The organism is Bacillus sp. 0209A (assembly GCF_036765095.1).
GTDB lineage: Bacteria > Bacillota > Bacilli > Bacillales > Bacillaceae > Bacillus > Bacillus subtilis_G.
This window is the reverse complement of record NZ_JBAIZV010000004.1, coordinates 287,504-345,174: the sequence shown is the minus strand read 5'-3', so window position 1 is coordinate 345,174 and position 57,671 is coordinate 287,504. Positions and strand designations below refer to the sequence as shown.

The 57,671-nt window shown below is 43.9% G+C and carries 54 protein-coding genes, 3 pseudogenes and 2 riboswitches (2 of these 59 running past the window's edge); of the genes and pseudogenes, 43 read left to right on the top strand and 14 right to left on the bottom strand.

Going from position 1 to position 57,671, the window contains the following annotated elements:
* The 4 genes in view from moaC to tatC are tightly spaced (at most 21 nt apart) and all read left to right on the top strand, a layout consistent with a single transcriptional unit that may run on beyond the window.
* Positions 1 to 91, top strand: the final stretch of a protein-coding gene (gene moaC, locus V6D44_RS16775) for a cyclic pyranopterin monophosphate synthase MoaC (protein ID WP_087991309.1). The gene continues 422 nt to the left of window position 1, outside the view; the window shows 91 of its 513 coding nt (coding positions 423-513); its start codon lies off the left edge, out of view; its stop codon occupies positions 89 to 91.
* A complete protein-coding gene (locus V6D44_RS16770) occupies positions 88 to 735 on the top strand; it encodes a redox-sensing transcriptional repressor Rex (protein ID WP_087991310.1) in 648 nt (215 codons plus the stop codon). Before moaC ends, V6D44_RS16770 begins: the two co-directional genes overlap by 4 nt.
* A gap of 21 nt (positions 736 to 756) precedes the next feature.
* Positions 757 to 930, top strand: coding sequence for a sec-independent protein translocase protein TatAY (gene tatAY / locus V6D44_RS16765; RefSeq protein WP_003234072.1), 174 nt, complete (start codon positions 757 to 759; stop codon positions 928 to 930).
* Between the two features lie 6 nt (positions 931 to 936).
* On the top strand, positions 937 to 1,701 hold the full coding sequence (tatC, locus tag V6D44_RS16760; RefSeq protein ID WP_087991311.1) for a twin-arginine translocase subunit TatC: 765 nt from the start codon (positions 937 to 939) through the stop codon (positions 1,699 to 1,701).
* Between the two features lie 38 nt (positions 1,702 to 1,739).
* Here tatC and V6D44_RS16755 read toward each other — a convergent pair whose 3' ends face one another.
* Positions 1,740 to 1,931: a YdiK family protein gene (locus V6D44_RS16755; RefSeq protein WP_087991312.1), complete on the bottom strand. Its 192-nt coding sequence runs from the start codon at positions 1,929 to 1,931 to the stop codon at positions 1,740 to 1,742.
* Complete coding sequence (locus V6D44_RS16750) at positions 1,928 to 2,662, bottom strand: CPBP family intramembrane glutamic endopeptidase (protein WP_087991313.1); 735 nt, start codon at positions 2,660 to 2,662, stop codon at positions 1,928 to 1,930. Before V6D44_RS16750 ends, V6D44_RS16755 begins: the two co-directional genes overlap by 4 nt.
* A 237-nt stretch (positions 2,663 to 2,899) precedes the next feature.
* Here V6D44_RS16750 and groES point away from each other — a divergent pair, with 237 nt between their 5' ends.
* From groES to V6D44_RS16730, 4 genes are all read left to right on the top strand, one after another.
* On the top strand, positions 2,900 to 3,184 hold the full coding sequence (gene groES, locus V6D44_RS16745) for a co-chaperone GroES (protein ID WP_003155970.1): 285 nt from the start codon (positions 2,900 to 2,902) through the stop codon (positions 3,182 to 3,184).
* 46 nt (positions 3,185 to 3,230) lie between these two features.
* Positions 3,231 to 4,868: a chaperonin GroEL gene (gene groL / locus V6D44_RS16740; protein ID WP_087991314.1), complete on the top strand. Its 1,638-nt coding sequence runs from the start codon at positions 3,231 to 3,233 to the stop codon at positions 4,866 to 4,868.
* Positions 4,869 to 5,238: 370 nt separating this feature from the next.
* Positions 5,239 to 7,554, top strand: a complete 2,316-nt coding sequence (locus V6D44_RS16735; protein ID WP_333516748.1) for a glycoside hydrolase domain-containing protein — start codon at positions 5,239 to 5,241, stop codon at positions 7,552 to 7,554.
* A 1,454-nt stretch (positions 7,555 to 9,008) separates the two neighbouring features.
* Positions 9,009 to 9,398, top strand: a complete 390-nt coding sequence (locus tag V6D44_RS16730) for a hypothetical protein (protein WP_070081453.1) — start codon at positions 9,009 to 9,011, stop codon at positions 9,396 to 9,398.
* A gap of 198 nt (positions 9,399 to 9,596) precedes the next feature.
* Here the strand turns inward: V6D44_RS16730 and V6D44_RS16725 are convergent.
* Both V6D44_RS16725 and V6D44_RS16720 read right to left on the bottom strand, forming a co-directional pair.
* A pseudogene (locus V6D44_RS16725) lies at positions 9,597 to 10,426 on the bottom strand (transcriptional regulator); the annotation flags it as partial.
* Positions 10,423 to 10,635, bottom strand: coding sequence for a hypothetical protein (locus tag V6D44_RS16720; RefSeq protein WP_087991317.1), 213 nt, complete (start codon positions 10,633 to 10,635; stop codon positions 10,423 to 10,425). The pseudogene V6D44_RS16725 and the gene V6D44_RS16720, both read right to left, overlap by 4 nt.
* 202 nt (positions 10,636 to 10,837) lie before the next feature.
* On the opposite strand from V6D44_RS16720, the gene gutB reads away from it, so the two are divergent.
* The 7 genes and pseudogenes from gutB to V6D44_RS16685 all read left to right on the top strand — a co-directional run bounded on the left by gutB (position 10,838) and on the right by V6D44_RS16685 (position 18,128).
* Positions 10,838 to 11,899, top strand: a complete 1,062-nt coding sequence (gene gutB / locus V6D44_RS16715) for a sorbitol dehydrogenase (protein ID WP_333516747.1) — start codon at positions 10,838 to 10,840, stop codon at positions 11,897 to 11,899.
* 73 nt (positions 11,900 to 11,972) lie between these two features.
* Positions 11,973 to 13,333, top strand: a pseudogene (locus V6D44_RS16710) (MFS transporter).
* Positions 13,334 to 13,427: 94 nt separating this feature from the next.
* A complete protein-coding gene (locus tag V6D44_RS16705; protein ID WP_333516746.1) occupies positions 13,428 to 14,390 on the top strand; it encodes a carbohydrate kinase family protein in 963 nt (320 codons plus the stop codon).
* Between the two features lie 197 nt (positions 14,391 to 14,587).
* Positions 14,588 to 15,271 (top strand): PspA/IM30 family protein, encoded by a 684-nt coding sequence (locus V6D44_RS16700; protein ID WP_087991384.1) that lies wholly within the window; start codon positions 14,588 to 14,590, stop codon positions 15,269 to 15,271.
* Between the two features lie 65 nt (positions 15,272 to 15,336).
* The gene (locus V6D44_RS16695) at positions 15,337 to 16,362 is read left to right on the top strand and encodes a TFIIB-type zinc ribbon-containing protein (protein ID WP_333516745.1); all 1,026 of its coding nucleotides are present in this window, start codon (positions 15,337 to 15,339) and stop codon (positions 16,360 to 16,362) included.
* Positions 16,362 to 17,126 carry a TPM domain-containing protein gene (locus V6D44_RS16690; protein WP_087991320.1) on the top strand — a complete coding sequence of 255 codons (765 nt, stop codon included), beginning with the start codon at positions 16,362 to 16,364 and terminating at the stop codon, positions 17,124 to 17,126. The genes V6D44_RS16695 and V6D44_RS16690 overlap by 1 nt, the downstream gene beginning before the upstream one ends.
* Before the next feature lie 30 nt (positions 17,127 to 17,156).
* Positions 17,157 to 18,128, top strand: a complete 972-nt coding sequence (locus V6D44_RS16685) for an SPFH domain-containing protein (protein WP_087991321.1) — start codon at positions 17,157 to 17,159, stop codon at positions 18,126 to 18,128.
* A 47-nt stretch (positions 18,129 to 18,175) separates the two neighbouring features.
* Here the strand turns inward: V6D44_RS16685 and V6D44_RS16680 are convergent, their stop codons facing one another.
* Positions 18,176 to 19,189 (bottom strand): potassium channel family protein, encoded by a 1,014-nt coding sequence (locus V6D44_RS16680; RefSeq protein ID WP_333516744.1) that lies wholly within the window; start codon positions 19,187 to 19,189, stop codon positions 18,176 to 18,178.
* A gap of 603 nt (positions 19,190 to 19,792) precedes the next feature.
* Here V6D44_RS16680 and V6D44_RS16675 point away from each other — a divergent pair.
* Positions 19,793 to 21,214, top strand: coding sequence for a sugar porter family MFS transporter (locus V6D44_RS16675; protein ID WP_289346585.1), 1,422 nt, complete (start codon positions 19,793 to 19,795; stop codon positions 21,212 to 21,214).
* A gap of 48 nt (positions 21,215 to 21,262) precedes the next feature.
* On the opposite strand, the gene bdhA is transcribed toward V6D44_RS16675, so the two are convergent.
* Complete coding sequence (gene bdhA, locus V6D44_RS16670) at positions 21,263 to 22,303, bottom strand: (R,R)-butanediol dehydrogenase (protein WP_087991323.1); 1,041 nt, start codon at positions 22,301 to 22,303, stop codon at positions 21,263 to 21,265.
* 439 nt (positions 22,304 to 22,742) lie between these two features.
* Between bdhA and walM the strand changes: the two genes are divergently transcribed.
* Both walM and V6D44_RS16660 read left to right on the top strand, forming a co-directional pair.
* Positions 22,743 to 23,114 carry a cell wall metabolism protein WalM gene (gene walM / locus V6D44_RS16665; protein ID WP_087991324.1) on the top strand — a complete coding sequence of 124 codons (372 nt, stop codon included), beginning with the start codon at positions 22,743 to 22,745 and terminating at the stop codon, positions 23,112 to 23,114.
* A 65-nt stretch (positions 23,115 to 23,179) separates the two neighbouring features.
* Positions 23,180 to 24,220 carry a hypothetical protein gene (locus tag V6D44_RS16660; RefSeq protein WP_333516743.1) on the top strand — a complete coding sequence of 347 codons (1,041 nt, stop codon included), beginning with the start codon at positions 23,180 to 23,182 and terminating at the stop codon, positions 24,218 to 24,220.
* 31 nt (positions 24,221 to 24,251) lie between these two features.
* Here the strand turns inward: V6D44_RS16660 and V6D44_RS16655 are convergent, their stop codons facing one another.
* The 7 genes and pseudogenes from V6D44_RS16655 to V6D44_RS16625 form a co-directional block, all read right to left on the bottom strand.
* Entirely contained in the window at positions 24,252 to 24,410 is a 159-nt protein-coding gene (locus V6D44_RS16655; RefSeq protein ID WP_202328354.1) for a hypothetical protein, read from the bottom strand.
* A 194-nt stretch (positions 24,411 to 24,604) separates the two neighbouring features.
* Positions 24,605 to 24,814, bottom strand: a complete 210-nt coding sequence (locus V6D44_RS16650; protein ID WP_087991327.1) for a cold-shock protein — start codon at positions 24,812 to 24,814, stop codon at positions 24,605 to 24,607.
* An 83-nt stretch (positions 24,815 to 24,897) separates the two neighbouring features.
* Positions 24,898 to 25,713 (bottom strand): alpha/beta fold hydrolase, encoded by an 816-nt coding sequence (locus V6D44_RS16645; RefSeq protein ID WP_333516742.1) that lies wholly within the window; start codon positions 25,711 to 25,713, stop codon positions 24,898 to 24,900.
* A gap of 12 nt (positions 25,714 to 25,725) precedes the next feature.
* Positions 25,726 to 26,703, bottom strand: coding sequence for a DUF4003 family protein (locus V6D44_RS16640; protein WP_202328352.1), 978 nt, complete (start codon positions 26,701 to 26,703; stop codon positions 25,726 to 25,728).
* Positions 26,704 to 26,799: 96 nt separating this feature from the next.
* Complete coding sequence (gene cotA / locus V6D44_RS16635) at positions 26,800 to 28,341, bottom strand: outer spore coat copper-dependent laccase CotA (RefSeq protein ID WP_087991330.1); 1,542 nt, start codon at positions 28,339 to 28,341, stop codon at positions 26,800 to 26,802.
* Positions 28,342 to 28,492: 151 nt separating this feature from the next.
* Positions 28,493 to 29,902 carry a GABA permease gene (gene gabP / locus V6D44_RS16630; protein ID WP_087991331.1) on the bottom strand — a complete coding sequence of 470 codons (1,410 nt, stop codon included), beginning with the start codon at positions 29,900 to 29,902 and terminating at the stop codon, positions 28,493 to 28,495.
* Between the two features lie 37 nt (positions 29,903 to 29,939).
* Positions 29,940 to 30,035 (bottom strand): annotated as a pseudogene (locus tag V6D44_RS16625) (hypothetical protein); the annotation flags it as partial.
* 276 nt (positions 30,036 to 30,311) lie between these two features.
* On the opposite strand from V6D44_RS16625, the gene V6D44_RS16620 reads away from it, so the two are divergent.
* The 24 genes from V6D44_RS16620 (at position 30,312) to purD (ending at position 56,643) form a co-directional block, all read left to right on the top strand.
* On the top strand, positions 30,312 to 31,184 hold the full coding sequence (locus tag V6D44_RS16620) for a cation diffusion facilitator family transporter (protein WP_333516741.1): 873 nt from the start codon (positions 30,312 to 30,314) through the stop codon (positions 31,182 to 31,184).
* A gap of 150 nt (positions 31,185 to 31,334) precedes the next feature.
* Positions 31,335 to 32,297 carry an AAA family ATPase gene (locus V6D44_RS16615; RefSeq protein ID WP_087991333.1) on the top strand — a complete coding sequence of 321 codons (963 nt, stop codon included), beginning with the start codon at positions 31,335 to 31,337 and terminating at the stop codon, positions 32,295 to 32,297.
* On the top strand, positions 32,294 to 33,490 hold the full coding sequence (locus V6D44_RS16610) for a DUF58 domain-containing protein (RefSeq protein ID WP_253269149.1): 1,197 nt from the start codon (positions 32,294 to 32,296) through the stop codon (positions 33,488 to 33,490). The genes V6D44_RS16615 and V6D44_RS16610 overlap by 4 nt, the downstream gene beginning before the upstream one ends.
* 20 nt (positions 33,491 to 33,510) lie before the next feature.
* A complete protein-coding gene (locus V6D44_RS16605) occupies positions 33,511 to 35,715 on the top strand; it encodes a DUF4129 domain-containing transglutaminase family protein (protein WP_202328350.1) in 2,205 nt (734 codons plus the stop codon).
* Between the two features lie 161 nt (positions 35,716 to 35,876).
* On the top strand, positions 35,877 to 37,418 hold the full coding sequence (gene guaA / locus V6D44_RS16600; RefSeq protein ID WP_087991386.1) for a glutamine-hydrolyzing GMP synthase: 1,542 nt from the start codon (positions 35,877 to 35,879) through the stop codon (positions 37,416 to 37,418).
* 110 nt (positions 37,419 to 37,528) lie between these two features.
* Positions 37,529 to 38,062 (top strand): sigma-70 family RNA polymerase sigma factor, encoded by a 534-nt coding sequence (locus V6D44_RS16595; protein ID WP_253268874.1) that lies wholly within the window; start codon positions 37,529 to 37,531, stop codon positions 38,060 to 38,062.
* Positions 38,044 to 39,510, top strand: coding sequence for a DUF4179 domain-containing protein (locus V6D44_RS16590; protein ID WP_202328348.1), 1,467 nt, complete (start codon positions 38,044 to 38,046; stop codon positions 39,508 to 39,510). The genes V6D44_RS16595 and V6D44_RS16590 overlap by 19 nt, the downstream gene beginning before the upstream one ends.
* A gap of 146 nt (positions 39,511 to 39,656) precedes the next feature.
* Positions 39,657 to 39,758, top strand: a riboswitch (purine riboswitch).
* Positions 39,759 to 39,893: 135 nt separating this feature from the next.
* Positions 39,894 to 41,216, top strand: a complete 1,323-nt coding sequence (pbuG, locus tag V6D44_RS16585; RefSeq protein WP_087991336.1) for a hypoxanthine/guanine permease PbuG — start codon at positions 39,894 to 39,896, stop codon at positions 41,214 to 41,216.
* Positions 41,217 to 41,419: 203 nt separating this feature from the next.
* A complete protein-coding gene (locus tag V6D44_RS16580) occupies positions 41,420 to 42,226 on the top strand; it encodes a hypothetical protein (protein ID WP_202328347.1) in 807 nt (268 codons plus the stop codon).
* Positions 42,227 to 42,383: 157 nt separating this feature from the next.
* Positions 42,384 to 42,551: a Fur-regulated basic protein FbpA gene (locus V6D44_RS16575; RefSeq protein WP_052245624.1), complete on the top strand. Its 168-nt coding sequence runs from the start codon at positions 42,384 to 42,386 to the stop codon at positions 42,549 to 42,551.
* Positions 42,552 to 42,765: 214 nt separating this feature from the next.
* Positions 42,766 to 43,320 (top strand): DUF2179 domain-containing protein, encoded by a 555-nt coding sequence (locus V6D44_RS16570; protein WP_087991338.1) that lies wholly within the window; start codon positions 42,766 to 42,768, stop codon positions 43,318 to 43,320.
* Positions 43,320 to 43,517: an NETI motif-containing protein gene (locus V6D44_RS16565; protein WP_148963482.1), complete on the top strand. Its 198-nt coding sequence runs from the start codon at positions 43,320 to 43,322 to the stop codon at positions 43,515 to 43,517. Before V6D44_RS16570 ends, V6D44_RS16565 begins: the two co-directional genes overlap by 1 nt.
* Positions 43,518 to 43,596: 79 nt before the next feature.
* A riboswitch (purine riboswitch) is annotated at positions 43,597 to 43,698 on the top strand.
* A 140-nt stretch (positions 43,699 to 43,838) separates the two neighbouring features.
* Positions 43,839 to 44,327: a 5-(carboxyamino)imidazole ribonucleotide mutase gene (gene purE, locus V6D44_RS16560; protein WP_040083964.1), complete on the top strand. Its 489-nt coding sequence runs from the start codon at positions 43,839 to 43,841 to the stop codon at positions 44,325 to 44,327.
* Positions 44,320 to 45,462: a 5-(carboxyamino)imidazole ribonucleotide synthase gene (gene purK / locus V6D44_RS16555; RefSeq protein ID WP_202328346.1), complete on the top strand. Its 1,143-nt coding sequence runs from the start codon at positions 44,320 to 44,322 to the stop codon at positions 45,460 to 45,462. The genes purE and purK overlap by 8 nt, the downstream gene beginning before the upstream one ends.
* Positions 45,459 to 46,754 carry an adenylosuccinate lyase gene (gene purB, locus V6D44_RS16550; protein ID WP_024715850.1) on the top strand — a complete coding sequence of 432 codons (1,296 nt, stop codon included), beginning with the start codon at positions 45,459 to 45,461 and terminating at the stop codon, positions 46,752 to 46,754. Before purK ends, purB begins: the two co-directional genes overlap by 4 nt.
* A 74-nt stretch (positions 46,755 to 46,828) precedes the next feature.
* Positions 46,829 to 47,554, top strand: coding sequence for a phosphoribosylaminoimidazolesuccinocarboxamide synthase (gene purC / locus V6D44_RS16545; protein ID WP_087991341.1), 726 nt, complete (start codon positions 46,829 to 46,831; stop codon positions 47,552 to 47,554).
* Positions 47,547 to 47,801, top strand: coding sequence for a phosphoribosylformylglycinamidine synthase subunit PurS (gene purS, locus V6D44_RS16540; RefSeq protein WP_087991342.1), 255 nt, complete (start codon positions 47,547 to 47,549; stop codon positions 47,799 to 47,801). The genes purC and purS overlap by 8 nt, the downstream gene beginning before the upstream one ends.
* Positions 47,798 to 48,481, top strand: a complete 684-nt coding sequence (purQ, locus tag V6D44_RS16535; protein ID WP_087991343.1) for a phosphoribosylformylglycinamidine synthase subunit PurQ — start codon at positions 47,798 to 47,800, stop codon at positions 48,479 to 48,481. The genes purS and purQ overlap by 4 nt, the downstream gene beginning before the upstream one ends.
* On the top strand, positions 48,465 to 50,693 hold the full coding sequence (gene purL / locus V6D44_RS16530; protein ID WP_087991344.1) for a phosphoribosylformylglycinamidine synthase subunit PurL: 2,229 nt from the start codon (positions 48,465 to 48,467) through the stop codon (positions 50,691 to 50,693). The genes purQ and purL overlap by 17 nt, the downstream gene beginning before the upstream one ends.
* On the top strand, positions 50,669 to 52,099 hold the full coding sequence (gene purF / locus V6D44_RS16525; RefSeq protein WP_087991345.1) for an amidophosphoribosyltransferase: 1,431 nt from the start codon (positions 50,669 to 50,671) through the stop codon (positions 52,097 to 52,099). Before purL ends, purF begins: the two co-directional genes overlap by 25 nt.
* A 100-nt stretch (positions 52,100 to 52,199) precedes the next feature.
* Positions 52,200 to 53,240, top strand: a complete 1,041-nt coding sequence (gene purM / locus V6D44_RS16520; RefSeq protein ID WP_087991346.1) for a phosphoribosylformylglycinamidine cyclo-ligase — start codon at positions 52,200 to 52,202, stop codon at positions 53,238 to 53,240.
* Complete coding sequence (purN, locus tag V6D44_RS16515) at positions 53,237 to 53,824, top strand: phosphoribosylglycinamide formyltransferase (protein WP_202328344.1); 588 nt, start codon at positions 53,237 to 53,239, stop codon at positions 53,822 to 53,824. Before purM ends, purN begins: the two co-directional genes overlap by 4 nt.
* Positions 53,821 to 55,359 (top strand): bifunctional phosphoribosylaminoimidazolecarboxamide formyltransferase/IMP cyclohydrolase, encoded by a 1,539-nt coding sequence (gene purH / locus V6D44_RS16510; protein WP_087991348.1) that lies wholly within the window; start codon positions 53,821 to 53,823, stop codon positions 55,357 to 55,359. The genes purN and purH overlap by 4 nt, the downstream gene beginning before the upstream one ends.
* 15 nt (positions 55,360 to 55,374) lie before the next feature.
* Positions 55,375 to 56,643: a phosphoribosylamine--glycine ligase gene (gene purD, locus V6D44_RS16505; RefSeq protein WP_202328343.1), complete on the top strand. Its 1,269-nt coding sequence runs from the start codon at positions 55,375 to 55,377 to the stop codon at positions 56,641 to 56,643.
* 40 nt (positions 56,644 to 56,683) lie between these two features.
* Here the strand turns inward: purD and V6D44_RS16500 are convergent, their stop codons facing one another.
* On the bottom strand, positions 56,684 to 57,106 hold the full coding sequence (locus tag V6D44_RS16500; protein ID WP_087991350.1) for an Lrp/AsnC family transcriptional regulator: 423 nt from the start codon (positions 57,104 to 57,106) through the stop codon (positions 56,684 to 56,686).
* Positions 57,107 to 57,249: 143 nt separating this feature from the next.
* On the opposite strand from V6D44_RS16500, the gene V6D44_RS16495 reads away from it, so the two are divergent.
* Positions 57,250 to 57,671 carry the 5' end (the start) of an APC family permease gene (locus V6D44_RS16495; RefSeq protein ID WP_202328342.1) on the top strand. 853 nt of this gene lie beyond the right edge of the window, so only the first 422 of its 1,275 coding nucleotides appear in the window; it begins with the start codon at positions 57,250 to 57,252; the stop codon falls past the right edge of the window.

Genomic DNA, 57,671 nt, shown 5'->3' with positions numbered 1-57,671 from the left:
CGGCCCTACTTTCTTGCTGGAAAAGACAGGCGGGAAAAACGGTGACTTTAAAAGAGAACTATCCGAGTATAATTTGGAGGACCAAAAATGAATAAGGATCAATCAAAAATTCCGCAGGCGACGGCAAAAAGGCTGCCGCTTTACTATCGCTTTTTAAAGAATCTGCATGCGTCAGGAAAACAGCGTGTATCTTCCGCTGAACTCAGTGATGCCGTAAAGGTTGATTCTGCCACGATTCGCAGGGATTTTTCCTATTTTGGAGCTCTTGGCAAAAAAGGATATGGATATAACGTGGATTATTTGCTGTCTTTTTTCCGCAAAACGCTTGATCAGGATGAGATGACAGACGTCATCTTGATTGGTGTCGGGAACTTGGGAACGGCATTTCTTCACTATAATTTCACAAAAAATAATAACACAAAAATTTCTATGGCTTTTGATATAAATGAGAGTAAAATAGGAACTGAGGTAGGCGGCGTGCCCGTCTATAACCTTAATGACCTTGAACAGTACGTAAAAAATGAATCAGTTGCCATTCTAACAGTGCCAGCAGTTGCTGCTCAGCCTATTACAGACAGATTAGTCGCGTTAGGAATCAAGGGTATTCTTAACTTTACGCCGGCCCGCTTGAATGTGCCGGAACACATTCGAATTCATCATATAGATTTAGCTGTAGAGCTTCAATCACTGGTTTATTTCTTGAAGCATTATTCAGTTTTGGAGGAAATCGAATAGAGGGAAAGGAGGAGCCCACATATGCCGATCGGTCCTGGAAGCCTTGCTGTTATCGCAATCGTTGCTTTAATTATCTTCGGTCCTAAAAAGCTGCCTGAACTGGGGAAAGCAGCGGGAGACACACTTCGTGAATTCAAAAACGCTACTAAAGGATTAACGAGTGATGAAGAGGAAAAAAAGAAAGAAGATCAGTAGGTTAGGGTGACACGAATGAATGTGAATCAAATGTCGCTGCTGGAGCATATTGCTGAGCTTCGAAAACGATTGCTGGTTGTGGCGCTGGCGTTTGTCGTTTTTTTTATCGCGGGATTTTTCTTAGCGAAGCCGATTATTGTGTATCTGCAAAAAACAGATGAAGCGAAGGAGCTTACGCTTAACGCGTTTAACCTGACAGATCCGCTTTTTGTGTTTATGCAGTTTGCGTTTATCATCGGCATTGTTCTGACCTCCCCGGTTATTCTTTATCAGCTTTGGGCTTTTGTAAGTCCAGGCCTCTATGAGAAAGAGCGAAGAGTAACGCTCGGTTACATTCCGATCTCTGTTTTGTTGTTTTTAGCGGGCTTATCTTTTTCGTATTATATTTTATTTCCTTTTGTTGTTGATTTTATGAAGCGAATCTCTCAGGACTTGAATGTCAATCAGGTGATCGGAATTAATGAGTATTTTCATTTTCTTCTGCAGCTGACAATTCCGTTCGGACTGTTGTTCCAAATGCCGGTCATTCTCATGTTTTTGACAAGGCTTGGAATTGTGACACCCATGTTCTTAGCGAAAATCAGAAAGTATGCGTATTTTGCGCTGCTTGTGATCGCTGCCCTGATTACTCCTCCTGAGCTTTTGTCTCATATGATGGTCACTGTTCCGCTGTTGATTTTATATGAAATCAGTATTTTTATATCGAGGGCCGCCTATCGGAAAGCACAGAAAAGCAGCGCTTCCGATCAGGACGTGTCTTCCGGGCAATAATAAAAAATCCATTTCTCATACGGAGAAATGGATTTTCTTTATTTCTGGTTCTTTTTGATTTTCAATGAAAAGGCGAACATCTTAAATGAAATGCTGATGTTGTAAGCGGCGAACACCATCAGCAGGATGGAGTAAAATGACCACATGCTGCCTGGCGAGCTTGCGGCAAGATAAGTAAAGATGCACCCTACGGCAAAATAGATCATTCCCCAAACTACCGGGTTTCTCATAGAAATAATCCTCCAATAATCAATTGCATTTGTGTGCTCTGCTGTTCAAGGTACTTCTGAACAGGTTCAAGCTGCATGATAACGACAAATGTATTCATCATGACATGGGCGAAAATCGGCACCCATATCCGTTTTGTCCTCGCATACAAGAAGGCAAAGGTAAAGCCCATAGCTGTATAAAGAAGAAGATGCTTCAAATCAGCGTGAACAATACCGAAAATAATCGAGCTGAGCAGTGCTGCAAAAAAGAAATTCGTTTTTTCGTAAAGCGCCCCGAAAATGATTTTTCTGAAGAGGATTTCTTCTAATATAGGCCCGACGATAGAAGAAACGATAATCATGAGCGGGACTGCCTGAATGACTTTAAGAATGGCTTGTGTATTTTCTGATTCTCTTCCGATGCCGAATATATAATATTCAATAGAGCCTGCTATTCCTTGAGAGAAAAGGGCAATGAAAAAACCGGCTATCGCCCAAAGGATAGAAAGCCCGACGGAGTCTTTCCGGCCGTTTCGCAACGTTGTCTTCGGAACCGTTCTCAGAATAAGCAGAACGACAATGAGACAGGCGATAAAGCTGATGACGGACCATAATCCTTGTGCGTGCAGCATGTTTTCCTTGGTAGGATGTCCTCCGGCATAACCGAATCTAAAGAACAAGGGAATCGCAATTATGTAGGAAAACTGCATAATGATATATGTCAAAATAATAAACCAATACTGTTTTCTCAAATGGTATGTACTCCTTTGTTAAATGGGTTTCGTTGTCTACAGCTATTGTAACATAATCAGAACGGGGGTGAAAAAGCTAAGGGATAAGGGTGCTGAAAAGAATCATGTAAGCGTGAAAATTTTTTTATCTTATCACTTGAAATTGGAAGTGAGATTCTTTATTATAAGAATTGTGTTAGCACTCTTTAGTGTTGAGTGCTAAAATTACATATTCATACTATTGAGGAGGTTATTACATTGTTAAAGCCATTAGGTGATCGCGTTGTCATTGAACTCGTAGAATCTGAAGAAAAAACTGCCAGCGGAATTGTGTTGCCGGATTCTGCAAAAGAAAAACCACAAGAAGGCAAAATCGTGGCAGCTGGTTCAGGTCGCGTGTTAGAAAGCGGAGAGCGCGTTGCTTTAGAAGTAAAAGAGGGCGACCGCATTATCTTCTCAAAATACGCAGGTACTGAAGTGAAATACGAAGGTACTGAATACTTAATCTTACGTGAAAGCGACATTTTAGCTGTTATCGGCTAATTCTTAAATAAACAAATACTTAAAAATTCGAGGAGGTTTTGTAAAAATGGCAAAAGATATTAAGTTTAGTGAAGAAGCTCGCCGCGCAATGCTTCGCGGTGTTGATGCACTTGCTGATGCTGTAAAAGTTACTTTAGGACCAAAAGGACGCAACGTGGTTCTAGAGAAAAAATTCGGTTCTCCGTTAATCACGAATGACGGTGTAACAATCGCTAAAGAAATCGAACTCGAAGACGCGTTTGAAAACATGGGTGCTAAGCTTGTTGCTGAAGTAGCCAGCAAAACAAACGATGTTGCCGGTGACGGTACAACAACTGCGACAGTTCTTGCGCAAGCAATGATCCGTGAAGGCCTTAAAAACGTAACAGCAGGCGCTAATCCTGTAGGCGTGCGTAAAGGTATGGAAAAAGCTGTAGCGGTTGCGATCGAAAACTTACAAGAAATTTCTAAGCCAATCGAGGGCAAAGAGTCTATCGCTCAGGTTGCTGCGATCTCTGCTGCTGATGAGGAAGTCGGAAGCCTTATCGCTGAAGCAATGGAGCGCGTAGGAAACGACGGCGTTATCACAATCGAAGAGTCTAAAGGCTTCACAACTGAGCTTGAAGTTGTTGAAGGTATGCAATTCGACCGCGGATATGCGTCTCCTTACATGGTAACTGACTCTGATAAGATGGAAGCGGTTCTCGACAATCCTTACATCTTAATCACAGACAAAAAAATCACAAACATTCAAGAAATCCTTCCTGTGCTTGAGCAGGTTGTTCAGCAAGGCAAACCATTGCTTCTGATCGCTGAGGATGTTGAAGGCGAAGCGCTTGCAACTCTTGTTGTGAACAAACTTCGCGGCACATTCAACGCAGTTGCTGTCAAAGCTCCTGGCTTCGGTGACCGCCGTAAAGCAATGCTTGAAGACATCGCTGTTCTTACTGGCGGAGAAGTCATCACAGAAGATCTCGGCCTTGACCTGAAATCAACTGAAATCACACAATTGGGACGCGCTTCTAAAGTTGTCGTTACAAAAGAAAACACAACAATCGTTGAAGGCGCTGGCGAAACAGACAAAATTTCTGCCCGCGTGACTCAAATCCGCGCTCAAGTGGAAGAAACGACTTCTGAGTTTGACAGAGAAAAATTACAAGAGCGTCTTGCGAAACTTGCTGGCGGCGTAGCTGTCATCAAAGTCGGCGCTGCGACTGAAACTGAGCTGAAAGAGCGTAAACTTCGCATCGAAGACGCCCTCAACTCAACTCGCGCAGCTGTTGAAGAAGGCATCGTATCCGGCGGTGGTACAGCGCTTGTAAACGTATATAACAAAGTGGCTGCAGTTGAAGCTGAAGGCGATGCTCAAACAGGTATCAACATCGTGCTGCGCGCGCTTGAAGAGCCAATCCGTCAAATCGCACACAATGCTGGTCTTGAAGGTTCTGTCATCGTTGAGCGCCTCAAAAACGAAAAAATCGGCGTAGGTTTCAACGCTGCAACTGGCGAATGGGTAAACATGATCGACAAAGGTATCGTTGACCCAACGAAAGTGACTCGCTCTGCACTGCAAAACGCTGCGTCTGTAGCGGCTATGTTGTTAACAACTGAAGCCGTTGTCGCTGACAAGCCAGAAGAGAATGCCGGCGGCGGTGCTGGTATGCCTGATATGGGCGGCATGGGCGGTATGGGCGGAATGATGTAATTAAACGGCGAAAACTCTTGATATATTAGGGGTTTTACCGTTTTTCATCACCCGAGTAGCTGAAAAAATAATAAACAGATAACATTCATTGAGGATGCTTCCAAAAGTCTACTGGACTTTAGAGGAAGCATCCTTTTTTATTATGAGGTGAAAAGTAAGTATATATTTTATTGTTGACTCCACTTACCTTTTTCAATAATTGCATGGTGTTAATTTAAAATGTCCTAATTTTTCATTTATAAGTGTTTTAATGCAAAAAAGCCTTTGATGGAGTTTGTCATATTATGAATGAAACCCTTCTTATTTGAGAAGGGTTTTCTTGTCATACGCTTGCCACCTAGATATGAATACAATAAAAGAGGTGACCATAATGGATGAAATGATTCAGAAAGTTCAACTATGGGTAAATGCTGCTTACTCTGGAAAGCCCGGCTTTGTTCCAGCTCCTGAAAGTGGGAAAACTGGTTGGTCCACGATGTATGCTTTAACTAGAGCTTTGCAAATTGAACTTGGAATCTCTACACCTGCTGATAATTTTGGACCAGGAACTGAAGCAGCGTACAAATCCTGGGGAGAAATGGTAATGGGGCGTGTTCCTACTGATGACAAAGGAAAAAGAATCGTACTAATCCTTCAAGGAGCTATGTATTGTAAAGGTTACAATCCAACTGGATTTACAGGAACTTTTGGGGAAGGGACTAAAGCTGCAGTAATAAAATTACAAACTGATGCGGGACTGCCTATTCGTGACGGGAAAGTTTATTCCTATATATTTAAAGCATTTTTAACTATGGATGCTTATGTGCTCACATCTGGTGGTAATTCTAGAATTAGAGAAATGCAAAGAGATCTTAATTCAAAATATTACAAAACATCTGGAGTCCAACCATGTGATGGTTACTACCAAAGAGGAACTAATAAAGCTTTAATATACGGTATTCAAACAGAAGAGGGAATTGCTTCCTCTCTACAAACGGGATCAATAGGGCCTTCTACGACCAACCTTTTACCAACTCTGAGCATAGGGAGTGCTAATGCAAACTTTGTTAAGCTTCTTCAATATGCATTATATGTGAATAATTTTAATCCAGGAGATTTCAATGGTCAGTACAGTACATTATTAAAAAATGTAGTAAGTGAATTTCAACAATTTGTTAAGTTGCCAGCTGATGGAGTTACAGGAAAACAAACTTGGCTTTCTTTGTTGCAGAGTAAAGGAGATCCTAATCGTAAAGGAACAGCTTGTGATTGTATAACAGAAGTTACGTCAGCTAGAGCTAAAGCTTTAAAAAATGCAGGCTATGAAACAATTGGTCGTTATCTTGTAGACATTCCAGGAGGATTGGAGAAAAAAATAAAACCTGGCGAATTAAAAACTATTTTTAATGCTGGTTTAACTGTTTTTCCTATATATCAAACTTATGGGAATAATTCAAGACATTTCAGTGAGGCTCAAGGGAAAAGAGATGCTCAAGATGCTTTTACAGCTGCCAAAAATTATGGATTTAAAAATGGAACAACAATATATTTTGCCGTGGATTTTGACGCTTTAGGAGACGATATAACTAACAAAATTCTTCCACACTTTAAGGGTATTAATGAACAAATGAAATATCTGGGGAATCGTTATAAAGTTGGAATATATGGTGCCCGGAATGTTTGCAGTCAAGTATCGCAGAAAGGTTGGGCAACAACCAGTTTTGTAAGTGATATGTCCACGGGATTTAGTGCAAATTTAGGCTATCCATTGCCAAAAAATTGGGCATTTGATCAAATTTCAACTATTAGTGTTGGTTCAGGAGACAGTAAAATTGAAATAGACAATAATATTAAGTCGGGACTTGATAATGGGGCTTCAAGTCTTGATTTCTCAACTGATCTTAATCAAGAGCTATACAAGCAATTATATGAAATTCAACTTTTAGGCCTTCAATATACAAACAATGATATCAATCAAGCGAATAAGCTTACAACCAACTATTATCGTCGCAAAAGATATGAATCATTAATATGGACATTAACTTCTGGACAATTTGATAAAGGCTTTGAGGAATATGTTATTAGTGCTGTAGGAGAAAATAGTTTTGTCTATGCAACTGATCCCGTTTCAAAATCTGAAGTTATTGATTTTCCTCATCTTATGGCTACATTATCTGCTCTATTGTATGCGAATCTTCCGTTAGTTGGAACTACACAGCAAGATTTAGCAGGGTGGGGTGGTGATTTATTTACTGTTGCTGCAGATGTATATAAAAATAGAGATAAGTATAGTGGCGACAATGAAACAAGAACATACAAAGCTGCTTATGACTTGATCGGTACAAAAACATCGGCTGGCAACTTTGATAATTCGGATTTCCTTGGAGATATCGATGCTATTAACATCGCACAGATCTTATTAAATAATAACACTAAGCCAATTTTAAACGCAGTTCAAGAGTATTATAATAGTCTTGTTTTCTCAAGATATAAGCTATTTTATAAAAATAAATTTAATAGTAATGAAAATAATTTGAGACTGAATGCGAGTAATATTATGATTGGAGATAATCCTGATATTACAGCGGCAAGGGTAGCCCTAAGGGGTTCAATGCAAATGGAAGTCCCTTATTATACGGAAGAAGAGGGAGAAATTATTGCAAATGCTTTTGCTGATAAAATACTAGACCTTGTAGCAAGTGAATAGAAAATTTAGAGTAGAGTACCATACATTTCAAAAAATATGGTACTCTATATTTTAAGATCTTAAGAATATACAACAAATTATAAGTTCATTTTTCTTTTTGATTTAATGGAAGGAAAGAAAGGGGAAAACATGAGGAAATATTTAGGGATAGTGTCACTTATCATGCTGTTATTCACATTGTGTTTTCTACCCTATATCCATTGGGCGCTTGGAATTCTAGGGATAGTTGTTGGGGGGATTATAGCATTCAAAGCACCTAAAGGGATTGCTAAGTATCTTTCTATTTTTATCCTAGCACTCTGTATTCTTTTACTCTTATTATTGATCGTAGCAGGCCTTTTGATGGCGGGTTTAGTCGGTAAGTAACGATTATGTATAACCATACTACATTTGGTCAAAACTAAAATTTAAGAAGTATGCCAAAGCTATAAATGATTACTAAAAGTAAGACTTAGCTTTCAAAACTCAACAGCCCTTTTATTTCTCAATGGAATATCCATTTTGTGAAAATAGTAGACTTCAAAGGCCGGTTTCTTTTTTAATATTAAACACAAGAAATTCTTTTCGGCATAAGCTGAATTTGATTTGCCTAAGCGAATCGTACAAAGAGGTTCACTGTTTTAAAAAATTGATTAATACATAAATCTTTTTCATCATAAATAAGTTAAACCCTAATATGGTGAAATGAAGGAATCTGCTGATCTCATTAAATGATATTCACGGATATCTTCATGGTATCCGTTTAGATAGACAGTTCTAAAGGTAAATTTATTATAATAAGGTGTAACAGATGGTTTCTTGGATTGAATATCAACGATATAATATTCTGCACCACTCATTATAAACTGGAAGAAATGCACTAGCTTTATGAAAATACAACCAACTTACAAATGCTCCTCACATCTGCCTACTAGAATATAAAGAAGATTACTCACATTCCCTAAACAAGCAGAGCTAGGCATATGGGAGCTGTTTTCTGTTTCTTAAAGCTGAATATAATAATTAAAGGTACCTTTATAAAACAAAAAGGCTTGTGGAGAAATTGTTTCTATACAAGTTGGGTTTACTAAAGATGGGATTTTATTGTTTTAAGTTCCGTTTAATTGAATGACTCTAGATATATCGAAAGTATGGCTGTTGATTTCCTCCGAATGCTAAGAGAACATTTATGCATGATTTTTTGATACTTATATGTTCCAGGAATTCTTCGCAACTATTTTTTAACACCTTGGCTAAGGTTTTATAGATGATACTTCAAATTTTAAGCTTCATTTCAAATAGATTAAAACAAGATTTTTTTCAAAAGAATCTTAAATTTGCATTAATATTAATAAATTTCTATCATACTTATTCATTTTTTAGAAGGAAGATATGGAAAAATCCCTATTTTTTAGAGAAATATGTTATTATAATGGAGGATTTAAAATATTAAAAAGAAAAGAGGAATTCTAAAGATGAAAAAGTTAGTAATGACCCTGTTTACAGCAGCACTTTTGGGAGTTGCCATTTTCGCAGGCGGGTCAGAAGCATTAGCTATGGATTCGAAAGGTACAATCAAATTTAAAACAGATGCTAATACATATACGAAAAGAGCTACTTCCATTGTGGTTACGGGTACTTTGGCTAGGGATTTAGATAATGGCTTTTCAGTAATTATATTAAATAATAAAGGTAAAGTAATTGCCAGAAAAGATATTTTGCATAGTATTGGTTCACGTAATTTTCGTGTGAGTTTTTCAACGAAAAATCTTCCCGCAGGTAAGTATGATGTGCAAGTTGGACAGGATTGGGGAGGAAGATATTGGTCAGGTGAACTAAAACATTATATTACAGTACAGCATTAATACGGCTGTATAAGTATTAACCTCTTGTTGTTAAAAAGTTTAACTTTAGAAATTTGTCATTCTGTGAGATATTAATTTTTCAATAAAGGTATCTTAATCAATTTACTGTACTGATAAAGATACCTTTTTATCTTTAAAAACAACAAGGTGATGAGTGTTTTTCAAAGCTCGTACCGCTAGCCGCAATGTAGTTGTCTTTTAAATGAGAATATCCATTTGCTCCACCTCACCCCGAATCCCAATCCCAGGCTCCCACGAATCAATCAAACGAATGGCCTTTTGATTAGATTCCAACGCTTGCGTTTTCTCTCCTTTACGGCACAACAGCTGTGCCATCCCATAATAAAAATAGATCAACTCAACCTGATTCGCGTTATGTTTGTCATAGAGCATCTGCTCAAAGGCTTCTTTCGCTTTTCAAACCGACCACATTTCACGTAAGCGACACCCAGATTGAAGTAGGCTTCTATCGTTTTTTCGCCGCCGTACGTGGAACTGATTACATTTGCCGCTTCGTATAATTGAATGGCTTCTTCATCATGACCTCTCGCAAAGCTTAGGTCTCCGCGTACCAGCAGAACTCTGTGTTGAATTGTAGGGGAAATCGGTTGATCTTCGATTTTGTTTAAAATGGTTTCTGCTTTTTCCTGTTGGGCTGCTTTTAAAAACAGCCTTGCTTTGAGTGCGTGTCCCCAAACCTTTAGATCATGGGCATCTTGAGCGTCAGATTGTTCCAGAATCTTCAGTCCGGCTTCTATTTGCTGAAGCGCTCCGTCCAAATCGTTGACTTCCATCAATGCCCAGCCTGCTGTGTCGATTCGAAAGAATGCTTCTCGCGTGTGTTGGCCTACTTGATGGGCGGCGTCGACGGCTTTGCGTCCGTATCCGATTCGCAGGGGCAGGTTGATTCTGCTTAGAAAATGGCTGATACGGGTGATGAGTACGATTAAAATTTCTTTTTGATCGGTTTCGCTTGCCCATTTGATAACTTTTAAGATGTTTGGCCATTCTTGTTTCATTTGATCTAACCGGGAATATAGTTTTCACCCATCTGCTCGATCCAGCTTTTGATCGTGTTTGCGGAGACTCCCAGCTGGAGCGCGATTTTATCTATGTAAGACTGTCCTGTTTTTTCGTTCTTTTTCCTTCTGACTTTATAATCAGGATGAAGCTTGAGCGATTTGACGCAAGGTGCCAGCAGTTGTGCAAATTGTTTTCGATTTTCAAGTTCAGCCATAAGCCTGCACCTCCTATTAGTACTATTTTATCAATCCAGCGTTTTTTGTATATGAGAAAATAGTAAAGTACAGTGCGGCTGTCCTTTATACAGCAGGAAAGGCTTTTGCACGTCTTGAAAAGCAGATAAAATGGGGGCAGTATCAGAGAAAACAAAAATGTATGCACTTACATTTTATTTTCTAAAGAAAGGAATTTGCCAAATGACTCACACAGTACCTCAAAGCATGAAAGCGGCTGTTATGCACAGCACAAGAGAGATCAAAATCGAAACATTGCCTGTGCCTGACATCAATCATGATGAAGTGTTGATTAAGGTGATGGCTGTCGGGATTTGCGGATCGGATCTGCATTACTATACAAACGGCAGAATCGGCAACTATGTGGTGGAAAAACCGTTTATCCTTGGCCATGAATGTGCGGGTGAAATTGCCGCCGTCGGATCGTCTGTCGACCAGTTCAAGGTGGGAGACCGCGTTGCTGTTGAACCTGGTGTCACATGCGGACGCTGTGAGGCATGTAAGGAAGGGCGCTATAACCTTTGTCCGGATGTGCAGTTTTTGGCTACACCGCCGGTAGACGGCGCGTTTGTCCAATATATCAAAATGCGGCAGGACTTTGTTTTCTCTATCCCAGACTCACTTTCTTATGAAGATGCTGCTTTGATCGAGCCGTTTTCTGTCGGCATCCATGCGGCGGCGAGAACGAAGCTTCAGCCCGGATCAACAATTGCGATTATGGGGATGGGCCCTGTTGGGTTAATGGCTGTTGCTGCAGCGAAAGCATTTGGGGCAGGCACAATTATCGTCACTGACTTAGAGCCGCTGCGCTTAGAGGCTGCGAAAAAAATGGGCGCGACTCATGTCATCAATATTCGTGAACAGGATGCGCTTGAAGAGATTAAAACGATCACGAATGACAGAGGCGTTGATGTTGCTTGGGAAACAGCGGGGAATCCAGCGGCATTGCAAACCGCACTGGCTTCTGTGCGCCGGGGCGGAAAATTGGCGATTGTCGGTTTGCCTTCGCAAAGCGAGATTCCGCTCAATGTCCCGTTTATTGCGGATAACGAAATTGATATTTACGGGATCTTCCGTTATGCCAATACGTATCCGAAGGGAATCGAATTTCTCGCTTCTGGCATTGTGGACACGAAGCACCTTGTAACGGACCAATATCCGCTGGAGCAGACGCAAGAGGCGATGGAACGGGCGCTTCAATTTAAGAATGAATGTTTAAAAGTGATGGTGTATCCAAATCGCTGATTGAACGGGGAGGATCTTTGCATTCTCCCCCTTGCTTATCAAAAATGAAAACGGATTCTTGGGGTGGGAAATGATGATGGAAACAGAAAAAGCAACGGCATTGAAGACGAAGCATCACGGCCTGTCCTGGTTTGAGCGAATCGGCTATGGGTTCGGTGATATGTCATATAATATTATCTTTCAGTTTGTAAACGCATACCTGCTATTCTATTATACAGATGTCGGAGGCATTCAGCCTGCGGTCATCGCCACTTTGTTTCTTGTTGTGCGGGTGCTGGATGCTATTTTTGACCCGATTATGGGATTGATTTTAGACAAAACGAACACAAGGTGGGGAAAGGCAAGGCCATATTTGCTGTGGGTGGCATTTCCTTTTGCGTTATTTACGTTTTTATGCTTCACGACGCCTCATTTCGGTGAGACGGGGAATATGGTATATGCGTACATCACCTATATTCTGCTTGGGATGTCCTTTAGTATGCAAACGATTCCGGTGAACAGCTTAACGGGACGGATGACAAATTCTGTGGAGGAACGAACGGTTCTGACCACAACCCGGATGATTTTGGTTTATATAGGAATTCTGTTATCGATTTCCTGTGCGGCACCGCTTGCGGACGCCATCGGCGGGAAAGACCAGGCATTTGGTTTCCAGATGACAGCGCTTATTTATGCGGCGGTGAGCATCGCGTTGAATATGTTCAGTTTCTTTACTGTGCGGGAGCGGATTCAGCCTGAAAAAAGAAAAAAACGTTATCTATTTTGTTCAGAAATAAGCCTTTGCTTATTTTGGTTTCTTCATTTTTAGCGTTTGCGATTGGGTTTAACATTAAGCTCAGCACGATGGTGTACTATTTTACGTATAACGTCAGCCATAAGGAATTTGTGTTTTTAGGAACCGTATTATTTTTCGGAGCGGCGCTGATCAGCAATCTGTTTATTCCTTTCTTTTCTGGGAAGTGGGGCAGAAAACAAGTCATGATCATCACGGCGGCTCTATCGCTTCTTTCTTACGCGGGCCTTCAGTTTACATCGTATTCCTCGATTCCCCTTATTTTCTTTTGGCTTTTCGTTTCTGGATTTTTCACGACGCCTTTGAACACGCTTGCTTGGGGAATGGTTGCAGATTGTGTCGATTATGCGGAATGGAAGACAGGAGTTCGTGCCGACGGAGTGGTGATTTCGAGCATGAGCTTTATTAATAAGCTGGGTGTGGCGTTAGCCGGCTCATTTTCGGCCATTTATTTAGGAATCGCCGGATATATGGCGAATGCAGACCAGACAGTTGCGTCATTGAATGCGATTAAAAACATGAATGCTTTGATTCCGGGATTTTTCATTTTGCTTTCTATTATTCTCATTGCCTTCTATCCTTTAACTGAAAAAAGATATAAGCACCTCATCTCTGAGCTTGAGAAAAGGTCTGCAAGATAAATAGATGTAAAATTTTCAATATTCAATATTGTATTTATGGCAGAAAGTAATATACTGAGACTGTAATCTAGAAAAGATAAATGAGTGTGATCATATGCGTAGTCATTCTGTTGTTTGTATTGGAGAACTGTTAATTGATTTCTTTTGTACCGATGTTGACGTTGATTTAATGGAAGGGCGCCAATTCTTGAAAAGTGCCGGCGGTGCACCGGCGAATGTGTCGGCAGCGATTGCCAAACTGGGCGGAGACGCGGCTTTCAGCGGAAAAGTGGGCAAGGATCCGTTTGGGTATTTTCTGAAGCAAACGTTGGACGCTGTACATGTCGATACCTCTATGCTGGTCATGGATGAGAAAGCGGCTACAACGCTTGCTTTTGTTTCATTGAAGCAAAATGGAGAGCGCGATTTTGTTTTTAATCGAGGCGCGGACGCTTTGTTTACGCTGGAGGATATTGACCAGGCAAAATTAAACGAAGCGAAAATCCTTCATTTCGGCTCTGCAACGGCACTGCTGTCAGATCCGTTTTGTTCAGCCTATTTACGGCTGATGTTGATTGCGAAGGATAAGGGACAGTTTATCTCGTTTGACCCTAACTATCGTGAGGATTTATGGAAGGGAAGGGTTTCAGAGTTTGTAAGTGTCGCAAAAAAAGCGATTACTGTAAGTGATTTTGTGAAAGTCAGTGACGAGGAGCTTGAGATTATCAGCGGTGTAAAGGATCATGAAAAGGGTGTTGCGATCCTTCATGAGATTGGAGCCAAAATTGTTGCTGTGACACTTGGGAAAAGCGGGACGCTTCTTTCAAATGGGAAGGAGAAAGAAATCATTCCGAGTATTCCGGTTACATCAATTGACTCAACGGGAGCGGGAGACGCTTTTGTCGGCGCCGCTTTATATCAATTGGCAAACACGGACCACATTCAATCTGTTGATGCTGATTTTGCGAAGCTGCGTGAGATTGTGGCGTTTGCCAATAAGGTGGGCGCTCTTGTGTGCACTAAAATCGGGGCGATCGATGCACTGCCCAGCATGGAAGAGATTGAAGTTTATTTGTGACCATCGAGGATGTTTTCTTGAAAGTCTTTGGACTTTGGGAAACATCCTTTTTTATATTGTGCGTAAATGTTAAATTCGGGTAAAAAGTTATGTATTTTCTATTAGGATTTCATTTTTTATTAAAAAAGTGAAACTTTTAACGATAATAAATAGTATATGTGGTAAGAAGTTTAACGAAATAGCGGAGGAACTACATGATGAGTATAATAACGAGATTCAAAGATATTATGTCGGCGAATATCAATGCTTTGTTGGATAAGGCTGAAAATCCAGAGAAAATGGCAGATCAATATTTAAGAAACATGAACAGCGATTTGTCTAAGGTAAAGGCAGAAACAGCAGCCGTTATGGCTGAGGAGCAAAGGACAAAAAGAGAATTACGTGAATGCCAGGCAGACATGGAGAAAATGGAAAGCTATGCGATGAAGGCGCTGCAAGCGGGGAATGAGGGCGATGCGAGAACATTCCTTGAAAGAAAAACATCTTTAGGATCAAAGCTTTCTGAGCTGCAGACGGCGAATCAAATGGCTGCTGCCAATGCCGCGCAAATGAGAAAGATGCATGACAAACTGGTGTCTGACATTGGAGAGCTGGAAGCACGCAAAAATATGATCAAGGCGAAGTGGGCAGTAGCGAAAACGCAAGATAGAATGAACAAGCTGGGCGCTTCTGTTTCGGGTGCCAGCCAATCAATGTCTGCATTCGGCAGAATGGAGGACAAAGTAAATCAGGCACTTGATCAGGCGAATGCAATGGCTGAACTGAACAGCGCTCCGCTGGATGATATTGATGATCTGACTGCTAAATATGATACTGCCGGTTCAAGTCAGGTGGATGATGAACTTGCGGCGTTAAAAGCGAAAATGATGCTCGATAAATAATACATAGGAGGCCGCAGCTTTTCGGCTGCGGCACATTTTATCATAAGATGTGAGAGGGAACGGTAATGATAATATCTTATAAGTGTCCGAACTGCGGCAGTGATATGGCATTTGACAGTGAATCCGGGTCGTTATCCTGCGGCAGCTGCGGAAGACAGGACAATATTGAAAGCTTTCCGAAAGAAAACATTGCGGCGCGGTTTTCTGATGATGAAGCAAAGGAATATCAATGTGAAAACTGCGGTGCCGTTTTAATGACGGAAGCTGAAACGACAGCGACAACGTGCAGTTTTTGCGGAGGTGCTGCTATACTTGCCGATCGTTTATCAGGACATTTGGCGCCGGCGAAGGTCATTCCATTTACAATCAGTAAACAAGAAGCAGAGCAGGCATTTCGAAAGTGGTGCAAAAAAGGTCTTCTGACACCAAGAGGTTTCATGTCGGCTGATCGTATTAAAAGCATCACCGGCATGTATATTCCATTTTGGATGTTTGATTTAAATAGTGAAGTACAGGTGACAGCGAACTGTACCAGAGTCCATCAATATGAAGAAGGGGATTATATTTGCACGGAAACAGAGCACTTTGAAGCGTTTCGTGATATCAATCTCGATTATTTGAAAATTCCTGTGGATGCCTCTGAAAAAATGAAAGATGAATTAATGGATAAATTGGAGCCTTATTCATACGATGAGCTGAAGGACTTTCAAACGGCATATTTGGCCGGTTATATTGCGGAAAAATACAATTATACCGATGAGGAGCTTTTTCCGAGGGCAAAAGAGAAAGTCAGCAATTATATAGATTCATACATACATTCTACTTTTTCCGGATATACGTCAGTCAATGTGAGGGACAAACATATTCACACGAAAAACGTGAACAGCTTTTACGTTCTGCTTCCCGTTTGGATGGTCAGTTACGATTATGAAAGAGCAGAGCATACTTTTGCGATGAACGGGCAAACAGGCAAGGTTGTCGGAAAGCCGCCGATCAGTTCAGGAAAAGTGGCGGCGTGGTTTAGCGGAATAGCAGGCGGGACATTTCTTGCGTTGAAGCTCGTCTCATTGATGATGGGAGGCGGATTTTGATGCGGGGATTTTTCGGGAAAGCGATTTTTGTTGTGCTGGCTGTTTTCATCATGATGCCGGTACTGGGGATCGGAGCGGTGAGAGCTTCTGAATCACAGCAGCATGTGTATGACCATGCTCATCTATTATCGAAAGCAGAAATCGGAAAACTCGAATCTCTCTCGGCAGAGCTGGGGGCAAAGAGGGACACTGATTTCATCATTATTACGACAAAAAGCACGAACGGTGAGGATATTGCCGATTATGCCGGCGACTTTTATGATCGTTACGGAAAAGGCAGTACAGCTATTTTAACGATTGATATGGCGGATAGAGAAGTATTCATCGCGGGCTTCAAAAAAGCTGAAAAGTATTTGGACAACAGCAGGCTAAACAGCATCAGAAATACGATTTCATCTGATTTATCAAATGAAGATTATTTCAAAGCTTTTCAGACATATATTCAGCTTTCCTATAAAGATATGGGCATAAAACCGGGAATCAATCCCGACAACATATTCTTTACATGGTGGTTTCAGCTCATTGTTGCCATCGCAGTCGGAGGCATCGCGGTTTCAATCATGCTTTATCATGCAGGCGGCAAAGTAACGGTTAATGGGAATACATATATGGATCAACGTACGTCCGATGTGATTGATCAATATGACACTTATATCAGAACGACTGTAACAAGAGAAAGAAAACCGTCAAATGATAAAGACAGCGGCGATGGCGGGGTTACGAAAGGCGGTACGTCATACAGCGGAAGCCGCGGCAGTTTCTAAAAGTAAGAAATAGAGAAAGGGAGAGGCATAATGTCGTTTTTCAGAAATCAATTAGCGAATGTAGTTGAGTGGGAAGAATTTAGAGATGATATGATTTTTTATAAATGGAACAATCGTGAAATTAAAAAAGGGAGCCGTTTAATCATTCGTCCCGGACAGGATGCTGTGTTTTTGAGCAATGGCAGGGTTGAAGGGATGTTTCAAGATGACGGTGATTATGATATTGAATCTGAGATTATGCCATTCCTGTCAACATTAAAGGGCTTTAAGTTTGGGTTTAACAGCGGCATGCGCGCCGAGGTGCTGTTTGTTAATACGAAGGAATTTACCGTAAGATGGGGAACAAAGCAGGCGATAAATATTCCGGCAGCGGGAATGCCTGGCGGGATGCCGATTCGCGCGAACGGCACATTTAATTTCAAGGTGCAGGACTATATCAGCTTGATTGATAAAATCGCCGGCGTGAAGGATCAGTATTTTGTAGAGGATATTAAAACCCGGATCACTTCCATTCTGGATCAGCTTCTTATGAAGTGGATCACTAGAGAAGGGAAAGACATGTTTAATCTCCAAGCCAACGCTTTTGACATTGCGAAGGGGATTCAAGAAGACTTAGATATGCAATTAATCAGCGACGGAATGACGATCACCGGTTTTCAAATCATGAGCTTTAATTACCCTCAAGAGGTTCAAGATATGATTACAAAGAACGCTTCCTACGGCATGGTTGGGGATGTAAATAGATACCAGCAAATTTCAATGACGGATGGAATGGCGTCCGGAAAGATGAGCGGAGGCGGGGCGGCTTCTGATATGGCTGGAATGATGATGGGAATGAATATGGCCAACCAGATGATGAATCAAATGAATCAGAATCAGCAGGCGCAGTCATCAGGATCACAGTCATCTGGCAGCGGAAGCAAACCAAATTTCTGTCCGAACTGCGGCACAAAAACCGGTGAAGCTAATTTTTGCCCGAATTGCGGCCAAAAGCTTGTGTAAGAATGATACAGTGAAAAGTCCGGAGTGATCAAACACTCGGGACTTTTTTACGTGTGATCTATTGTCTGCTCCTGAACAGGCCATTTTCGGGCACCAGCTTGGACAATGCCTAGCAGCAATTGACGCCGTTCCTGTAAAGAATGGATAGCCGTTTGGAATGTCTGCTTTGATAAAGTGGGTATGCCTTTTTGTTGAAGTTTTGTGATATCTGGTTCCGCCGGTACTTGTTCAGCGGAATGGATATAGGCGGTATGAACGGTATCCAAGTAGTTTTTGATACTTGAGCGCGTTTCTTTGATGTGAAGCTGGTTCGGCTGATATTGTTCAGGAATGCCGTATTTCAAAATGGTTAATGCCTCATCCAATACAGTGACAGCTATAATGGATGATTCCTGGCGCTGCGTGCTATGGTAAAAATGAAGAATAGGGAAGGCGTAATGCTGAGCGGTCAGCTTTCCCAGCTCTGATGAGATCGTGACAAGAAGAAAATCAATGTCGTGAAAATCTTTGCCGTTCCATGCATTCTGGACAATTTCAGTTCCGTCACGCCCCACGCTTAATACACCTTGGGCAAAGGAGCGCTTTTGGTTAACCGCACTTAATACGGAAATCAAATAGGTGACAGAAAATGTGATTGTGAGGAGGTCATGAGCTGTTTCTATGACCGTGACGAGCTTCCATAGGTCTCCGTTTGGTGCGAGGTCGCCATTCCCTAATGTAAACATGACATAACCGGTAAAATAAATTCGGTCTGACAAGGATGCCGGTTCTTTCGTTTGAGTGTCCATAAGTGAATGGGGGTCACTTGAGAAAATCAAAAACCACCCGTCCCAAAATAAAATGATCCATATCACTAATGTCAGGCATAACAGCAGAGGACCTGCCGTGCTGAGAACCTTTGCGTGGTCTCCGCTGATTTTGCGGAAGCCTTTCCACAGCCATGCTGACAAACATCTTGTGATCGGGCCTGCGCCGCTCTCTAACCATAATGTGGTCCATAAAAAATCGATCATGCCTGCTGTTAACAATAAAAGGCCTGCAATGACATAAACCTCATTCAATTTTGTTGCCTCCCTTAGCCAGCCATCTTTTCTTTTTTATTTCCTTTTACCTTTAGTCTGAAACAATTGTTCAAATGTTTGATAAGAAAGTCATTGTATAGAAGAAAAACAGGAGGAGTTACCCAACAGTTAACCATCTTGTCGTTGATAGCAGATAAACAGAAACTCACAGAAATTTTGACTAGATTTACTTATTTTCACAAAGAAAAAAGTTCATTTTCCCCTTGAATTGATGATTTTTCTTTGATTAGATAAAAAATTTTCAGAAATTTATATTGACTGTAAGTGTTTTTATAATTATGATAATATCAGAAGTAACAAAAATGTCACTATTATATTACTAAAATAGAACTATCAAGTGACTATAAAGTAACAAGTTGTCGAGTGTATGTGCAAAGAAATGCTCACTGTTTTTTTAGATGAAAATGAAATCGCTTCCAAAAGAACTGAGAGGCTAAGCTGAAGGGAAGGTAATGAGGCCATTGGATAAACATGAAGAATTTTTTCTGAAGCCTTCTCACCAGATGTAAGAAAAGCAGCAACCCTAGAATAAGTTTTTGAAATACGCAGTAATCGATTTTGAAAAAGACTGGGGGAAACAGTATGAATAAACAAGGTAATCAAATGTCATTTTTACGTACAGTTATTATAGTCTCGACTTTCGGCGGTCTCCTCTTCGGTTATGATACGGGAGTGCTTAATGGAGCTTTGCCGTATATGGGAGAGCCGGACCAGCTTAACCTCAATGCCTTCACAGAGGGGCTTGTCACCAGTTCACTTCTTTTTGGAGCCGCATTGGGTGCCGTATTTGGCGGCAGGATGTCTGATTTTAACGGCCGCCGCAAAAATATTTTGTTCCTCGCTGTTATATTTTTCATATCAACGCTCGGGTGTACGTTTGCTCCAAATGTAACGATCATGATTATCTCCCGTTTTGTGCTCGGAATTGCGGTCGGGGGCGCATCAGTTACGGTTCCTGCCTATTTAGCGGAGATGTCTCCTATGGAAAGCAGGGGGCGGATGGTGACGCAGAATGAACTGATGATTGTATCAGGACAGCTTTTGGCCTTTATTTTTAATGCGATTCTCGGAACAACAATGGGAGACAGCTCCAATGTGTGGAGATTTATGCTCGTCATTGCGTCGCTCCCTGCGGTATTCTTGTTTTTCGGTATGCTTAGAATGCCTGAGAGTCCTCGCTGGCTCGTCTCTAAAGGGAGAAAAGAAGATGCTTTGCGGGTTTTGAAAAAAATTAGGGATGAAAAGCAGGCTGCGTCTGAGCTGGAAGAAATTGAATTCGCTTTCAAAAAAGAAGATAAGCTTGAAAAAGCGACGTTTAAAGATCTTGCGGTACCGTGGGTGCGCCGGATTGTGTTCATTGGAATCGGGATTGCGATTGTACAGCAAATTACAGGTGTAAACTCAATTATGTATTATGGTACTGAAATTTTAAGAGATGCCGGTTTTCAAACGAAAGCCGCATTAATCGGAAATATCGCGAATGGCGTGATTTCGGTATTGGCAACATTCGTCGGAATCTGGCTGCTAGGGAAAGTTGGCCGCCGGCCGATGCTGATGACAGGTTTGATCGGTACGACAACGGCATTATTGCTGATCGGGATATTCTCACTTGTGCTCGAAGGATCACCGGCTCTTCCATATGTGGTTCTGTCGTTAACAGTGACATTCCTTGCATTTCAGCAGGGTGCGATCTCGCCAGTGACGTGGCTGATGCTTTCTGAGATTTTCCCGCTCCGCCTTCGCGGTTTGGGAATGGGGGTCACGGTATTCTGTCTGTGGATGGTGAATTTTGCAGTCAGTTTCACTTTCCCGATATTGCTGGCCGCGATTGGGCTGTCCACAACGTTCTTTATCTTCGTTGTACTAGGAATTTGCTCTGTATTGTTTGTGAAGACATTTTTACCGGAAACGAAAGGGCTTTCGCTTGAGCAGCTGGAGGATAATTTCCGCGCTTATGTTCGCGGCGAGGCGAAGAAAGATTCCAGCTCTGAAGTGGTTGGATAAGGCATATAAAAAGAATCCGCATCTGTGTGCGGATTCTTTTTTGTTCCATTAGTTAGGTCTGACAAGGATTTTGACTTGGTTTTTCTCTTTAATAAGAGCCCCGAAGCCTTCCTCGATCAAATCGTCTAATACGATTTTTTTTGTTACAAGTTTGTCAGCTGCAAAATAACCTTCTTTCATTAATGACAATACAGCCGGGAAGATGTCGCGGTATCCGATAATTCCTTTGACTGTACGTTCTTTGATGACGATGTCGTTCGGGTGGATTTCAGCGCCTTTTTCCCAAATGCTTACAATGACTGTTTCACCGGCAATTGTAGTGGATTGGATCGCTTGTCGCAGTACCACTGGAACGCCAGTGACTTCGAATGCTACGTCGACACCGCCTCCAGTACGTTCTGCAATTTCAGCGACTACATCATCTGTTTTGGACGGATCAACGATGATGGCTCCAAGCTCCTCAGCTTTTTGCTGGCGTTCAGGTGAAAGCTCGACAGCGTAAATGTCAGTCGCTCCAGCAGCCTTCAGCGCTTCAATCACAAGAAGCCCGATCGGTCCGCAGCCGAATACAGCCGCTTTGTCACCGGCTTTGATTTTGCTTGAGCGGACAGCGTATAAAGCGACCGCGGAAGGCTCAACAAGAGCGCCTTGTTCATATGATAATTCCTCAGGAAGTTTGAACAACAGCTCTTCATCTACAGAGACGTATTCAGAGAAACCGCCGCCTCCGCCGGCTAAGCCGAGGAATCCCATTTGTTCATCAAGGTTGTAGGCGCCCTGGTGACCGTGTGTTGCAAAAATCGGTTCGACTACGACTCGGTCTCCTGCTTTATAATTTTCAACGCCTTCGCCGACTTCAACAACTTCACCGGAGAATTCATGGCCCATTGTGACAGGTGCTGTTTCATTCGTTAATGGATGCGGTTTGTCAACCGGAATAAAGATCGGGCCGCCAAGATACTCGTGTAAATCACTGCCGCAGATACCGCACCATTTGACTTTGATCTTTACTTTTCCCGGCTCTGTTTTTGGCTCTTCAATATTTTCAATACGGATATCCTTTTGGTTATGCCATCTTGCTGCCTTCATGGATTACCACTCCTATATCTTTTTATATGAGTAATTCCGCACTGATCAATATGAACTGTTCACAAAATCGCCATTTTTAAAACCAAAAAAGAAATGAAAATTTTATATAATGTAATTTACGTTTTTAAAAAAAGAAATTTTGAAGAAAAAAGAGTCTCGCACGCTCTTTTTTCTTTATTATGAGAGAGTATGAATCGTTTACATAACTATGAAATTTGGTTTGAACAATACGGTAATGGTTCGTTCATATTGAATGCGATAACTACTCTATCAACAATTATAACGCTTATATTCCAATTATAATAGGATAATCTTCCATGGTTTATTTTAGCATTGGCAACTATTCTGGCTTTGTAACATTACTGTAAGGATATTGAAATAAAAATTCCCTGGTTGATCGTGTACAATTTTTCTAGATGTTAACAAACAGGGGGACGAAATGTTGAAGAAAGTCATTTTAGCCGCTTTTATCTTAGTAGGAAGTACTTTGGGAGCTTTCAGTTTTTCAGCAGATGCCAGTGCGAAACATGTGAATGGAAATATTACTTGGTATAATGGAGTCGGGAAAAAAGGCTCTTCAGGAAAAAAACTTGGGCACTGGGACTGTGCGACCAAGATCGGATTTGATGTTCCTAAAAACGGGACAAAAATCAGAGCTTATGCAAAAGCGAAGCCTAAAAAGGTGATTACGGTTTACAAAAATGATGTTGGCAGAATGCCTCATGCAGTACTGGATGTAAGCCCTAAAGCGTTTAAAGCGCTTGGATACCCATTAAGCAAAGGAAAAGTAGCGGGACATTACAGCTATTAATCTACATATATAATCTGTAAAGCAAGAAGTCACATTCTTGCTTTTTCTATTGGTGGAGATAAGAGATGAAAAAAAGAATCATATTATTGTTAACAGTCGTGATAGCGGCAGCGGGCTTTGTGTTTTATGTTGTAAAGGATAAAGGCCATGAGAGCGCTGCTGATGTTTCAGTCAATACGGAAAGCGGTGATCAGCTGCTCGTTTCGATTACGAATACCGATCTGCTGACGAAGTATTATGAAAATGACAAGGTGATCCATGAGGAGGAGCTGACCGGCTATCCGGCATTTGCCTTGGATCAAAAGCAGCGGGTGCTCTATTATACGGGCAATAATGATCAAAATGAAATGAGGCTCTTTAAGCTGGATCTAAAGTCTAATAAAAAGATGATGCTGTATAAAGGCGCTGAGAGTGCGGACAGCTTGTTTTTATCGAGGGACCGTTCAACCATCTATTTCCGTTTAGGGAAAGCGGACGAAAGCAATTTTCGGATCGCGTCCTTTGATCTGAAAACGAAGAAATACAAAAACCTTTATCCTGCCGTGAATGATCAGGATGACAGCGTCAGCAGCTTCTTTTATAACAAAAAAACAGATTCATTTGCATTTCTTCATTATTCTGTAGAAGAAGATTACAAGAAAACAGATGAAGCGAACGAAAAGGGGATCGATCCTGAACCGACAACGATTCATTTTGCGTCAGGCCGTCAAAACAAATTTGATGAGCTGAAGAGCCTTGACCAGTTTATCAGTGATATTGCTGTTTCTGATGATGATAAACGTATGTTGTTTACATCATATACACAAAAAGGCACGGAGCAAACCGCTTCTATTCAGATGCTGAAGGCGGATACGAAAAAATATGAAACCGTCATTTCGAATCAAAAAAACTTTAAGCTGTTAATTGACGCTCAGCCGCAGTTTTCTAAGGATGGAAAGAAAATTTATTTTCTCGCCGAAGCCAAGGGAGCTAAAAAATTGAAGGATGAAACAGGGCGTGAAGCAAAGGTTCGGACGTTTTATTCCTACAACCTTGAAAAAAAGACGTTCGAAAAAGTGTGGGAAAATCCGAACGGCATCATCAACAGCTTTTCTGTTATTAGCTGAAAAAACCACTCGGCATGGGCTGAGTGGTTTTTTAATGGATGAGATGCAGGACTGATGAACCGAGCCATTTAAAGAAATGGATCAGCGGTATCGACAAAAACAGAAGTTCAACATATGAGTGGATGGCAAGGTTCAGCTTTTTGATCTGAGCTCTTTTTTTTAGGTCGTTTCGCTGCTGGTTTGCGATCATGTTATCACCTCATCGATATCCATATTATACCATAACGACAGGCGAAAAAAAGCCCTAAACGTAGACAGTTTTGGGCTTCTTTCTTTGTTTTAGGCCACTTTTGAAATGGAGGCTTTTTAGTCTGGATATAGAATTTGCGTCTCCGTTCGGGGAATGTTTGCTTGCAGGAGACTGCATTTGTTTATAGGGAAGAGCTAGCTTGTTTTCGTTTGACCGTTGTTTTGGAGATTCACTAATGAACGGATGCCGTCAATCATTTTGCTGCCGCACAAAGGGCATGATGGCGAGTCACTGCTGGCAAAGTTTTTTCTGCTCCAGCCGTTGCAGTCTTCTTTTGTGCATTCCCAAGTACTCACATCTTCTTTAGGCAGCGGTTCTTGATTACGTTTATTATAGTAAGACATAAAGTCACTTCTTCCCTCATGTATTTTAACTGCACATTTCTTATTGTCTCATACTTTTCCCCAATCTCCTAATTCCTTTTTCTTTATGGCTTTCCAATCAGACCATCTAAAAAGGAGAGGAGTGTACTGTTAAAAGCATCAGGCTCTTCTAAAAACGGGCAATGGCTACTTTTAGAAAAGGTGACGAGCGTGGAGTTGGAAATTTTGCCGCGCAAGTGTTCTCCAGCTGCTGTAGAGAAAAATTTGCGGTCTTCCCCGAAGCAAAGCAATGTCGGTACAGTAATGTTTTGAAGGGTGTCACGGTAATCAGCAGCCGTTTGGTTAAATAAAATCGTGCTTGAAATGGCAGCCGGCTGTTTGAGGATTTCTGCCAGCATCCATTCTTTTTCTGTCTCAGCAGGCGGTTCCGCGAACATATTCTGAATGAAGCTTTCGTAGAATGGCAGCGGATCAGTCTGAATGGCGTGCATCGCCGTTTTTAAACCGTCAAAATCAAACGGGCCGTGTTTCCAGCCCTCCCACTGATAGTCGGAAGCGGATTGGTCGATGATTACAGCGGCTTGTATGTTATCATTCCCAAATTGATTGAGATAATCCCATACGACAAAAGCGCCCATTGACCAGCCGGCGAGAACGGCACGATCGAGCTCCATTGCTTTTAGAAACTCCCTTACGTCGCGGGCGTATTGGGAAATGGTGTGGCCGTGAAGCACTTTGTCGGATTCGCCGTGTCCTCTAAGGTCGAGACGAATAAACTGATAATTGGCAGATAGTGCTGAACATTGTTTGTGAAAAAACTGCCCGCTCATCAGCACCCCGTGTATAAACAGGATCGGTGTACCGCTCCCGTGCGTTTCATAGTATAGACGTGTCTGATCTTCTAATGTGATGTATGGCATGTTTCTCCTCCTCTAGTTTCCGTCTTGAGAATGAATGGCTGCTGTTGAGCTGATGATGGCGGCTGTCGCAGCTGTCTGCTGAGCCTGAATTGCCGCTTCGATTGCGGTGTATAGGCCTGATTCCATCAGCAGATTGTTCTCCATATACTCACTGAGATATAAGCAGACAGCAATTTTAAAATTAATCCCCTTTTGCCGTTTAAATGCTTTATCTTGGTTTAATTCGCGAGCGATAGCCAAAACGGTTTTGATATCTGGCTCTTCCAGAAATGTGAGAAGGGCAAGGTCTGGATAATGATAATCCTTAGGCTTTTTGAAAGATGCAGTGATGGATTGATATATATGTTTGTAATGGGAAACAAGTGTTTCAGGGGCTTTTTCACTTTGTAAGGCCAGAATATGGCTGACCTGATGTAAGTACCGCCCTTTTTTAAACCCGTTGGCCGCCAGCAGATGATAGCATGTTTCCGCTTTGTTTAGCGCCTCCAAACCTTTTCCGCTTTCGCCAAGCAATACGGCAAGCGGAACATTCTGGGGTGAAGTGAGGAAATAATGATTTTTCTTCATCTGCTGATAAACAGAAAGCCCCGTGTTCATCTGTTCTCTTAGGTTTGTTGTGTCTGATTTGCCGGTGAGCAGGATCAGGGCGGAAAGGTACGTGAATATATCCCGCTTATATCCAAGCTTCACCATTTCATTGTATACGTCGATGAAAGTCAGAAACGTTTGTTTTGCCTCATGCTGAAAATGAATGTCCAGAATGGAAGCAACTGTAAAGCGGTGGTGGGAATTGAGTGTCGAGAAGCTGCCGATGTTTGATTTGATATAGCTGCTCAAATCATAAAAGCGCTCAAAATCAAACTCTCTTTTATTCACAATATATGCAGACGAAATGAGTATTAATATCTGATCTTGTGCAACTTTCCATTTTAATTTTGATTTTAATTCGGCATAAATGGAAATGTATTGTTTTGTCTTTTCGCTCAGCATAAAAACGCTCCTTATTGCTGTTTTTATGTTATACGAAAAATGGGGCCAAAAGTTTCTTAAAGAAAAAACTTGCCTGCGAGAGGCAAGTTTGTCGGGTTATTTACGGGGATCTGTTATATCCATCGGTCTCATCATGTCATAGTCTTCATGCTCAAGAATATGGCAATGCCATACGTATCGTCCGCTGTATGGCCCGAATGTTGCCGCGATTCTCAGGACTTCACCGGCGTGAGCTTGAATGGTGTCTTTCCAGCCCTTTTCACTTGGAGGCGGCGGAACAGCCGGGCCTGTATAGGACAATTCCCCGCTTTCTTGATAACGTGCGATATCAAATGGCCGGCGGTCTAATACACGGAAGGAGACCAGATGCAGGTGAATCGGATGTGTTCCGCGTGTCGGATTGATAATGGACCATATTTCAGTTGTGCCGGCTTTTGGTGCTTCTGTGACAGGGTCGTGCCACCGTTTGTTATTGAGAAGAAGGACCGGTCTGCCGTATTCGTCCTGGGTGCCTGCCAGTTTCAGTGTTCTGATGTTTTGGATTCTTTCATTCTGCACCGAAGGGTATGAGGCGAGGTACTTCGGCTTTCTGCTTTCATCTTTTTGTGCCAATGGTTTTGTGACTCTGAATTGCATGATATTCGCATCTGTTTCGGGATTGACGTCACCGCCGCAGCCTGCGCTGTTTGCCAAAATGATCGATTGTCCTTCATAGGCTGTGAAATCAATGATGATATCATAACGTTCGGCAGGTGCAAGACTGAAAGAGTTCAGTTTAGCAGAGCGCGGAAGAAGCCCGCCGTCTGAACCGATCTGAATAAATTCTCCGCCGTTATCGAGTGACAGATTATAGGTTCTCGTATTGGAGGCGTTGATGACGCGGAAGCGGTATTTCCTCGGTTCGACCTCCAAGTATGGCCAAACCTTCCCATTCACCAGTATGGTTTTTCCGCAAAAAGCCGGAACGATTGAAGGATTGGGAAGTGTCGGGGAAGGGTTTTCCGGTCCGTTTGGATAAAACAAAGAACCGTCCTCGTTGATCGTGCGGTCTGTGATAAGAAGCGGTATGTCGTATTCGCCGGAAGGCAGCTTTAAGCGTTTTTCCTTTGGATCGTGAATGAGATAAGCGCCGACGAGTCCGGCATAGACATTCAGCCTGGTAAGCGCCATGGCGTGATCGTGATACCACAAAATAGCACCGCGCTGCTGATTCGGATAATGATAAACCTCTCGTTTGAAATAAGGGCCTGTTTGCTCGAAGTTTTTGGAAAACCAAGCTTCCGGATACCCGTCACTATCATCTGGCGTGACGCCTCCGTGTAAATGTACAACAGTCTTTACTTCGGGCTCATCATGCTGGCTGTCGCTGTGATGAATCGTATGGTCAATCGGAAGGAAATGCGTTGAAGGAAGGTGATTCATCCATTTCACATAAACGTTCTCATTTCTTTTGACCTCAATGGTAGGTCCCGGAAATAAGCCGTTGTAGCCCCAAAGGCGGGTCGGGGGGAGATCGCGGTGGAGCTGGTGAGTGCATTCTTCCATAGTGACTTCGTAGTAAGTCTTTTCTTTTGTTTGCTGAACAGGCTTTAGTGTATCTGGGATAGGGAGAGCATCCGCAAATTTTTCAAGTATCATTTTTCATCTGTCCTTATCTAAATTTTCCATATTGGTATTATAGTTAATGACAATAAGGACGTGATGGTTACAAAAAAATGGCGTGCCGCTGCCTGCCCGAAGAAGAAATAACAAAATCCTAAACGGGAGTCCGTTTAGGATTTGATCAGCATTAAGGGAGGATGTCGGACTGCTGATGTGTGACAGACTTGGCTGCCGCTTTTTCGCTCACCTTGCGTTTTCTGAACACAAGATAAGAAATCAGAACGATTCCTGTGATGACGCCTGTCAGCAGCAGCTCGTCTCTCATGGAATCAATGAATGCCATAGATACTAAAATCCCGCAGATGGCGATAATGGTCACGTAGGTTAAGTATGGGAAGAGCCACATTTTAATCTTTAAAGCTTCAGGGTTCGTTTTTTCAAGTTTTTTACGCATTCTCAAATGGGAAACAGCGATGACGAGATAGACGAGCAGTGCAATTGCGCCTGATGAATTGACTAAAAATAAAAAGACGGTATCAGGAGAAAAGTAATTCATCACAACCGCGATATATGAGAAAAGTGTACCGGCAACAATCGCCTGTACGGGAGCACCTTTTTTGCTTAATTTCATAAAGCGGCGCGGTGCTTCGTTTCTTTCTGCAAGTGAATACAGCATTCTGGATGTGGTGTACAAACCTGAATTCAGGCAAGAGAGTACAGCGGTGAGGACGATAAAATTCATAATCTGCGCGGCAGCGGGAACACCGATATGCCCGAGCACAGCGACGAACGGACTTTCTAAAATATTGGCTGAATTCCAAGGCAAAAGCGCAACGACAACGGCAATAGAGCCGACGTAAAAGACAATGATGCGCCACACAACGGAACGCGTCGCTTTGGTCACGGATTCCAATGGATTGGATGTTTCTCCTGCAGCGATAGCAACGATTTCCGTTCCCATAAAGGAAAAAATAACGACGACAATGCCAAGCAATACGGAGCTGATGCCTTGCGGGAAAAATCCGCCTTGGCCCGTCAAGTTGGAGAGGCCCACTGGACTGCTTCCTGGTGCGAACCCAAAAATGAAAGCGAATCCAATAATTAAAAACAAAATAATCGTAACGACCTTAATAAGGGAGAACCAATATTCGAATTCACCGAATGATTTAACGGAATAAATGTTGGTCAGCGTGAGCAATACGGTCAAAATTAAGCTTGTGAGCCACAGAGGAATATCGTGGAACCAGTATTGAATGATGCCGGCTCCGGCAATTGCTTCAATCGCGATAACGACGACCCAGAAAAACCAATACAGCCAGCCGATTGCAAATCCGGCCCATGGCCCGATGGCGTCATGAGCGTATTGGGAAAACGATCCGCTCGTCGGGTTTACGGAAGACATTTCACCGAGCATTCTCATGATGAAAATAACCAGTAAGCCGGCTAGCGCGTAAGAAACAATAGCACCGGGACCGGTCGAGTGAATGACTGAACCGCTGCCTACAAATAGGCCGGCTCCGATCACGCCCGCGATCGAAATCATGGTCATATGGCGGGTCTTTAATTCTTTTTTTAATCCTGATTGAGACTGGTTCATAAATTACCTCCTTAAAGAATGAAACCATTACTGAATATTATGATAATTGAAACTCTATCATAAATATACAGTTTGTCGAAAATTCGTGTAAGAAAATATAACAGTTTATTTTAAATTTGTAGGTTATTGTTTGTGGTGTTTTAAGCAGATAAGCTTGGATTAAAAGAAAAAATGTTTCGTTAATTATTCATTTTTGCAGCTAGCGTAGTATTTTAAAATATCGAAGATCGCAGAGGTATTGGCGGCATTGAATTTTAAGGATTTTTAGAGGAGAAAGAAATTGGTTTAGAGAAACAGTGTTCCGCCATAACTATTTTTCTGTGGCGAGTGAATCATGTTTCTGTAGACCCACTGCTATTCAGCTTTGTAACATTATAATAGGAATTCACGAGCGGAGAGGAGGTTTTGTATGGAGAGATACGATGAACTGAAGAAGGGAGAAGCCGGGGCTATTGTCAGCATTTCCGCGTATCTTGTCCTGTCCGCGATTAAGCTGATCATCGGTTATTTCTTTCACTCGGAAGCGCTTATGGCAGACGGGTTTAATAACACAACTGATATTATTGCTTCTGTTGCTGTGCTGATCGGCCTTCGCATCTCTCAAAAGCCTCCTGATGAAGATCATCCATACGGCCACTTCCGGGCGGAAACGATTGCATCACTTATCGCATCCTTTATTATGATGGTTGTCGGACTGCAAGTGCTGTTCAGCGCCGGAGAATCTATTTTTTCTCCTAAACAAGAGACACCGGATATGATTGCGGCTTGGACGGCAGCAGGCGGGGCAGTCCTGATGTTTATGGTGTACCAGTACAATAAAAGGCTGGCCAAAAAGGTGAAGAGCCATGCGCTCCTTGCCGCGGCCGCTGATAATAAATCGGATGCGTTCGTCAGCGTCGGCACGTTTATCGGAATTACGGCTGCGCAATTCCGCCTTGCTTGGATTGATACGGTCACGGCGTTTGTGATCGGTCTGCTCATTTGCAAAACGGCATGGGATATTTTCAAAGAATCATCTCACTCTTTGACAGATGGATTCGACGTAAAAGACATTTCAGCTTATAAACAGACAATCGAAAAGATTCCAGGTGTACGCCGTATAAAAGATATTAAAGCGAGATACTTGGGCAGTACGGTCTACGTTGATGTGGTGGTTGAAGTATCCGCTGATTTAAATATTACGGAAAGCCACGATATTGCCAATGAAATTGAGCGGAGAATGAAGGAGGAGCATGCGATTGATTATTCACATGTTCATATGGAACCTTTAGAACGCAAATAATTGAGCTTCCTGTCATAGGAAGCTTTTTGGTGTGATTTATTCTGCTTTATTGGAAACAATTTGCTAGAATCGTTTTTTTATACAGATCGCTTTTTGTGGTAAAGTTAGGTTACAATATGATGAATTTTGTAGATGACTAGGAGGAAAAGAATGGCATACCAAGAAGACCTGCATCCTTTGCTGGGGAAAGCAGTTGAACATATTAATAGAGTAATGGTGGGGAAACGAGACATCGCCGTACTCAGCTTAGCAGCCATTCTTGCCAAAGGGCATGTGCTGCTTGAGGATGTGCCCGGAGTCGGTAAAACGATGATGGTCCGCGCGCTGGCAAAGTCAATCGGCGCCGACTTCAAAAGAATTCAATTCACTCCGGATTTGCTGCCATCTGATGTCACAGGCGTGTCCATCTATAATGCGAAAACGATGGAATTTGAATACCGTCCCGGCCCGATTATGGGAAATATCGTGCTGGCCGATGAAATCAACCGTACCTCTCCGAAGACACAGTCTGCTTTGCTAGAAGCGATGGAAGAAGGAAGTGTAACGGTAGATGGCCATACGATGCCGCTTGCGGCTCCGTTTTTTGTCATGGCAACGCAAAACCCGTTCGAATATGAAGGGACGTACCCATTGCCGGAAGCCCAGCTTGACCGTTTTTTATTCAAACTTCGCATGGGTTATCCGACCTTTAATGAGGAGCTGGACGTCTTATCTCTTCAGGAAAAAAGCCATCCGATTGAGACGCTTGAGCCGGTTATTTCAAAAGAAGACTTCATCCGTTTGCAGCGGGAAGTGCAAAATGTCCGCGCCGATGACAGCATTAAAGAATACATTGTGGAAATCGTGCAGAAAACGAGACAGCATGCCTCTGTTCAATTAGGCGTCAGTCCGCGCGGATCAATCGCTCTCATGAAAGCGGCCCAAGCATATGCGCTGCTCCATCATCGCGACTATGTCATTCCGGATGATATTCAATATTTGGCTCCTTTCGCGCTTCCGCACCGGATGCTGCTGCAGCCAGAGGCGAAGTTTGAAGGTATCGAGGCAGACGCGATCGTACGGGAGATCATGTCCGTTGTGAAGGTACCGGTTCAAAGGTCGTCGATCCGCTGATGAAGAAGACGCAATGGCTGGTATATGGGTGGAAGCTGATTGTATTAACGCTATTGACGGCTGCTGTTTTTTCTTACGCGATGTTTCAAGGCGGCTTTGTCAGCTGGTTTTTGTTTTACGCGTTTCTCCCTTTTGTCGTGTATGCCGGACTGCTGGCGTTGTATCCGCTCCGCTCTTTTCAGGCTTCACGGCAAATGGCCAAAACACAATTGCAAGCGGGGGACAGGCTGGGCGTGTCGGTAACGCTGAGAAGGAAGCTGCCGTTTCCGCTGATGTATATGGTGATTGAAGATTGCCTGCCAGAAGGAATCGAGTCATTGAACCGAGACGAAGCCGTGGCCAAACGTCTCGTTTTTCCTTGGTTCAAACGGCGTATGACGATGTCGTATGAACTAGCTCGCGTACCGCGCGGAGAACATCATTTTCATGCTGTCAGGGTGCGAACCGGGGACGTTCTCGGCTTGATTGAAAAAACAGCTTTTTATGAGCTGGATGATACCCTGTTTGTTTATCCATCTTTTCAGCATCTTTCTTATCAGGTGAATGAGAGGCATCAGGAAGATGGTGTAAGCGGGTCTTCTCGGGTTCATCAGCACCATTCCGCAGTCGCAGCGAGTGTTCGGGATTACCAGCCGGGAGACCGGTTTGCCGCGTTAGACTGGAAGACTTCTGCACGGCGGAGCCAGCTGATGACGAAGGAATTTGAACCGTCTCGAAGCAAAAACCTGTTTCTTCTGATGGACCGTTTTTCCTCTGAAGCATTCGAAGAGGTCGTTACTGTGTCAGCTTCGATTCTTCATTCTGTTTTACAAAGCGGCGCGGGGGCAGGTTTGGCCTCAGTCGGAAAGGAAAAAACGCTTTTTCCTATTCAAGAAGGGGAGCAGCATTTTAAGCGCATGCTTCGGCATTTAGCCGTCGTTCATTGTGATGCGGCTGACCCGGTAAGCCGATATGTACGGGAGGAGCTGGGGAAGCCGTCTGTTCGCAAAGCTGATAAGGTGATCGTCACGGGGCAGTTCACGGAAGATTTGTTGAACTTAGCAGAAACCGGGGGAGGCCGGTTTACAGTGATCCTGGCAAAAGAGAAAGACGCTGAGCTTTCTCAAGCTGAAAATGTCATGGTCGAACGCATGATGAAACGCCAAATCAGAGTTCAGGTCATGAGGGGCGGACGAGTTTCGCGTGTTGTTTAGAAAGAGGGGTGACGGTGCACATGCCGCACGATGATCAGAAGGGAAGCCGTTTGAGCTTGCTGCTATTTTATTTTCTGGCGTTTTTATTGCTGTGGGAGTGGCTCAGACCGCTTGACCGTTTTACAGATACGAAACATACGGGCTTTTTTATTGTCTTTATCGGCTTGACGTTTCTACTGAGTTTTTTCAGAATGAGGTGGTTTGTCACCGTTCCTTTTTGTGTCTTATTTACGTTGATCTCGGTGCACATCCTGTTTTATCAAGGGTCCATATTTGATTTGAACTGGGTCAGCTCTTTTTTGCGGGATGTCTATTTGAATATCACGCTGATACAATCAGGGCAATGGAATGACATGATTCCTTCGTTTCGGACCCTGTTGTTTTTTGTGCTGTTGTGGCTGCTGGTCTATCTCCTTCATTATTGGGTGATTTACCAGAGAAGAATCTTATTTTTCTTTATGATGACAGTAGCGTATATTACGATTCTTGATACCTTTACGCCATATGATGCCACTTTTGCCGTCATCCGTATCGTGCTGATCGGCTTCTTTATGCTTGGCCTTTTATACTTAGAACGCATCAAGCTGATGGAAAGAATCGCATTGCCAAAAATATCTGTCCTGAAATGGTTTCTGCCGTTATCGGTATTCATTTTGGCTGCCGTGGGATTCGGACTTGCCGCTCCGAAATCAGATCCGGCTTGGCCTGATCCGGTGCCTTTTCTCAAAAAAATTACCAATCAAGAGCGTGTGCCGGCTGGTGAAAGCAAAATCGGATACGGGAACCATGACGAATCACTCGGCGGCCCGTTTCAGCAGGATGACACCCCTGTTTTTACTTGGCAGGGAAAAGAGCGTACGTATTTCCGTGTGGAAACGAAGGATACGTATACCGGGAAAGGTTGGATTGAAACAGACACAGGCATGTCATATCAGCTAAGCGGAGGGAAAGTTGAAAATCTATGGTTTGACCACAAGGTTGCGACAGAACGCAGCGCCGTCCGTGTCAAAGTTGATGAACACTACGGGTATAACCATGTGATGTATCCGATCGGTGCGAAAACCATACAGCCAAAGCAGGCTGTCTCGCTTGAAATGAACGGAAACACGGAACAAATTTCCCCGATCAGTGAACAAGCCGGTGAGATCAGAAATATGGGGAGCTATTCCGTAACGTACAATTCCCCGGTCTACAAGCTGGATGAGCTGAGAAAGGTGAAAGTGAGAAACAACAGTGAGGAATACACATTCAGCAACCGCTATATGCAGCTGCCGGATTCACTGCCTGAGCGGGTGAGAACCCTTGCGGCCAAGCTGACTCAGGATCATGATAATATGTTTGATAAGGTGAAAGCGGTTGAGGACTATTTAGGTTCAAATCAGTTCACATATGAAACCGAAAACGTGACCATCCCTAAGGATGATGGGGATTATGTCGATCAATTTCTGTTTGAAACAAAGATGGGCTACTGTGATAACTTTTCTTCCGCTATGGTGGTGCTCCTGCGTTCGGCCGGCATTCCGGCCCGCTGGGTCAAGGGGTATACATCAGGCGAATATAAAGAAGCGGGAAACAAAAACGGCAGCATCTACGAGGTGACAAATAACAACGCCCATTCCTGGGTAGAGGTGTATTTCCCAGAACAGGGCTGGGTCACATTTGAGCCGACTAAAGGGTTTACAAACCCGGCTGCATTTACTTCTTCTGACACAAAGGATTCCGGCAGCGAAAGCAGCAGCTCACCGGAGAAAACAAAAGAAGCGCAGAAAAAAGAGAAAAAACAGCCGGAAAAACAAAAGGAAAAACGGGAGACACCTGTTTCTAAAAAACCGTCCGCTTCACGTGAAAATGCCGGGGCGGGCTGGTATGGAGCGCTTGGGGTTCTTGCAGTCCTGCTCTTGGCAGCGGTCTTGCTGTATGTTTTCCGTTCGCTATGGATTCCTATTTTCGTTGTAAGAAAATTGAAGCGGCGCAGCGATCAGCACGTGTTTTTTGAGGCATATGGCGCGCTGCTGAAACAGCTGAAGAGAAGAGGCATTCCGAAACGAGACAGTGAAACGCTGCGTGACTATGCGAAACGAATCGATGGAAAATATAGCTCGGAAGACATGTCAAAGCTGACATCAAGCTATGAACGGGCGCTTTACAGAAATGAAGATTCGAAGGCGCTTTGGAATGAAACCAGAGAGTTATGGGAAAATTTAATTAAAAGAAGATGGTCTTGACCGCTTATCGACGTGTTGTTAGAATTAGTGAATATTATCGGAGTCTGGGAGCGAGTTACCGGACTCCGGCAAACGGCCTTGCCAAAGAGGGCGGATCGTGTTTCATATCTGTCCTCGTTTTTTTCTGTGTCAAAAAACTTAGAGGAGATTAGGTGACAACCATGACAAAGTTAGTGAATGAAATGATTCTTGTCCTTGATTTCGGCAGTCAGTATAACCAGCTGATTACACGCCGTATCCGTGAATTCGGTGTATACAGCGAGCTGCATCCCCATACATTGACGGCTGAAGAAATTAAAGAAATGAATCCGAAAGGAATTATTTTATCCGGCGGTCCAAACAGTGTGTATGATGAAAACTCTTTCCGCTGTGACGAGAAAATCTTCGAGCTTGATATTCCTGTTTTGGGAATTTGCTACGGCATGCAGTTGATGACTCATTACCTTGGCGGTAAAGTTGAAGCGGCAAGCCAGCGTGAATACGGAAAAGCAAACATCCACATCGAAGGCGCACCTGATTTGTTCAAAGATCTTCCGAACGAACAAGTGGTTTGGATGAGCCACGGCGATTTGGTTGTAGAAGTTCCTGAAGGCTTCACTGTTGACGCGACAAGCCATCACTGCCCGAATTCAGCGATGAGCAAAGCGGACAAAAAATGGTACGGCGTTCAGTTCCATCCGGAAGTGCGCCACTCTGAATACGGCAATGACCTTCTGAAAAACTTTGTATTCGGCGTTTGCGAATGTGAAGGCAAATGGTCAATGGAGAACTTTATCGAAATTGAAATGCAAAAAATCCGTGAAACGGTCGGAGATAAGCAGGTTCTTTGCGCGCTAAGCGGCGGCGTTGATTCCTCTGTTGTTGCTGTTTTGATTCATAAAGCGATCGGCGACCAGCTGACTTGTATCTTTGTAGACCATGGTCTTCTCCGTAAAGGCGAGGCTGAAGGGGTTATGAAAACATTCAGCGAAGGCTTTAACATGAACGTCATTAAAGTAGACGCACAAGACAGATTCTTAAATAAACTAAAAGGCGTTTCTGATCCTGAGCAAAAACGCAAAATCATCGGTAATGAATTCATTTACGTGTTCGATGATGAAGCGGACAAGCTCAAAGGCATCGACTATCTTGCACAAGGAACGCTTTACACTGATATCATCGAGAGCGGTACGGCAACGGCGCAAACGATCAAATCTCACCACAATGTCGGCGGGCTTCCAGAAGACATGCAGTTTGAACTGATCGAGCCGTTAAACACGCTCTTCAAAGACGAAGTGCGCGCGCTTGGCACAGAGCTCGGCATTCCCGATGACATCGTATGGCGCCAGCCTTTCCCAGGACCGGGACTCGGAATCCGCGTTCTTGGCGAAGTAACAGAAGAAAAGCTTGAAATCGTTCGTGAATCAGATGCGATTTTACGTGAAGAAGTTGCGAATCACGGCTTAGAGCGTGATATTTGGCAATACTTCACTGTTCTTCCTGACATCCGCAGCGTTGGTGTAATGGGTGACGCGAGAACATATGATTACACAATCGGAATCCGCGCCGTTACATCAATTGACGGCATGACATCTGACTGGGCGCGTATCCCGTGGGATGTGCTTGAAGTCATTTCGACACGTATCGTAAACGAAGTGAAGCACATTAACCGCGTGGTGTACGATATTACAAGTAAGCCACCTGCGACGATTGAGTGGGAATAAGTAAATAGCTAATAGAAAAACGTCCCTTTTACAAAAGGGGCGTTTTTTTTGTGAACTTTTTGAAACCGTTTCGGCAGTTTTCCTATCTAACAACATAGGAGGTGGATAAGGTGAAGGAAGAAAGATTGATTACAAAGGCGAGAAAAGGAAATGCTCGAGCCTTTGAAAAGCTTATGCTGGCACATCAGGAGACGTTATATAAAACAGCCTATCTCTATTTAAGAAACAAAGAAGATGCACTTGATGCTGTACAGGAAACGGCTTATAAAGCCTTTATTCATATAGAAAAACTAAAAGAGCCAAAGTATTTTTTAACGTGGCTTACTCGAATACTGATTCATTCCATTTTCGCCATGAATAAAAAGAAAGGAGATTTGGTTCCGTTTGAGAAACAGCATGATACTGGCACTGATCAAGCCAATATCGAGGAATACATGGATTTGCGAAATGCGATTGATTCACTTGATGAACATGTTCAGCTCACGATTCAACTCTATTATTTTCAAGATTATTCGATTTCAATGATAGCTGAACAAACAGGAATGGCAGAAGGCACAATTAAAACACATTTACATAGAGCAAGAAAAGCTTTGAAACAGGAGCTGGAAAAGGAGGACCAAAACAAATGGACAAATACCAAGTAAAACAGATGTATGACGAAATAAAAGTGCCAAAGAAAGCACTCAAAAAGGCAATACATCAAGCTGTCGTTCGTGCTGAAAATGAAAGTAACAGCAGGCGCCGTTTTAAATGGGGACGAATCCTAACAAATGGTATCGCTGTTACTGCTGTGGTAGGTATACTGTATTTAACGTCCGGTCTTTTTCTGCCATCTGTAAACAAAGCGATGGGAAGCATACCCATTGTCGGCCAAATTTATAAGGATTTTCAAGATAAAGTTGGCCTATCATTGTTTAAAAGCAATTTGGTCACAGCTTTGAATGAAAAAGCAGAGTCTAGGGGAATCACTGTTTCTGTAAATAGCTCATATTACGATGCCGGACAGCTTGTCTATAACTTTACTGTGGATAACTTCCAGTCTGATGAAAAAGAGATCATGTATGATGTGGACGAAGCGAGTTATAACGACAAGTTTTCAATCAACTACGATTTCTTAATGCTTAAAAAATTAAATAACAAGCAATACGCAGGACAATTAAGGATTTATACAAATGGTACTGAAATAAAAAATGGGGATACTGTGCCTTTTGTGATTACTCATATCAATGAAATACAGGGGAATTGGAGATTTAATCTGCCTATTACCAAAAAGAATGCAAGTTATTTAGAAAGTTCAAAGGAGGTATCGGCTTATCATAATCGTTATCAATTTTCCAATATTCAAGTGGAAAACGGAAAACTTGGATCTGTCCTTCAATTTACAATAGATTATCAAGGCATAGCAAAGAATGATGAGGTTGAAATTAACGAGGTCAAAGATGATTTAGGAAACACATATGAGATGTCAGCGTCAAACATCGAACTTGGAGACCGCAAAAAAGTAAACGAGAGAACGGTAAGAGCAAAAGGCCAAACACAGTTAAAATCACCAATCAATCCAAAAGCGAAAAAGCTAACATTAATAGCAGATATTAGATTTGAGGCTGAGGGCAGTGAAATCGTTCCGCTAAATGCAGAGATGCCGTTTCGTGTTTCAGAAACAAACCATCAAAACATAGGGATTGAAATCAATAACATGAAACAAGAAGGGAGGAAAGTATTGGTTTATTACCGCTTCACTGGAGTTGATACTTCAAGTATGAACGAAGATGACTTAGTGAATATAGGTGAAATGATTGGCCTTGGTGATATGAAAAAAATGCAATCATGGCCTGATCCAATGGCTTATTATGAAGAAGGTTATTATTTGAAATGGAATAAAGCTGAAGTGAAAAATATGAACACAGCCGAAATGGTATCTACTTTTGAACTGGATGATGCCTATCTTGATAAGCTTTCTTTAAAGCATTTTGAGTTTAATAAATATGGTCTTTATATTGATAAAGGCGTTTTAAATGACCTGGTTCAACGAAAGCCATTCTCGTTTACTGTACCAGTGCATCAGGTGAGTCAGCCTGCCAAGATAAAATAAGCATAAGTTGAAAAACCGTATGAAGTCATACATACGGTTTTTATCATTGTTATCAATTTAGTCAATAGACGAATAAACCATTTTTTTGAATCGGTAATGTTCGTTTTTTATATTGTCATTTCAAAACGAACTTGGTACAATAGACACAGAAATCAAATAAGATAATTCGTATAATCGCGGGGATATGGCTCGCAAGTCTCTACCAAGCTACCGTAAATGGCTTGACTACGTAAACATTTCTTTCGTTTGATATAAATAAAACACGTTTATTTATACGAACTGAAATCCGTCTGTAGTCAAGCGTCCCAAAATGCATTGGGGCGTTTTTTATTTGGCGTTTTCAGGGCAGGATAAATAACAAAGAGTGAAGGGAGTCAAATAGCTTGAAAAAGTTTTTTCAGTTTGATGAGCTGGGCACCAGCTATCGCAATGAAATCATTGGCGGATTAACGACTTTTTTATCTATGGCATATATTCTGTTCGTCAATCCGATTACACTTGCTTTGGAGAGCGTGAAAGATTTTCCGGAAGCGCTGAGAATTGACCAAGGCGCGGTCTTTACAGCGACAGCGCTGGCGTCTGCGGCAGGCTGTATCTTAATGGGACTGATCGCGAGATATCCGATCGCCATCGCGCCAGGTATGGGGCTGAACGCGTTTTTTGCGTTTTCTGTCGTGCTCGGCATGGGCATTTCATGGCAGGCCGCTTTGTCTGGTGTTTTCATTTCAGGTCTTATCTTTGTTGCTCTTTCGTTAACAGGTTTTCGTGAAAAAATCATCAACGCCATTCCCCCAGAGCTGAAATTGGCAGTCGGCGCGGGTATCGGCCTGTTTATTACATTCGTTGGATTACAAGGTTCAGGAATTATTACATCCAACCCTTCCACACTCGTCACCATCGGAAACATTCACAGCGGTCCTGTGCTGTTAACGATTTTCGGTGTAATTGTAACGGTTATTTTAATGGTGCTTCGCGTTAACGCGGGCGTGTTTATCGGGATGCTGTTAACTGCGGTTGCCGGCATGATTTTCGGTTTGGTTCCGGTTCCGACTCAAATCATCGGCAGTGTGCCGAGCCTTGAGCCGACTTTCGGACAAGCGTGGCTTCATCTGCCGGATATTTTCTCCGTACAAATGCTGATCGTCATTTTAACGTTCTTGTTTGTCGGATTTTTTGATACAGCGGGTACACTGGTTGCTGTGGCAACTCAAGCTGGTTTAATGAAGGAAAACAAATTGCCGCGTGCGGGCCGTGCGCTTTTAGCTGATTCATCTTCGATTGTGATCGGCGCCATGCTCGGTACGTCTACCACAACTTCTTACGTGGAATCAAGCTCAGGCGTCGCTGCGGGTGCCCGCTCAGGATTTGCGGCAATTGTAACAGGTATTCTCTTTTTACTGGCTACGTTTTTCTCGCCGCTTCTATCAGTCGTTACCTCAAATGTAACGGCTCCGGCGCTGATCATTGTTGGTGCATTGATGGTGGCGCCGCTTGGCAAAATCGCTTGGGATAAGTTCGAGGTGGCCGTTCCCGCTTTCCTTACCATGATCATGATGCCGTTAACATACAGCATTGCAACTGGGATTGCCATCGGATTTATTTTCTATCCGATTACGATGGTGTGCAAAGGAAAAGCCAAAGAGGTTCATCCGATTATGTACGGGCTGTTTATCGTTTTTATCCTGTACTTTATCTTCTTAAAATAACGAATGAAACCAGCTGCCTTGGCAGCTGGTTTTTTTGTTGCAAAAGGTAAAACCATTTCATACGATATACCGTCATGTAGATGTGCCGCCATGCTTTACTTAAATGGAAATGACTTGACTGTTCAGGAAGGCTTCGGTACCTTATATAAGTGTTTTATTTTCTTATGGTATTCCGCCGTATTTTTTTGATAGGAGTTGCTGACATGACGGAAGAAAGAAAAGAAACGTTTGAAGAAGAAGTTAACCAGAGTGAAAGAATAGATACAGATGAAGAACCGCTATCGAGAATGTCCAGAAAGGCGAGCCGGCAAAGCAAGCAGAAGCAAAAACAAAAGCAGAAACCGCATCAGGAACGCGGTGGTGTATCCATTGCTAAAGACAAGCTTGCGTCTGTATGGGCAGCCATCAACAGATATTGCGGTTTTGCGTTCTCGATTTTAAAATCACCGGCGAAAACCGTCGTGGCGGATGGTTTTTCTCATTATAAGTATGGTTTGATTTCAATGCTTATATTCAGTATGATCTTTTCAATCGGGAACTGGTTTCAGTTAAAGGCCAGCTGGAATCGGCCGCTTGGTTTCGGAGAACGCCATCACGCTTTCTATGACGGATTTTTAATCGTTCTTGTCTATTTGCTTCTCTTTTTCGCGGTAATGGTCATAGCCGTATGGGCCGTCTCCCGCTATATGATGAAGCAGAAGGTGACGTTTAGAGAAGTGGCTGCGGGTTTGGGTTCATTGCTTGTACCGGTGATTGCTGTTTCAATTCTTTGGCTGATCTTTGCGATCGTGAATATCCCGATGCTGACAGTTCTTTTTACAGTGCTGATCTTGTTTTCGATCTTTTTTATGATGGCGCTGTATGTGCAGCGTCTGTATCAGGCGGCACAAGATGCACCGATTGATTATATCTATTGTGTATTTGCAGTAGTTGCGGTCGCGCTGCTGTTTGCGGCGGTGACTTGGCCGTTTATTTCTGAATATTTCACAGCGTCGCTGATTCCGCTTTAATGAAAAAACCGGCTGTTCATAGCCGGTTTTTTGATGTCACAATTTTTACAAATATATCTAAAAAACATAGTTGATTTGTAGGATTAATCCGTGTATGATGAGGAAAATGCTGTAAACGTCCAGCGTACAAACCTTTATATTTTGGAGGATGATGGACATGGCTGAAGTACTTCGCCGAGCGATTAATCAAAAGAAGCAATTTTTAAAAACCAAATTACTGCTCTCGGAATTTTATCAGGGAAGAGGGGAACAGCTTGCTGATTATACGCTGAGTGAGCTTGAGAAAGAATACAAATCCCTTCTGAAAATGAAAAAAGAGATCTGACAATATATGAGAAAAGGTGAGTCTGCTGAAAAGCGGGCTTTTTTGTTTTGATGTTGAAAAGGTAAGAAAGAGGGTAAACTACTACTGTTCAATCTGAAAAAGCGTGTCGAAATATTTTCCTTAGGCTTACGGCCTCAGTTGATTGTAAACGACGCGTTTCTCTAGTAGAATATGATTGCTTTATGCAAGATGAAGAGTAGGGGGATGAAATGAAATGATGCAAACCATCTTATCAAATGGAATAGCCATGGTTCTCATAATTCTCATTATTAATATTGTCTATGTGTCATTTTTTACGATAAGAATGATTTTAACGCTGAAAGGCCAGCGTTATTTAGCGGCCGGCATCAGTACGATTGAGATACTGGTTTATGTGACAGGATTGAGCCTGGTGCTCGATAACTTAGACCAGATTCAAAATGTGATTGCGTACGCGCTCGGTTACGGTCTTGGCGTCATTGTCGGCATGAAAATAGAAGAAAAATTGGCGCTTGGCTATATGATGGTCAATGTGATTACGAAGGAGCTTGATGTTGATCTTCCGAGGCAGCTCCGTGAAAAAGGCTACGGTGTGACAAACTGGGTGGTCGGCGGGCTTGAAGGCGACCGCACAGCCCTTCAGATTCTGACACCGAGAAAATATGAACTCCAGCTGTATGATACGATTAAGACAATTGATTCAAAAGCCTTTATTATTGCGTATGAACCAAAAACAATCCACGGCGGCTTCTGGGTCAAAGCGGTGAAGAAGAGGAGAATTAAAGAATAATGGCAAAGCCGAAGAAGAAAAAGTTTGAAGTGACAGAGCAGCAAACGATTGATGCTGTGCTTCAGCAAATGAAAGAAGAAGGGTATTTGCCTGTACGGCGAATGGAGGAGCCTGTTTTTATGGAGAAAAAGGAAAACGGGTCAATTCAGATCGTTCCATGCGGGAAAAAAATCGTATTTGAAGGGAAATTGATCTAAAACACGAACATTAGCAGAATGAATTTTTGTATCGTTCGATAATGTCGTTGACATTATCCATATCCGTTGTTAAGATAAACATGAAATCAAAACACGACCTCATATAATCTTGGGAATATGGCCCATAAGTTTCTACCCGGCAACCGTAAATTGCCGGACTATGCAGGAAAGTGATCGATAAAACTGACATGGATATATCGCAGAAGCGAACGACTGACGATACATGTACCATGCCCGGTTTGTATTGCTTCCTCATAAGTGCAATGCAGAGCGGGTATTTTTTATTTTCTGAAAACAAAAGCATGAGAAGGTGGGAACAGAATGCAGCCGCTAGTAGGAATCATCATGGGAAGCACTTCCGATTGGGAGACAATGAAAAACGCATGCGACATACTTGACGAACTTAATGTTCCGTACGAAAAGAAGGTCGTTTCCGCTCACCGGACGCCTGATTTCATGTTTGAATACGCTGAAACCGCGAGAGAAAGAGGCATCAAGGTGATTATCGCCGGTGCCGGAGGAGCGGCGCATCTGCCAGGGATGACGGCGGCGAAAACAACACTGCCGGTCATCGGAGTTCCGGTTCAGTCCAAGGCGCTGAACGGAATGGATTCTCTGCTTTCCATCGTCCAAATGCCCGGAGGCGTGCCTGTTGCGACAACAGCCATCGGCAAAGCAGGCGCTGTGAACGCAGGGCTGTTAGCGGCGCAAATTTTGTCAGCTTTTGACGAGGATCTTGCCCGTAAGCTGGATGAGAGAAGAGAAAATACTAAACAGACAGTGTTAGAAAGCAGTGATCAGCTTGTCTAAACAAATCATCTATCCAGGAGCAGTGATCGGCATTATCGGCGGCGGCCAGCTTGGAAAAATGATGGCTGTGTCCGCCAAACAAATGGGGTATAAAGTCGCGGTCGTGGATCCGGTTAAAGATTCGCCATGCGGGCAGGTTGCGGATATTGAAATTACCGCTCATTACAATGATCGTGAAGCGATTCGAAAATTGGCTGAAATCAGCGACATCATCACGTATGAGTTTGAAAACATCGATTATGATGCGCTGCATTGGCTAAAAGATCATGCCTATCTCCCGCAAGGAAGTGAACTGCTGCTCATTACCCAAAATCGTGAAACAGAGAAAAAAGCCATTCAAGCCGCGGGCTGTGAAGTTGCTCCGTACAGCATCGTCAAAACAAAAGATGGATTGAAACAGGCGGTACAGGAGCTTGGACTTCCCGCGGTGCTGAAAACATGCCGCGGCGGATACGATGGCAAAGGCCAATTTGTGATCAAGGAAGAGGCGCAAATTGAGCAGGCTGCCGCTCTATTAGAACACGGTACTTGCATTCTCGAAAGCTGGGTTTCTTTTAAAATGGAAATGTCGGTCATCGTCGTCAGATCGGTAAACGGCGAAATTTCAACATTTCCGGCAGCAGAAAACATTCACCACAACAATATCCTCTTCCAAAGCATCGTGCCTGCACGGGTGGAAAAAGCGATCCAGAGGAAGGCTGCTGATTTGGCCGTTAAGCTTGCAGATGAGCTTCACCTTGTCGGGCCCCTCGCTGTTGAAATGTTCCTGACAGAAGACGGCGAGCTTTTGGTCAATGAACTGGCGCCAAGACCGCATAATTCAGGGCATTATACGCTGGACCTTTGCGAAACCAGTCAGTTTGAACAGCATATCAGAGCGGTATGCGGCCTTCCGCTCGGTAAAACAGATTTGCTGAAGCCGGGCATGATGGTGAATCTACTCGGCGATGAAGTGAAGCTTGTTGAGGAAGAGCCGGAGCTTATAAAAGAAGCAAAGCTCTATATATACGGAAAACATGAAATCAAAAAAGGCCGCAAAATGGGGCATATTACATTTATGAAGCAGCCTGAAGACCAATGGATTCAGGAGATCACAAATAAATGGATGAATAGAGACGGAGGACAAGCAGAATGATCGAACGTTATTCAAGACCTGAAATGTCCGCAATTTGGACGGATGAAAACAGATTTCAAGCATGGCTGGAGGTTGAGATTCTTGCCTGTGAAGCGTGGGCGGAGCTTGGCGTCATTCCGAAAGAAGACGTAAAGGTCATGCGCGAGAACGCGTCATTTGACATCAACCGCATTTTAGAAATCGAACAGGATACCCGCCATGACGTTGTCGCTTTTACACGCGCCGTTTCCGAATCACTGGGCGAAGAAAGAAAATGGGTGCACTACGGCTTAACGTCAACTGACGTTGTGGATACCGCTCTTTCTTACTTATTAAAACAGGCAAACGATATTCTGCTCAAGGACCTTGAGAGATTTGTTGACATTATAAAAGAAAAAGCGAAAGAACATAAATACACAGTCATGATGGGGCGCACACACGGCGTACACGCTGAGCCTACAACATTCGGCTTAAAACTTGCGCTTTGGCATGAGGAAATGAAACGTAACCTTGAGCGTTTCAAACAAGCGAAAGAAGGCATCGAGGTTGGGAAGATTTCCGGCGCTGTCGGCACATATGCGAACATTGACCCATTTGTTGAGCAATATGTCTGTGAGAAGCTCGGATTGAAAGCAGCACCGATTTCAACCCAAACCCTTCAGCGCGACCGCCATGCTGACTATATGGCGACACTTGCTTTGATCGCGACAAGCATCGAGAAGTTCGCAGTGGAAATTCGCGGTCTGCAAAAGAGTGAAACACGCGAAGTTGAGGAATTTTTCGCGAAAGGGCAAAAGGGTTCATCTGCAATGCCGCACAAACGCAATCCGATCGGCTCTGAAAACATGACAGGTATTGCGCGCGTCATCCGCGGCTACATGATGACGGCTTACGAAAATGTTCCATTATGGCATGAGCGCGATATTTCTCATTCTTCAGCAGAACGGATTATTCTCCCGGATGCGACAATCGCGCTGAACTACATGCTGAACCGCTTCTCCAACATCGTGAAAAACTTAACGGTCTTCCCGGAAAACATGAAGCGCAACATGGACCGCACACTCGGCCTTATTTACTCTCAGCGTGTGCTGCTTGCTTTGATCGACACAGGCCTGACTCGTGAAGAAGCCTATGATACAGTACAGCCGAAAGCAATGGAAGCCTGGGAAAAACAAGTGCCGTTCCGTGAGCTTGTGGAAGCGGAAGAGAAAATCACGTCCCGTCTTTCTCCGGAAAAAATTGCTGACTGTTTTGATTACAACTACCATCTGAAAAATGTTGATCTGATCTTTGAACGTTTAGGTTTAGCATAGAAGAAGCTTTTAGGCGGCTTCTTCTACGCCGCCGTGGTTTGAAAATTCCCAAGATTCGGATTAGGAGGCCTTCCGTGAATATTGTAAAGAATGAACTTTTATACGAAGGAAAAGCAAAAAAGATCTACAAAACCGATGACGAAAACACGTTGTATGTCGTGTATAAAGACTCCGCCACTGCTTTTAACGGCGAGAAAAAAGCAGAAATCAGCGGCAAAGGGCGCTTAAATAACGAGATTTCAAGCCTGATTTTCAAACATCTTCACGCTAAAGGCATTAACAACCACTTTATCGAGCGCATATCGGAAACGGAGCAGCTCATCAAAAAGGTAACGATTGTGCCGCTTGAAGTCGTCGTCAGAAATGTTGTGGCAGGAAGCATGTCCAAGCGTCTCGGCATTCCAGAAGGCACCAAGCTTGAACAGCCGATTATCGAGTTTTACTACAAGGATGACGCGCTGGGTGATCCGCTCATCACGGAAGATCATATTTGGCTCTTGAAAGCGGCAACTCCTGAGCAGGTAGAAAACATTAAGTCCATTACAAAAACAGTAAATGAAGAGCTTCAAACCATTTTTGCCGATTGTCACGTCAGATTAATAGATTTTAAGCTTGAATTCGGTTTAGATCCAGACGGACAAGTGCTTTTGGCCGATGAAATTTCACCGGACACATGCCGCTTGTGGGATAAAAACACGAACGAAAAGCTGGACAAAGATTTATTCAGACGCAATCTTGGAAGCTTAACCGACGCATATGAAGAGATTTTCAAAAGACTGGGAGGCATTCATCATGTATAAAGTAAAAGTTTATGTCAGCTTAAAAGAAAGTGTACTAGATCCACAAGGGAGCGCTGTCCAGCATGCCTTGCACAGTATGACTTACAACGAAGTTCAAGATGTGCGCATCGGTAAATATATGGAGCTTACGATCGAAAAATCTGACCGTGATCTTGACATGCTAGTGAAAGAAATGTGCGAAAAACTTCTTGCGAATACAGTGATTGAAGATTACAGATACGAAGTTGAGGAGGTAGTCGCACAGTGAAATTTGCGGTGATTGTGTTACCTGGATCCAACTGTGATATCGATATGTATCATGCTGTAAAGGATGAGCTCGGCCATGAAGCGGAATACGTCTGGCATGAGGAAACAAGCCTTGACGGCTTCGATGGCGTATTAATTCCGGGAGGATTTTCTTACGGCGATTATTTGAGATGCGGGGCTATTGCCCGATTTGCGAATATTATGCCAGCTGTCAAACAGGCGGCGGCTGAAGGAAAACCAGTTCTCGGCGTCTGCAACGGATTTCAAATTTTACAAGAGCTTGGCCTTCTGCCAGGCGCAATGAGACGCAACAAAGATTTGAAGTTCATTTGCCGGCCTGCTGAATTAATTGTTCAGAACGACGAAACATTATTCACATCTTCCTACGAAAAGGGCCAATCGATTACAATTCCGGTTGCCCATGGTGAAGGGAACTTCTACTGTGATGACGACACACTTGCTTCATTGAAAGAAAACAACCAAATTGCTTTCACATACGGCTCCGATATTAACGGAAGTGTCAGCGGCATTGCCGGTGTCGTGAATGAGAAAGGCAACGTATTAGGCATGATGCCTCACCCTGAGCGCGCGGTCGATGAACTGCTTGGAAGCGCCGACGGTCTTAAATTATTTCAGTCTATCGTGAAAAATTGGAGGGAAACTCATGTCACTACTGCTTGAACCAAGTAAAGAACAAATAAAAGAAGAGAAAATGTATCAGCAAATGGGTGTCAGTGATGATGAGTTTGCATTGATTGAATCCATTCTTGGCAGATTGCCGAACTACACAGAAATCGGAATTTTTTCTGTCATGTGGTCAGAGCATTGCAGCTACAAAAACTCTAAGCCGATTCTGCGTAAATTCCCGACAAGCGGCGAGCGTGTGCTGCAAGGTCCGGGGGAAGGCGCCGGAATCGTTGATATCGGTGACAACCAAGCGGTTGTGTTCAAAATTGAATCACATAACCACCCATCAGCTCTCGAGCCTTATCAAGGTGCTGCGACTGGCGTAGGCGGTATTATCCGTGACGTATTCTCAATGGGTGCCCGTCCAATCGCTGTATTGAACTCTCTTCGATTTGGTGAACTGACTTCACCGCGTGTGAAGTACTTGTTTGAAGAAGTAGTAGCGGGTATCGCGGGATACGGCAACTGTATCGGCATCCCGACAGTCGGCGGAGAAGTGCAGTTTGACAGCAGCTATGAAGGAAATCCGCTCGTTAACGCAATGTGCGTCGGTTTAATTAATCATGAAGACATTAAAAAAGGCCAGGCGAAGGGTGTCGGCAACACAGTGATGTACGTAGGAGCGAAAACAGGGCGTGACGGAATCCACGGCGCTACGTTTGCTTCGGAAGAAATGTCTGATTCGTCTGAAGACAAGCGCTCTGCCGTTCAAGTCGGCGATCCGTTTATGGAAAAGCTTTTGCTTGAAGCATGTCTGGAAGTCATCCAATGTGATGCGTTAGTCGGCATTCAGGATATGGGAGCTGCCGGTTTAACAAGCTCAAGCGCGGAAATGGCAAGTAAAGCCGGCTCTGGCATTGAGATGAATCTTGACCTGATTCCTCAGCGTGAAACAGGTATGACTGCATATGAAATGATGCTTTCTGAATCACAGGAGCGGATGCTTTTGGTCATCGAGCGCGGACGTGAGCAGGAGATCATCGATATTTTTGACAAGTACGATCTTGAAGCGGTTTCTGTCGGACGTGTAACAGATGATAAGATGCTTCGCCTCACACACAAAGGTGAGATTGTGTGCGAGCTGCCCGTTGATGCCTTGGCAGAAGAAGCGCCGGTTTACCATAAGCCTTCTCAAGAGCCTGCTTACTACCGCGAGTTTTTAGAGACGGATGTTCCGGCTCCGCAAATTGAAAATGCGAATGAAACACTGAAGGCACTCCTGCAGCAGCCGACGATCGCAAGCAAAGAGTGGGTTTACGATCAATATGACTACATGGTGCGGACGAACACAGTTGTCGCTCCTGGATCTGACGCAGGTGTTCTCAGAATCCGCGGAACGAAAAAGGCGCTGGCGATGACGACAGACTGTAACGCGCGTTATCTCTATCTTGATCCTGAAGTCGGCGGAAAAATTGCTGTCGCTGAAGCGGCGCGCAACATCATTTGCTCGGGCGCAGAGCCGCTTGCGGTCACAGATAACCTTAACTTCGGAAACCCGGAGAAACCGGAAATCTTCTGGCAGATCGAAAAAGCGGCTGACGGCATCAGCGAGGCGTGCAATGTTCTCAGCACACCGGTTATCGGCGGAAACGTATCGCTTTACAACGAATCAAACGGCACGGCGATTTACCCGACACCTGTTATCGGCATGGTCGGCTTAATTGAAGATACAGCCCACATTACAACACAGCATTTCAAACAAGCGGGTGATCTCGTCTACGTGATCGGTGAAACAAAACCTGAGTTTGCGGGAAGCGAGCTGCAAAAAATGACAGAAGGCAGCATTTACGGAAAAGCGCCGCAAATCGATCTTGATGTAGAGCTGTCACGCCAAAAAGCATTGCTTGACGCGATTAAAAAAGGCTTTGTTCAATCCGCGCATGATGTGTCTGAAGGCGGCTTAGGCGTAGCGATTGCAGAAAGTGTCATGACGACGGAAAACCTTGGCGCGAACGTGACTGTAGAAGGGGAAGCGGCGTTATTATTCTCTGAATCTCAATCCCGCTTTGTCGTTTCTGTGAAAAAAGAACATCAAGCAGCGTTTGAAGCGACTGTAAAAGATGCCGTTCATATCGGTGAGGTAACAGCGGACGGACTTCTGGCGATTCAAAACCAAGACGGACAACAATTGATTCATGCGCAAACGAATGATCTTGAACGCGCATGGAAAGGAGCTATCCCATGCTTGCTGAAATCAAAGGCTTAAATGAAGAGTGCGGCGTATTTGGGATTTGGGGACATGAAGAAGCTCCGCAAATCACGTATTACGGTCTCCACAGCCTCCAGCACCGAGGACAGGAGGGCGCTGGCATTGTGGCGACAGACGGTGAAAAACTGACGGCGCACAAAGGCCAAGGGCTGATCACGGAAGTATTTCAAAATGGCGAGCTCAGCAAAGTAAAAGGAAAAGGCGCAATCGGGCACGTTCGGTACGCAACGGCTGGAGGCGGCGGATACGAAAATGTTCAGCCGCTCCTCTTCCGTTCCCAAAACAACGGCAGCCTGGCGCTTGCCCATAACGGAAACCTAGTCAATGCCACTCAGCTGAAGCAGCAGCTCGAAAATCAAGGGAGTATCTTTCAGACCTCTTCGGACACAGAGGTTTTGGCTCACCTGATCAAAAGAAGCGGTCACTTCACGCTGAAGGATCAAATGAAAAACTCGCTTTCCATGCTGAAAGGGGCCTACGCATTCCTGATCATGACCGAAACAGAAATGATCGTCGCGCTCGACCCGAACGGGCTCAGACCGCTGTCAATCGGCATGATGGGCGACGCTTATGTGGTCGCATCAGAAACGTGCGCATTTGATGTGGTCGGCGCGACGTACCTTCGTGAGGTAGAACCGGGCGAAATGCTGATCATCAATGATGAAGGCATGAAATCAGAGCGTTTTTCCATGAATATCAACCGTTCCATTTGCAGCATGGAGTACATTTATTTCTCAAGGCCGGACAGCAATATTGAAGGGATTAACGTGCACAGTGCGCGTAAAAACCTTGGGAAAATGCTTGCTCAGGAATCCGCAGTTGAAGCCGATGTCGTAACAGGGGTTCCGGATTCCAGTATTTCAGCGGCGATCGGCTATGCAGAAGCAACAGGCATCCCGTACGAGCTCGGCTTAATCAAAAACCGTTATGTCGGCAGAACGTTTATTCAGCCGTCTCAGGCTCTTCGTGAGCAAGGCGTCAGAATGAAGCTTTCTGCTGTGCGCGGGGTTGTGGAAGGCAAACGAGTCGTTATGGTAGATGACTCGATCGTGCGCGGAACAACAAGCCGCCGGATTGTCACGATGCTCAGAGAAGCGGGTGCGACAGAAGTGCATGTGAAAATCAGTTCACCGCCGATCGCTCATCCGTGCTTTTACGGCATTGATACTTCCACTCACGAAGAACTGATCGCGTCTTCCCATTCAGTTGAAGAAATCCGTCAGGAAATCGGAGCCGACACTCTCTCATTTTTGAGTGTGGAAGGGCTGCTGAAAGGCATCGGCAGAAAATACGATGACTCTAATTGCGGACAGTGTCTCGCTTGCTTTACAGGAAAATATCCGACTGAAATTTACCAGGATACAGTGCTTCCTCATGTAAAAGAAGCGGTATTAACCAAATAAACCTTGAAAATGACATAAAGGCAGCGCAGTTCGGCTGCCTTCTCTTTCTGCCCTCGTTCGGGGGAGATATTTTGAAAAAGCGCCTAAAGGAGTGAATAGGATGTCTGAAGCATATAAAAACGCAGGGGTTGACATCGAAGCCGGATATGAAGCTGTAAAACGAATGAAAAAACATGTGGAGCGTACAAAACGGCTTGGCGTTATGGGCAGCCTTGGCGGTTTTGGCGGCATGTTTGACCTGTCTGAGCTTTCTTATCAAAAACCGGTTTTAATTTCGGGAACAGATGGTGTCGGCACAAAATTAAAGCTCGCTTTTTCTATGGATAAGCATGACACGATTGGCGTGGACGCTGTTGCGATGTGTGTCAATGACGTGCTGGCACAAGGTGCAGAGCCGCTATTTTTCCTTGATTATTTAGCGGTCGGCAAAGCGGATCCTGTGAAAATTGAGCAAATCGTACAAGGTGTGGCGGACGGCTGTGAGCAGTCAGGTTCAGCCTTAGTCGGCGGCGAAACAGCTGAAATGCCGGGACTATATACAGCTGATGAATACGATATTGCCGGTTTCTCAGTCGGAGTGGTTGAAAAGGACGAAATCGTGACTGGTGAAAACATCGAGGAGGGCCATCTATTGATCGGCCTCAGCTCCAGCGGCCTTCACAGCAACGGATTTTCCCTTGTCAGAAAAGTGCTTCTAGATGATGCGGAGCTGGATCTTGATAAAACATACGAACCGTTTGACCGCCGACTTGGCGAGGAGCTGCTTGAACCGACAAGAATTTACGTGAAGCCTGTGCTCGCCGCGGTGAAGAGTGGAAAAGTCGACGGCATGGCGCACGTGACAGGCGGAGGATTCATCGAAAATATCCCGCGCATGCTTCCAGAAGGCTTAAGCGCGGAAATCGATCACGGCTCATGGCCGATCCCGCCGATTTTCTCTTTCCTGCAAGAGTACGGCAAGCTGAAGGAAGAAGACATGTTCAACGTCTTTAATATGGGCATCGGCTTTGTTTTGGCAGTCAAAGAAGAGCATCTGACAGATGTGATCGAAACGCTTGAAAGCCATGGCGAAAAAGCCTATTTGATCGGGCGTGTGAAACAAGGCGAAGGCGTCACATTCGGCGGTGCGGCACTTTCATGAAAAAAATTGCGGTATTTGCATCCGGAAACGGTTCAAACTTCGAAGCCATCGTCACTTGTTTGAAAGAGGAGAACTGGGATGCGTCCGTATCGCTTCTCGTTTGCGACAAACCGCAGGCGAAAGTCATCGAACGGGCGGAAACGTTCCATATTCCATCCTTTGCATTTGAACCGAAGTCTTATGAAAACAAGGCCGCATTTGAACGGGCCATTATTGAACAGCTTCACCTTCATAACGTTGAATTGATCGTTCTCGCCGGCTATATGAGGCTGATCGGTGACACGCTGCTTCAGGCTTACGGAGGAAAAATCATTAACATTCACCCGTCGCTTCTTCCGGCGTTCCCCGGAATCGACGCAGTCGGGCAGGCGTACCGCGCGGGTGTGAAGGTTGCCGGAATCACCGTGCATTATGTCGATGAAGGAATGGATACAGGCCCGATCATCGCTCAAAAGGCAATCGAAATTAACGAACATGATACATTGGAAACAATCGAACAGCGGATTCACAAACTTGAGCATAAATGGTATCCCATTGTGATTAAACAGCTATTAGAATTAAATAACAGAGGTGAAAAGGCATGACCATTAAACGTGCATTAATCAGTGTTTCAGATAAAACAAATCTCGTTCCTTTCGTAAAAGAACTGACAGAGCTTGGCGTTGAAGTCATTTCAACAGGCGGAACGAAAAGGCTTCTTCAAGAAAACGGTGTGAATGTCATCGGAATTTCTGAAGTGACAGGCTTTCCTGAAATTATGGACGGACGGCTTAAAACACTTCATCCGAATATTCATGGCGGCCTTCTGGCGGTTCGCGGCAATGAAGAGCATATGGCGCAGATCAATGAACATGGGATTCAGCCGATTGACCTCGTTGTCGTCAACCTCTATCCATTTAAAGAAACGATTTCTAAAGCAGATGTCACATATGAAGAAGCGATCGAAAATATCGACATCGGCGGCCCGGGCATGCTGCGTGCGGCATCAAAAAACCATCAGGATGTAACGGTTATCGTCGATCCGACGGATTACAGCCCAGTGCTGAATCAAATCAAAGAAGAAGGCGGCGTATCACTTCAGAAAAAACGCGAGCTGGCGGCAAAAGTATTCCGTCATACTGCGGCGTATGATGCACTGATCGCTGACTATCTGACAGATGTTGTCGGTGAAAAAGAACCAGAGCAATTCACTGTGACATTTGAGAAAAAACAATCACTTCGCTACGGAGAAAACCCGCATCAGGAAGCGACATTCTATCAAACAGCTCTTCCTGTCAAAGGCTCCATTGCGCAAGCAGAACAGCTTCACGGAAAAGAGCTTTCTTACAACAACATTAAAGACGCGGACGCGGCAGTTCAAATCGTTCGCGAATTCACTGAGCCGGCTGCGGTTGCCGTCAAGCATATGAATCCGTGCGGCGTAGGAACTGGAAAAACGATCGCAGAAGCGTTTGACAGAGCGTTTGAAGCGGATAAAACTTCGATCTTCGGCGGCATTATCGCCCTGAACCGCGAAGTGGACAAGGCAACTGCCGAAGCGCTTCACAACATTTTCTTAGAAATCATCATTGCGCCTTCATTCAGCCAAGAAGCGCTTGACATCCTGACTGCGAAGAAAAATCTTCGTCTGCTGACACTTGATATGACAGCTGCTGCTCAAAAGGAAAAACAGCTGACATCTGTTCAAGGCGGACTGCTGATTCAAGATTTGGATATGCACGGCTTTGATGATGCTGAGATCAGCGTTCCGACAAAAAGAGAGCCGAACGAGCAAGAGTGGGAAGACTTGAAGCTTGCTTGGAAAGTCGTGAAGCATGTGAAATCAAATGCGATCGTTCTCGCGAAGGACAACATGACAGTCGGCGTGGGAGCAGGCCAAATGAACCGTGTCGGATCAGCAAAAATCGCCATTGAGCAAGCAGGTGAAAAAGCGAAAGGCAGCGCGCTCGGTTCTGATGCATATTTCCCAATGCCGGATACTGTCGAAGAAGCGGCAAAAGCGGGCGTTACGGCCATCATTCAGCCAGGCGGATCGATCCGTGATGAGGATTCCATCAAAAAAGCAGATGAGTACGGCATTGCCATGGTATTCACTGGCATTAGACACTTCAAACATTAAGGGGATGAAAACGACGTGAATGTATTCATTATCGGTAAAGGCGGAAGAGAACATACGATGGCATGGAAGGCGGCGCAAAGCAGTCTCGTAGAGAACGTATTTGCAGCTCCAGGAAATGACGGTATGGCTGATTCCGCACAGCTTGTAAACATTGAGGAAAGCGATCACGCCGGGCTTGTCTCGTTTGCAAAAGAAAATCAGGTCGGCCTGACCATTGTTGGCCCCGAGGTTCCTTTAATTGAAGGTCTGGTGGATGAATTCGAAAAGGCCGGTCTGCGTGTGTTCGGCCCGTCAAAAGCCGCTGCGATCATCGAAGGCAGCAAACAGTTCGCTAAGGATTTAATGAAGAAATACGATATTCCGACTGCAGAATATGACACGTTCACATCCTTTGAAGAGGCAAAGGCATATGTGCAGGAAAAAGGCGCTCCGATTGTCATAAAAGCAGATGGACTTGCGGCTGGAAAAGGCGTAACCGTTGCTATGACAGAGGAAGAAGCGATTGCATGTCTGCATGATTTTCTTGAGGATGAAAAATTCGGTGATGCGAGCGCGTCTGTTGTCATTGAAGAATTTCTTTCCGGCGAAGAATTTTCTCTGATGGCATTCGTCAAAGGAGAAAAGGTGTATCCAATGGTGATTGCCCAAGATCACAAGCGGGCGTTTGATGGAGACAAAGGCCCGAATACGGGCGGAATGGGCGCTTACTCTCCAGTTCCGCAAATTTCAGAAGAAACCGTCCGCCATGCGGTGGAAACGATCGTCAAGCCGACTGCAAAAGCAATGGTACAAGAAGGCCGTTCCTTCACTGGCGTTTTGTACGCGGGATTGATGCTCACTGAAAACGGCTCAAAGGTCATCGAATTTAATGCCCGTTTTGGCGACCCGGAAACACAGGTCGTGCTTCCGCGCATGGAATCTGATCTGGTACAGGTGCTTCTTGATCTTTTAGAAGATAAAGAAGTCGACTTGAAATGGAAGGATACCGCGGCAGTGAGTGTGGTGCTTGCTTCAGAAGGGTACCCGGAAAGCTATGCAAAGGGCACGCCGATTGGCAACCTTGCAGCGGAAACTGATCAGGTTGTGGTCTTTCATGCCGGAACGAAAGCAGAAGGCGGAGAGTTCGTCACAAACGGAGGCCGCGTCGCCAATGTGACGGCTTTTGATGAAACATTTGAAGCGGCGAGAGACCGAGTGTACAAAGCCGTTGATGAGATCATCAAGCCGGGACTCTTTTTCAGAAAAGACATTGGGGCACGCGCTTTAAAGGCTGCCCAAAAATAAAGTGAAGAAAACCCGCAGAGGTTGAACTGCGGGTTTTTTGTTATGCAAAAGCGGGGTGGTGTGCGGAAGAAGAAAGCACAACCAGCGTGGTTGGTTTTCCGTGGACCATCGAGGCGTCAATAAAATCTTCAAGCGTATGTACCGATTCTGTCACCACTTTTGTCACATAACTGTACATGCCTGTAATGCGGTGGTTTTCTGTCACATCCGGATGCGCTGTGGCAAAGGCGGCGTAGTGTTTGCAGCTTTTCGGTTCCATCAGGATAAAAGCGGTAACATGCTTGTTTAGTTTTTCATAACAGATATTCGCGCTGTAGCCGGTAATCACTCCTTTGTCTTCCAGCTTCCTGACACGTTCCGCCGCGCTTGGAGAGCTGAGTCCAACAAGCTTTCCCAGCTCAACCATCGTTAATCTGCCATTTCGCTGCAAATGCGAGAGGATGTGAAGGTCTGTTTCGTCCATTTGTCTGGCTCCTTTACATGTTTAAGAGAATTCGTGAAAATTCCTTTTATCATAAGGTGATGCTGTCGATTTAACTTAATTGTAGCATATGGATGCCGTCTTATTTTTCCTATAATAAAGCCATCAACGGGAGAGGAGGCATCATGTTGCCAGAATTGCAGCGTTCGATCACTTGGATACAAGGGACGGCATTAACGATTGGGGCCGTTTTAGGCTGCGGGATATTAATTCTGCCGTCTGTCACAGCTGACGCAGCCGGTCCTGCTTCTTTATTTGTTTGGGTGTTCATGTCTTTCTTATCATTTCTTCTTGTCGGCACGCTGGCCCGGCTTGTGAAAATAGCGCCCAGCGCCGGAGGAATCACGGCTTATGTGCAGTTGGCTTTTCAGAAAAAAGCCGGAGCGGTTTTGGGCTGGATCATGTTAGGGTCCGTTCCAATCGGTGTTCCTGTCATCGCTTTGACTGGCGCGCATTACGTCAGTTACGTCACAGATGCTTCGGATTGGCAGATTACATTGATTGCAGGTTGTATGTTGGGTGTCTCCATTTTGCTTCATATAAAAGG

Bases quoted from the DNA above. Each gene is read 5' to 3' on its own strand.
- V6D44_RS16575 (WP_052245624.1), top strand. From the start codon at position 42,384: ATGGCTGAAGTACTTCGCCGAGCGATTAATCAAAAGAAGCAATTTTTA.
- purE (WP_040083964.1), top strand. From the start codon at position 43,839: ATGCAGCCGCTAGTAGGAATCATCATGGGAAGCACTTCCGATTGGGAG.
- tatAY (WP_003234072.1), top strand. From the start codon at position 757: ATGCCGATCGGTCCTGGAAGCCTTGCTGTTATCGCAATCGTTGCTTTA.
- purB (WP_024715850.1), top strand. From the start codon at position 45,459: ATGATCGAACGTTATTCAAGACCTGAAATGTCCGCAATTTGGACGGAT.
- V6D44_RS16500 (WP_087991350.1), bottom strand. From the start codon at position 57,106: ATGGACGAAACAGACCTTCACATCCTCTCGCATTTGCAGCGAAATGGC.
- V6D44_RS16695 (WP_333516745.1), top strand. From the start codon at position 15,337: ATGATAATATCTTATAAGTGTCCGAACTGCGGCAGTGATATGGCATTT.
- V6D44_RS16730 (WP_070081453.1), top strand. From the start codon at position 9,009: ATGAAAAAGTTAGTAATGACCCTGTTTACAGCAGCACTTTTGGGAGTT.
- V6D44_RS16645 (WP_333516742.1), bottom strand. From the start codon at position 25,713: ATGCCATACATCACATTAGAAGATCAGACACGTCTATACTATGAAACG.
- groL (WP_087991314.1), top strand. From the start codon at position 3,231: ATGGCAAAAGATATTAAGTTTAGTGAAGAAGCTCGCCGCGCAATGCTT.
- purL (WP_087991344.1), top strand. From the start codon at position 48,465: ATGTCACTACTGCTTGAACCAAGTAAAGAACAAATAAAAGAAGAGAAA.
- V6D44_RS16590 (WP_202328348.1), top strand. From the start codon at position 38,044: ATGGACAAATACCAAGTAAAACAGATGTATGACGAAATAAAAGTGCCA.
- purM (WP_087991346.1), top strand. From the start codon at position 52,200: ATGTCTGAAGCATATAAAAACGCAGGGGTTGACATCGAAGCCGGATAT.
- V6D44_RS16735 (WP_333516748.1), top strand. From the start codon at position 5,239: ATGGATGAAATGATTCAGAAAGTTCAACTATGGGTAAATGCTGCTTAC.
- gabP (WP_087991331.1), bottom strand. From the start codon at position 29,902: ATGAACCAGTCTCAATCAGGATTAAAAAAAGAATTAAAGACCCGCCAT.
- V6D44_RS16660 (WP_333516743.1), top strand. From the start codon at position 23,180: ATGAAAAAAAGAATCATATTATTGTTAACAGTCGTGATAGCGGCAGCG.
- V6D44_RS16720 (WP_087991317.1), bottom strand. From the start codon at position 10,635: ATGGCTGAACTTGAAAATCGAAAACAATTTGCACAACTGCTGGCACCT.
- V6D44_RS16675 (WP_289346585.1), top strand. From the start codon at position 19,793: ATGAATAAACAAGGTAATCAAATGTCATTTTTACGTACAGTTATTATA.
- purN (WP_202328344.1), top strand. From the start codon at position 53,237: ATGAAAAAAATTGCGGTATTTGCATCCGGAAACGGTTCAAACTTCGAA.
- bdhA (WP_087991323.1), bottom strand. From the start codon at position 22,303: ATGAAGGCAGCAAGATGGCATAACCAAAAGGATATCCGTATTGAAAAT.
- V6D44_RS16770 (WP_087991310.1), top strand. From the start codon at position 88: ATGAATAAGGATCAATCAAAAATTCCGCAGGCGACGGCAAAAAGGCTG.
- purF (WP_087991345.1), top strand. From the start codon at position 50,669: ATGCTTGCTGAAATCAAAGGCTTAAATGAAGAGTGCGGCGTATTTGGG.
- V6D44_RS16755 (WP_087991312.1), bottom strand. From the start codon at position 1,931: ATGAGAAACCCGGTAGTTTGGGGAATGATCTATTTTGCCGTAGGGTGC.
- V6D44_RS16655 (WP_202328354.1), bottom strand. From the start codon at position 24,410: ATGATCGCAAACCAGCAGCGAAACGACCTAAAAAAAAGAGCTCAGATC.
- V6D44_RS16685 (WP_087991321.1), top strand. From the start codon at position 17,157: ATGTCGTTTTTCAGAAATCAATTAGCGAATGTAGTTGAGTGGGAAGAA.
- walM (WP_087991324.1), top strand. From the start codon at position 22,743: ATGTTGAAGAAAGTCATTTTAGCCGCTTTTATCTTAGTAGGAAGTACT.
- cotA (WP_087991330.1), bottom strand. From the start codon at position 28,341: ATGATACTTGAAAAATTTGCGGATGCTCTCCCTATCCCAGATACACTA.
- V6D44_RS16570 (WP_087991338.1), top strand. From the start codon at position 42,766: ATGATGCAAACCATCTTATCAAATGGAATAGCCATGGTTCTCATAATT.
- V6D44_RS16615 (WP_087991333.1), top strand. From the start codon at position 31,335: ATGGCATACCAAGAAGACCTGCATCCTTTGCTGGGGAAAGCAGTTGAA.
- V6D44_RS16640 (WP_202328352.1), bottom strand. From the start codon at position 26,703: ATGCTGAGCGAAAAGACAAAACAATACATTTCCATTTATGCCGAATTA.
- V6D44_RS16705 (WP_333516746.1), top strand. From the start codon at position 13,428: ATGCGTAGTCATTCTGTTGTTTGTATTGGAGAACTGTTAATTGATTTC.
- V6D44_RS16650 (WP_087991327.1), bottom strand. From the start codon at position 24,814: ATGTCTTACTATAATAAACGTAATCAAGAACCGCTGCCTAAAGAAGAT.
- gutB (WP_333516747.1), top strand. From the start codon at position 10,838: ATGACTCACACAGTACCTCAAAGCATGAAAGCGGCTGTTATGCACAGC.
- V6D44_RS16565 (WP_148963482.1), top strand. From the start codon at position 43,320: ATGGCAAAGCCGAAGAAGAAAAAGTTTGAAGTGACAGAGCAGCAAACG.
- V6D44_RS16690 (WP_087991320.1), top strand. From the start codon at position 16,362: ATGCGGGGATTTTTCGGGAAAGCGATTTTTGTTGTGCTGGCTGTTTTC.
- guaA (WP_087991386.1), top strand. From the start codon at position 35,877: ATGACAAAGTTAGTGAATGAAATGATTCTTGTCCTTGATTTCGGCAGT.
- purH (WP_087991348.1), top strand. From the start codon at position 53,821: ATGACCATTAAACGTGCATTAATCAGTGTTTCAGATAAAACAAATCTC.
- V6D44_RS16580 (WP_202328347.1), top strand. From the start codon at position 41,420: ATGACGGAAGAAAGAAAAGAAACGTTTGAAGAAGAAGTTAACCAGAGT.
- purS (WP_087991342.1), top strand. From the start codon at position 47,547: ATGTATAAAGTAAAAGTTTATGTCAGCTTAAAAGAAAGTGTACTAGAT.
- V6D44_RS16620 (WP_333516741.1), top strand. From the start codon at position 30,312: ATGGAGAGATACGATGAACTGAAGAAGGGAGAAGCCGGGGCTATTGTC.
- V6D44_RS16700 (WP_087991384.1), top strand. From the start codon at position 14,588: ATGAGTATAATAACGAGATTCAAAGATATTATGTCGGCGAATATCAAT.
- V6D44_RS16605 (WP_202328350.1), top strand. From the start codon at position 33,511: ATGCCGCACGATGATCAGAAGGGAAGCCGTTTGAGCTTGCTGCTATTT.